Origin of the sequence: Anabaena sp. 4-3, from assembly GCF_001597745.1 — a bacterium.
Lineage (GTDB): Bacteria > Cyanobacteriota > Cyanobacteriia > Cyanobacteriales > Nostocaceae > Trichormus.
On sequence record NZ_LUHJ01000023.1, the window covers coordinates 55,247 to 99,791 of the forward strand.

The following is a 44,545-nucleotide window of genomic DNA, read 5'->3' on the forward strand; positions in this document are numbered from 1 at the left end:
CGGCTCGTCGCATGGGTGAGCTACTGCTAGAACTGGAAAAACGCAAGATTGAAAAGTTAACAGCACAGCGATTTATCCTGCAATGTGTGTTAGCTATGTTTGCAGAAGATAGACAACTTTTACCCCGTGATATGTTTATCTCTTGCATTGAAGATTGTATCAATGGGGTTAGTTCTTATGATGTTTTAGGTGGTTTATTTCGGGAAATGAATCAGCCAGGAATTATACCGGCTGGACGTTATCAAGGCGTAGATTATTTTAATGGTGGTTTGTTTACGGTAATTCATCCGATTGAATTAACTAAGGAGGAATTGCAGTTTTTAGAGTTGTCAGCTAAGGAAAATTGGAGTCAAGTTAGACCTGCTATTTTTGGTAATTTATTTGAAAGTACAGTAGATAGTATAGAGCGTCATGCTAGAGGTATTCACTATACCTCTGAGGCGGATATTATGAAAATTGTCCGTCCGACAATTAGCCGTTATTGGGAAGAAAGAATCGAAGCAGCTAATACAATTAATCAATTATCTAAACTGCATTTAGAATTACAAAGTTATCGCGTACTTGATCCGGCTTGTGGTTCAGGAAATTTTCTCTACATTGCATATCAAGAACTGAAGCGGATTGAAATGTTGTTGTTAGATAAAATGCAGCAACGTCGTAAGTCAGAAGATAAACAAATGCAAATGGGTTTTGTAACACCATTAAATTTTTTTGGTATGGATACAAATCCTTTTGCTGTGGAATTGGCAAGAGTAACTTTGATGATTGCGCGGAAGATTGCTATTGATAATTTAAAATTAACTGAGGCTGCTTTACCTCTGGATAGTTTGGATAATAATATTGTTTGTCAAGATGCGTTATTTAGTAAATGGCCAAAGGCTGATGCAATTATCGGAAATCCACCGTTTTTAGATGGTAAGCATCTCAGAATATCTTTAGGTGATGAATATATCGACAGAGTTTTTCAAAGGTTTACTGATGTTAAAGATTCTGTAGATTTTTGTGCTTATTGGTTTCGGTTAGCGCACCAACATATTGACGACAAAGGTAGAGCCGGGTTAGTTGCTACTAACTCTATTAGTCAAGGTAAAAGTAGAGTTGCAGCATTAGATTACATTACGCAAAATGGCGGATATATTCATGAGGCTGTTTCTACTCAACCTTGGTCTGGTGAGGCTAATGTTCATGTTAGTATTGTTAATTGGAGTAAGGTTAAATCGGATAAGCTTTATTTAGATGATCAGATAGTTTCACAAATTAATTCTTCACTCAAATCTACAATTGATGTTTCTCAAGCTGTCAGATTAAAAGCAAATTTAAATAAATGCTTTCAGGGTGTAATTCCAGTTGGTGAGGGATTTATAGTTACTGAACAGCAAGTAAAAGATTGGATTCAAGCTGATGCAAAAAATCAAGAGGTATTAAAGTTATTTTCAATGGGTGCGAATTTGGCGAAAAATCCTCATGGTAAGCCTGAGCGTTGGATTATTGATTTTAATGATATGATTATTGAGGAGGCGAGTGATTATCGATTACCTTTTGAATATATTAAAACTAATGTTAAACCAAAACGTGATAATAATCGCCGGGAAGTTACTAGAATTAATTGGTGGAAATATGGGGAAAAAAGACCAGCTATGAGGAAGGCATTAGTACCTCTCTCGTGCTATTTTATAGTTCCCAGAGTTTCAAAATGGGCTGTATTTATTCCTGCTCCTTTACACTGGCTACCAGGTGACTTAAATATTGTTCTCGCATCAGATGATTCCTATGTTCTTGGTATTTTAACATCTAAAATTCATCGCCTCTGGGTTAAAGCTCAAAGCTCTACGTTAAAGGGAGACACTCGCTATACTCATAATACCTGTTTTGAAACATTTCCCTTTCCGCAAAACCCAGAGGCTAAATTAGTTGAAAAAATTCGCGCTAAGGCTGAAGAACTCCACGAATACCGCACACAACAAATGGAGTCAAAACAGTGGGGAATAACTACACTTTACAATAAGTTTTTTGATGAACCCACAAGCCAGCTTTATAAACTGCATCAACAGTTAGATAAATTAGTGATGCAAGCTTACGGTTTTAATTCTGATGATGATATTTTAGAAAAACTGCTGACGTTAAATTTAGATTTAGCTGAGAAAGAAAAACAGGGAATTAATATTATAGGCCCTTGGTGTCCGGTTTAATCATTTATATAATAATGCTGCTTAATCAAGTTGCATTGTATTCTGCACTGTAGAGACTAACCATGCTTAGTCTCTACATTATTTATTTGGTGCGACTTTATAGAGAATTGGTATATTCACCTTTGTCAATTCGTCAAAACCAGATCCCCGACTTCTTGAAGAAGTTGGGGATTTAAGCTATGTATGAGCCATTTTTCCCAAATTTTACCAATTGCGCGTGGGTATAAACAGTTTTAAAATGGTGAGACTCAAATTTATACAGGTGCAGCTATGCGACTACGTGACGAACAGTTAGACTGGGAATTAGACTCTCAAGATGCTTATGTTCCGGTTTACCATCAAGGGGATTTGGTAGGCTTTTTTAAGCAAGATTATGCAGAAGAATTGATAAAATTTTTAAATGAAGATGAAGTTTTAAAAAAAGCTTTAAAAATTGCTTGCGTTGATTTACTGAAAGCCGCAGGTAAGGATATTAGCAAAGTTGATATTTTAATGGAAAAATATATAAAAATTAGTGAACGTCCTAAATATGGAACGAGAGCGATCGCACTTTTATTACGTGAGCGACAAGAAGAACTAGATTTAGGCAATCAAGAGTTTGCTAAATTCTGCGATACCTTTAAACTTTCTCCCACAGAATTAAACAATATTTATGCTGGTGAAGAAGTTGATGATAGTTTATTAGCACCATTGGCAAGAATATTAGGAATTACTAAAGAGAGATTGTTGACAGTGCGTGATGGTTCTGAAGATACCAATGTGTAATTCCCACTTCAAAATGATTTGTCAAAGGTAATGAGAACCGACAGCATTTTTTATCGCATATTTCAAGAGTTTCCAGATATATTTTTTGAATTAATCGGAAATTCTCCTGATATGGCGAATATCTATCAATTTTCATCAATTGAAATTAAACAAACAGCATTCAGAATTGATGGTGTGTTTGTCCCGACAGTGGAAATTGAACAGCCGATTTATTTTGTGGAAGTGCAGTTTCAACCAGACGAAAGACTTTACTCGCGCTTGTTTGCTGAAGTCTGCTTATATCTCCGCCAAAATCAACCTGTAAATGATTGGGGTGCGGTGATTTTATACCCAAGCAGAAGTATAGATATAGGTGATATCAAACATTACAGAGAATTCTTTGTAAGTGAGAGAGTCAGACGCATTTACCTGGATGAGTTAAGTAAAATTACGTCTCTACCAATTGGTATTGCAACTGTAAGGTTAATAGTGGCATCAGAAGATACGGCAATCATAGAAGCTAGGGAGTTGATAGAAAGAACAAAATTAGAAATCAACTCCACCATCAAACAACAGCAATTATTACAATTAATAGAGACTATCTTGTTGTATAAGTTGCCGACAATCACTAAGGAGGAGATGGAGGAAATGTTTGGAACGAGTGACTTAAAACAAACCAGATTTTATCAGGAAGTTTTTCAGGAAGGTAGAGAAGAAGGTGTACGCTTAGGTAAGTTAAAAGCAATATCACCAATGTTAGCAGCAGGTTTGACTATAGAACAAATAGCACAAGCTTTAGAGTTGAGTGTGGAGGAAGTACAGCAAGCTGCACAACAGCAGTCTGTTAATTCTCAAAGCGAGAATTGAGCTTATAAGTTTCTGAAATGCCAAAAGATTATTCAGGATACATCTAAAAAGAGTTTCTCACGAGGAATTGTGGATTAATTTTTGTTAAGATTGAAGACGGTACTGTTACTTCGTCCGCAACTATCCATAATTCCTACCTGAGAAAAACTCGATGCTAAGATTAGAACATATTAGTAAAATTTATCCTACAGGCGAAGTTCTCAAAGATATCAACTGGGAAGTGAAACCAGGCGATCGCATTGGCTTAGTCGGTGTTAACGGTGCGGGAAAATCCACCCAATTGAAAATCATCATGGGGGAAATGGAACCGACAGCCGGCGAAATTATTCGTCCTGCTAGCTTACACATAGCTTACCTCAATCAAGAATTTGAAGTAGACCCAGGTCGGACAGTTAGAGAAGAATTTTGGACTGTATTTAAAGAAGCTAACGCAGTACAGTTAGCCTTGACTGAGGTACAACAGGCAATGGAAAAGGCGACTCCAGAAGAACTGGATGCGCTAATTAATAAATTGGATCGGTTACAGCGTCAGTTTGAAGCTTTAGACGGGTACGGATTAGAAGCACGTATTGGCAAAATTTTACCTGAAATGGGATTTGAGCCAGAAGACGGCGATCGCCTCGTCAGTGCTTTCTCAGGTGGTTGGCAAATGCGGATGAGTTTGGGTAAAATTCTCCTCCAAAAACCAGATGTGTTACTGCTGGATGAACCGACAAACCACCTTGATTTAGAAACCATTGAGTGGTTAGAAAATTATCTCAAAGGTTTAACTACCCCAATGGTAATAGTTTCCCACGACCGGGAATTTCTTGACCGTCTCTGCACCCAAATTGTGGAAACTGAACGGGGTGTTTCGACAAGTTACCTGGGGAATTATTCTGCTTATCTAGAACAAAAAGCTGAAAATCAATTAGCACAACTGAGTGCTTATGAACGTCAGCAAAAAGAAATTGAAAAACAACAGGCTTTTGTCGATAGATTCCGCGCCAGTGCTACCCGCAGCACCCAAGCTAAAAGCCGCGAAAAGCAACTCGAAAAAATTGAACGCATCGAAGCACCTACAGCTAGTGTGAGAACCTTGCATTTCCGCTTTCCTCCTGCGCCTCGTAGCGGACGAGAGGTAGTGAAAATTAAGGATTTAACCCATGTCTACGACGACAAGATTTTGTTTTTGGGTGCAAATTTGCTGATTGAAAGAGGCGATCGCATCGCGTTTTTAGGGCCTAACGGTGCTGGTAAATCGACATTATTACGCATGATTATGGGTTTAGAACCACCCACAGAAGGCACTGTAGCATTAGGCGAACATAACGTTATCCCTGGTTACTTTGAGCAAAATCAAGCTGAGGCTTTAGACTTGAAAAAAACCGTCATGGAAACCATTCACGATGAAGTTCCAGACTGGAAAAATGAAGAAGTCCGCACCCTACTAGGAAAATTTTTATTCAGTGGGGATACAGTATTTAAAGGCGTTGGTGCATTGAGTGGAGGAGAAAAAGCGCGTTTAGCATTAGCCAAAATGCTCTTACGTCCAGCAAACTTAATCATCTTAGATGAGCCAACCAATCACTTAGACATTCCCGCCAAGGAAATGTTAGAAGAATCACTACAAAACTATGATGGTACGGCAATTATAGTTTCTCACGACCGTTATTTTATTTCTCAGGTAGCGAATAAAATTGTCGAAATTCGCGATGGTGAATTTCGCGTTTACCTCGGTGATTACCACTATTATCTCGATAAAATCGCCGAAGAAAAAGAAGCCGCTAGATTAGCTGCGATCGCTGCCGAAAAAGCCGCCAAAAAAGCCGCTAAAGCTGCCAAAGCATCGGCAAAGAAGAAGTAAAACATTTGTTGGGAAAATAGGGAATAGGGCATGGGGCATTGATACACTGGATTTTCTCCCCTACACCCCTACACCCCTACACCCATGTTGCTAAGTTTGGCTAGCATATTTATCACAAAAGATGTGTAATAATTACCCAAACTTTAAAAAAATCTAACAAACACTGATTAATTGCATAAAACAAGTTAATAAGCAGAAATTCACTTGCAGTGGTGGTTAGCAGTGGTATCATTCGGGTATTACAAAAAGTAAAGGGCAATTTTACTATGACCAAAGCACCTGTTGCTCCTGTGGTGCTAGTCATTTTAGACGGATGGGGCTACTGCGAGGAGACGCGAGGAAACGCTATTGTCGCTGCCAAAACGCCAATCATGGACAGTTTATGGTCAGCGTATCCGCATACCCTCATCCACACATCAGGGAAAGCCGTAGGATTGCCAGAAGGTCAAATGGGTAACTCAGAAGTTGGTCATTTGAACATTGGCGCAGGTAGAGTCGTACCCCAAGAATTGGTACGCATTTCTGATGCTGTGGAAGATGGTTCTATCCTCAGCAACTCAGCTCTTGTCAAAATTTGCCAGGAAGTTCGCTCTCGGAATGGCAAGCTGCATGTAGTTGGGCTGTGTTCTGAGGGTGGCGTACACTCACATATTACCCATCTGTTCGGACTACTTGACTTAGCCAAAGATCAGCGAATTTCAGAAGTTTGTATCCACGCCATCACTGACGGGCGAGATACTGCGCCAACAGATGGAATCAAAGCAATTAATGCTATAGAAGACTACATCAACCGTGTAGGAATTGGGCGCATTGTTACTATTAGTGGTCGTTACTATGCAATGGATCGCGATCGCCGTTGGGATCGAGTCCAAAAAGCATACAATGTGATCACACAAGATGGTGCAGGTGATGGACGCAAAGCGGCTGATATCCTGCAAGCATCCTATGCAGAAGGCGTGACTGACGAATTCATTTTACCCGTGCGCCTTGCTCCTGGTGCTGTCGAGCCAGGAGACGGGGTGATATTCTTCAACTTCCGCCCAGACCGAGCTAGACAATTAACTCAGGCTTTTGTTAGCCCAAATTTTACAGGGTTTGAAAGAGAGCAAATTCAGCCTTTATCGTTTGTGACTTTTACACAGTACGATTCTGATTTGCCTGTATCTATAGCTTTTGAGCCACAGAATTTGACGAACATTCTCGGTGAAGTCATCGCCAACGAAGGTTTAAAGCAGTTTCGGACTGCGGAAACCGAAAAGTATGCCCATGTCACCTATTTCTTTAACGGTGGCTTGGAAGAACCTTTTACGGGAGAAGACCGGGAATTAGTCAACAGTCCAATGGTAGCGACTTATGACAAAGCCCCCACTATGTCAGCAACAGCCGTCACAGATGTAGCACTGGCTGCGATTACAAAGGGTATCTACTCTCTGGTAGTAATCAACTATGCTAACCCAGATATGGTAGGGCATACAGGTCAGATGGCAGCTACTGTCACCGCCATTGAAACCGTAGATAATTGTGTGGGTCGTCTGGTAGAAGGTGTGAGCAAAGTAGGCGGAACTACAATTATTACCGCCGACCACGGTAACGCCGAGTATATGCTAGATCCAGAAGGTAATTCTTGGACGGCACACACAACTAACCCGGTTCCCCTGATTTTAGTGGAAGGGGAAAAAGTGAAAATCCCTGGATACGGGACAAATGTCACACTCAGAAATAATGGCAAATTAGCCGACATTGCCCCAACTATACTAGAGATTTTACAGCTACCCCAACCACCAGAAATGACCGGGCGATCGCTACTGCAACCAGCAGAATATGAAGTGCAACGTCCGCGTACACCTGTACCAGTAGGTCTGTAAACTCAACTTTGAGAAACCAGTTAACACTGACACTGTTAACTGTTTTCTTACCGGAAACTCCTCTGTTTTGAAATTTCTATAAAAGAGATTGTTACCATGACAGTTACAAGTATTGTGCAACTCATTTGGGCGATCGCCGCCATTGGTATGATTGTTTTAGTATTGCTCCATAGTCCCAAAGGCGACGGTATCGGAGCTATTGGTGGACAAGCCCAGTTATTCAGCAGCACCAAAAGCGCGGAAAACACTTTAAACCGAGTTACCTGGGCTTTGACAGTGGTGTTTATGGGTTTAACAGTAGTTTTGAGTGCTGGCTGGCTACCTAAGTAACAATAAAATCCCCAGGAGATAGGTAAATGGGAAATCAAAATCAACACCCAAAGCCTAATACCCTGAAAACATTCATTAATAAACAATTACTAGCAGCTTTTGTCTTAGCTATAAGTACAGGGCTGCTAGTTGTTTTGATCAACCTGCAATTTAGTCACCCTGTAGGAGCGAACTTAGCAACCACTGCACCCAAACCCCACCCCTTACCGTCGCAACTTCAACAATGGCAAGACAACACAAATAGCGGTGATTACTTCTCGCAAGTCACAACCACCGAAGTTGGTTACTTAGTTTGGTCGCAATTTCCCGTTAAAGTTCACATCAAACGACCACAAACAATTAACAACGAACAGGCGCAAGCTTGGGTTAATAGCATCTTCCAAGCTGTACAGGAATGGAATAATTATTTACCTCTGACAGTTGTAGAACAGCCAGAAATTGCCGATATTACAATTGAGCGCAAAACCCCACCTCTGGAGTTTTCCCGTGACCGTAAAATCCCGCGTGCGCGTTCTGCTCTGGCGCGTTATGAGTTATATACTAGCAATAATGTTTTATTACACCGCTGCCAAATTTTATTAAGTCCCAGCCAAACTGGTAATTATTTATTTGCAGCCGCCCGTCACGAATTAGGCCACGCCTTGGGAATTTGGGGTCATAGTCCTGTACAAACTGATGCTTTATACTATTCCCAAGTTCGCAACCCTCCGCCGATTTCTGCCAGAGATGTAAATACTATGAAGCGGATTTATGAGCAACCAACTAAGTTAGGTTGGCCTATGCTTACAAAGTGATTTTTACGGGACGCTGTGCCAACACTTCACGGTATAGTGCTTCTAACTGACTAATATTCTTACTCAGGGTATATAAATCTAGTACCCGCATTCTAGCTTTTTGTCCCAGTAATGTGGTTAACTCTGGATGGTCTTGAAATAATGGTAAAAGAGTTCTCAGTTGCGATCGCGCTGTCTTGGGATTGATGACTACCCCTGCACCTTTGTCTAATACTTCGCCATCTGCACCTACATCTGTGGCTATACAAGCTAATCCACAAGCCATCGCCTCTAATAGCGATAAAGATAAACCCTCTACCAACGAAGGCAAAATAAATACATCTGCACCCCGTAAAATATCTATACGTCGGGCTTCATCGGCAACAAATCCCAACCAGATAATATTGTATTCTTCACCATAAAATGGTTCTAAACTAGCTCTTAACGGGCCATCACCCACAATTAACAACTTACTACCCGCGTCCATATTTGCTTGTTTCCAAGCTCTGAGCAGCGATTCTACATTTTTTTCTGGGGCGAGTCTTCCTTGGTAAACAAATAAACGCTCTGCTTTAAATTCTGCCTTAACTGTGGAATATCCCGGAGAATATTTATCAACATCCACACCGTTGGGGATAACAGCAATATTTTTTTCCCTTACCCCCATGTTGGCTAACAATTCGCGCTGAATCTGAGAGAATACAATCACGCGATCGTAGTTATCCAAAAAAGGCGCGTATAGTTGATAAGCTAAGAGTTGTGTGCCTGAGATTAACTTAGCCCCTTTACCAGCAAATGGTGTATGAAATGTGGCAACCAAGGGTAACTTTAATTGCTCACAAATCTCTGGTAAAAAAAAGTCTAGAGGAGATAACGTCAAAGAGGCGTGGACAATATCAGGCTGAATTTCCTTAAGTGACTGAGTTAAAACCTTTGTGGCTTTAAAAGTAGGAATCGTGTAAACCTGTGACTTATAAAGAAATGGTAGGGGAACCTCTTGAAAATTCGGCCAGTTGTCGCTTTCAGATTCTTCTTGAGCAAAGTGGAGAAAGCTAACTTGATGCCCTCTATCTAACAAAGAGTTAGTAATTTCTCTACTGTAAGTGACGTTGCCACAAAAGGGTGATTTTTTTCCAATCCAGGCTATACGCATTCTTTCTCAGCTATCAGAAGAGCGGGTTTAGTTATTTATGGGGAATTTTGTTTTTTATCTGGTTTTAGTTGTTGGCTGTTTATTTAGTATATGTTCCCACCCTAAACTAGCCACAAAGCCAAACTTTAGGTTTACTAAAGCAGATAATTCATCGTCTTATTTATATTGTCTATCAGTTGTAAATTTACATTAATTTACAACTGATTCGTCTGGCTAATTTTATCCTGATACCCGGTAAGTTGGCGATAAAATTTTTCTCAGGTTTAGTTTAGCATGAAAGCAAAAGCTTTTATTCAGTAATTGCTCAGGTTGTGGTATTCAATAAATTTGCTCAAAAATCTCACAATTAATCACGGTAGTTATACCAAGTTAAGATACCTCCTGAAAAGACAATCATAGCTAATCCCATAAATACAGCCTTTAAACCCACAAATGTCTCAGCGACACCTGCTAATGCTAAAGGTAGAGACAGAGCAATATTAATCACATTGTTTTGTAAGCCGAATACTTTACCGCGCATTTCTGGCAAGGTTTCTGTTTGGATGGTAGTCTGCATCGGGATACCTACCAATGCGCCAAAAACACCCAGCAGTGTTACCAACAGTAACACGAGCCATAGCTGAGTCGTGAACACAGAAAGGCCAAGCAAAGATGCCGACATACCTAAACATCCAAACCAACTAAGTTGAGTATAGGAGAAGCGTTGACCAAACTGACCCAAAATAGTCGCTCCTGCCGCAATTCCCACACCGCCAGCCGCTAATAAAAAGCCAAATTGGGAAGCTTTGATATGAGGGATGATTTCTGCCATGCGAACTGCTAAAACAGTTAAAGCTGCAAAAACAGAGAATAAAATCATCAGTTGTAGTAAAGCATTCCGCACATGAGAGTTATCTTTCAGGTAGCTTAAACCATCGCGCAGGTCAGAAAATACGTGAGGGAACTCGGTTTCTGGGGCGTGGGTTTTTTCGTTAGTCACTAATAGTAACAAGATAATACTAGCGATCGCATAACTTCCACCTACTAAAATTTCTTTACCTAATCCATAATTACCACCAAGTTGCGCCCAAATACTATCAGCCAGTGCCAATATTGGTTCTCCTACGGCAAACCCGACGATTACCGAAGCCATCATCGTTGTTGTGTATAGCGAGTTCGCCGACAGTAAATCCTGTTCTTTTACCACTAAAGGAATTGCTGCCTGTTCTGCTGGTGCAAAAAACTGTGTTAATGTAGATACTAAAAAAGTCACCCCTAAAATAATGGCAAAACCTACAGGTATCATCCCTAGAGGTTGCCAATCATGAGTCAACCACAAGAGTGGGGGAATAGCCAACACCAAAATGCCACGCCAAGCATTGGTAGCTACTAAAACCGTCTTTTTTGACCATCTATCCACAAATACACCGGCTACCGAACCAAATAGCACGGCGGGAATAGTAAAAGCCATCATTAAGGCTGACACCCAACCACTAATACTTTGATTGCTGGCCTGAAACTGAGTATTAATCAAGGCAATCATCAGTACCAAATAAACTTTATCTGCCAACTGGCAAAAAACTTGACCACCCCAAAGTGCCAAAAAATTAGGGTTTTTAAACACTGGTGCAAACCCCTGTTGTGGCTGATATTCTGATGGTGCTTCCCCAGACACACCAGAACCATCGAATGATGTAGATTCTTCTTTGACAGTGGTGGCGACTGGTTGACCTTTGGCGTTGTCTTCACTGGCAGTATGATCATGAGTTAATTTTTCTGACACACCAGTTTTTGGGATTTCCGATTTCCCACTTTTACCGTTTTGAGAGACATCAGGTGCAGAATATTCTTGGCTATCAGCGCGACTAGGGGTAGGCTGAGGCACAGCACTCAAATAATTGGGTGTAAGTTCTGATACCCTATTCTGTTTTCTGCTGTGAGTAGGTGACAACGGCAGAATTTTTGTATCCAAATCAGACGGTTGCATCATGGTTGGCAGCAAAATAAGAATCGATTAAACAGGCAGAGCGAATCGGGCGACCTAAATGATACTGAGCATACTGGCGCAAAATCTGCTCTACAGATAACCAGCTTTCATAGCTGGTGGGGTTAATTTGCATTATCTCTGGTTGTGACATCTGTTGCAGCATCGCCAATTCTGAAGCATTCAGACGCATAGAAATTACGGGTATTTCTTGCCGATGCACAACTGTTTGGTAGTCAGGTTGAGAAGTAGAAGAAGACTGTGAAGCATGAGATACTAGCTTCTCATGGGCTTTCCTGCTAACTTCTTGACGTAAATTTTCCCAAGCCTCCAAGGCGACAATTCCCCCAGACGGGATGCTAAAACCTACCTGCCAATTGGGAGATGCAAAATCTGGTGTTAAATAGCGTTGAGACAGACAACAGATTTCGACTTGCGGCTTCAGTCCGGCTAATTCTAAGAGGTAAAAAACTGCATGCGCTAGACAGGCGATGATACTAGATGGCTCAGTTGAAGGTACAGCCTCCAAAAGTTGGAGATGTTGATTCAATAATTCATAGAGTTCTGCTTGGGGATGTTCACTCAAAGCCTGACAAAGCACGATTTCTGCTAGATACTGACTAGCAGCCAATTTTCCCAAATCTTGTGTTAAACCTGGGTAAGTTTTGACAGTTTGAGCTTGTGTAATTTTATCGAGCGATCGCCCTTTGGCAATTAGTAATTCATTGACTACAAACATCCCGCTTCTACCACCCAGACTGGAGTGAGGCTTACGCGCTCCAGGGGCAACTGCGCGAATCAAACCGAATTCTCGTGTCAAAATTGTCACTATTCTATCTGATTCTCCCAGCACTTGGGTTTTGAGATTAATCCCCGTGGCTTTATAGGTTCTACTCATGAGTAATTAGTCATTGGTCATCAGTCATTGGTCATTAGTCATTAGTCATTAGTCATCAGTAATTAGTCAATGGATGATCGGACTGGAAACAAATGACAAAGAACAAGAGAACAAATGACTATTCACCTTTTTCCAGGTTATCGCGCTGGCGGATCAAATCGATACTCCGAGATGTACCTAATCTAGTAGCGCCTGCCAAGATTAAGTCTAAAGCTTGCTCCAGGGTACGGATACCCCCCGATGCTTTAATTCCTACCCTTTCCCGTGCGACTTCCTTCAACAGACGCACATCTGCCACCGTAGCCCCACCATTCCAACCTGTACTGGTTTTTAAGAATGCTGCTCCTGCATCCATAGCTAGCTCTGCTGCTAGTTTTTTTTCCGCATCCGTCAACAGGTTAGTTTCCAAAATTACCTTGATTGGCTTTCCTGTCTCTTCACAGATTTCGGCAATTTCTCGGTGAACTGCATCAGTTTTGCCAGCTTTCAACCAGCCTAAATTCATCACCACATCCAATTCTGCGGCTCCATTTTCTACTGCTTCTTGAGCCTCATATAATTTCACTGCTCCAGTTGTCGCCCCAGTCGGGAAACCAATTACCGTACAAACTTGGGGCTTTTTACCGTGCAGCAGTTCCGCAGCTTGCTTGACATAAGCAGGGTACACACAAACCGAGGCAAAATTAAATCTGTCTGCTTGTCCACACCATTGCTCAACCTGCTCTGGAGTAGCCGTTGGGGTTAACAGGGCGTGATCGATAAATGGCGCAATATCAATGTCTGGATAGTCTGCTGCCATCGTGCTTTTTACCAAATAACTGATGATAAACCTTTATAAAAAATTAAACTTCTTCTTATAATTAAACCATATCTATTTCGAGTGTAGCTTGAAAACTAGCGGACTGGAAGAAACTGGGGACACTGCGCCGCCAGATATTTTGGTAGGTTTTGTCTATTTACGGGAAAATCTTTGTCAAGGTTGCCAATGGGGTGTTTATTTCTCCCGTGCTGTGCAGATAAATCCAGCATGGCTTGCGTTCATGCTTTCGATACCGTATCAGTACGCTATTACTGATATTTTTAAATATATTCATAAGTGAATCATGCCCGTAATAATGTAGATGTTGAAAAGATGTTTTGAGAATTATCTTCTGCGGCAACTTGGTTGCAAGTAATGTTTAGCATGAGGTAGCACTGAAACATGATTTTTTCAGCTAATAAACAACTGTTATTCTGGAATAAACTTGATAGTCTAATTTGATGCAGCAATTAAGTAATTTAATTTTTATATATCCCTAACGCCGACAATATTATTTCACTTACTATCATCCTAGGTTAAACTTCCAAAACTCTGTGCTTGTACCCTTGAATAATTTAATTTACGTCTCCTGTTTCGTCATGATCATATCCATATTCTGAGGATGGTAATTTCCATACTTGGCGTGAATAAAAATATGCTGCCATGAATGGGAAGAATATGTTATTGACATAAACGAGATTAAAACCGCTTGTTTAAAAACTAAATCAAAAACCCTGTACCGGAGAACAATGAGCAAATACAAGGCGTAACAATATTTAACAAATCAACTATTTTAGCAAGAAGATATTGACGTTTTATCCAATATATAATAAGTAGTTTTATGTTTTTACGGAAATAATAAAAGTTATTAATTATCAGGGAGAATACAAACTAAATAGCTTGCAGGTAGTGACAAAATCAGGGATTATAATCTCACCACGTCCTACAAACAGCATAAGTTTAGCCTGTTGGCAATATCCAATGATTGACATAAGTTATTTTGATGATAGCAGAGATATTGATTGATGATAATATTTTGGGCTTATCCGCGAATTTATTAGCTTATTAGAGTTACTGCAATCTCTTGCTTTAGATACCTAATACCACATATTCTGTATAGGAAATATGTGTAAAGTGAACAGTAATACGAAAGTAAAGCACCAAAAGTAATGCTTGTGTCAATAAAATTTTCTCAGTTCGTGCGATTCCAACTTCAACAAGTCACTGCCGTTGAGCTTGTTGCATCTGTTGTTGTTCCCAGATAATTACGCTCCACCCTTACCCAATAGATAATCCTGTGTTAGAAGCCTTTATATTCGCAACAATATTATGCGGCTTTTTCGGCATAATCCTGAAAAAGAACCTGTTGATGAAGATTATCTCTATGGATGTTATGAGCACTGGGGTTGTTGCCTATTATGTGCTGATTTCATCGCGAGATGGCTTACTCACACCCATTTTTGCCCCAAACCGAAATAGTGCGTACTCAGATCCAGTTCCCCAAGCGGTGATTTTGACAGCGATAGTCATCGGCTTTTCGATTCAAGCATTAATGCTAGTCGGTGTGATGAAACTGGCACGGGATAATCCCACATTGGAAAGCAACGAGATTGAGAAGAATAATACGCCATGACGACCATTACACTAATTTGGATTGCAGTACCATTTTTTTTGGGGTTTCTGATTTTTCTCGTCCCCAAACTGAACCGACATCTAACAATGTGGGGGGCTATTGCTTCTGCGGCCTATGCCATACAGTTATTTGTTGATCGCTCATCCCTAAAACTCAATTTACTAGATAATTTCGGTGTGACGTTAGTAGTCGATGAGTTAAGCGGCTACTTTATCTTAACCAATGCCATCGTCACGACTGCGGTGATTATCTACTGTTGGCGCAGCGATAAGACAGCTTTTTTTTATGCCCAGACAATTATTGTGCATGGTAGTCTGAATGCTGCTTTTGTCTGTGCGGATTTTATCAGTTTATACGTTGCCTTAGAAGTAAGTGGGATTGCAGCCTTTTTATTAATCGCTTATCCCCGCAGCGATCGCTCGATTTGGGTGGGTTTGCGTTATCTGTTTGTCAGCAACACAGTTATGCTGTTTTATCTGGTGGGCGCGGTGCTAGTCTATCAGACACATCATTCCTTTGGTTTTGCAGGTTTAAAAGGTTCACCACCAGAAGCGATCGCCCTGATATTTTTAGGACTATTAGGCAAAGCCGGGATATTTGTCTCCGGCTTGTGGCTACCGTTAACACACTCGGAATCGGAAACGCCAGTGTCGGCTTTGCTGTCGGGAGTAGTCGTCAAAGCCAGCGTTTTACCTTTGTTACGTTGCGCTGCCATTTCTGAAGACATTGAAACCATAGTCAAGATTTTCGGCGTAGGAACAGCTTTGATGGGAGTGACTTACGCCATCTTTGAAAAAGATAGCAAGCGGATGCTGGCGATGAGTACGATTTCACAGTTAGGCTGGATACTCGCAGCACCAGCAGTGGGTGGTTTCTATGCCCTGACACATGGATTAGTGAAATCATCATTGTTCCTCACCGCAGGTTCATTACCCAGTCGTAACTTCCAGGAACTACGACAAAAGCCAATCGATAATCACATCTGGATAGTCTTAGTGATAGCTAGCCTTTCCATTTCCGGCTTTCCCTTATTATGTGGCTTTGGGGCGAAAGTGTGGACAATGAAAAACCTACTACCCTGGCAAGTGATCGCCATGAATGTAGCCGCAGTAGGAACAGTTATCACCTTTGCCAAATTCATCACTCTACCCCATAAACAACAAGGGGAACAGGCAGTAAAACCAGGTTTTTGGCCAGCAGTGTTCTTATTAATCACTGGGCTATTTGTGGCCAATTTGGGGTATTTACAAGCTTATAACATTGCCGACATCGTTAAATCCCTGGCCATCGTTGGCGGAGGCTGGTTAGCTTATCAATTCATTGTTAAACGTTTAGCAATATCTTTGCCCCGTGTACTAGAGGAATTTGACCATTTAATTGGGGTGATGAGTTTGATTTTAATCCTACTGTTTTGGATGGCACTGGCATGATAGGGCATTTCATCTTACGAATGGTAATCTGGCTACTACTCACCGCTAATGTGAGTCTGACAAATATTGTCATCGGTGTGGTTATTGCCCTGTTATTACCACGGGGTTACACATCAAGAGAAAAATTAAAAGATTGGCTAGAGGTGCTAATTAAAACTATCGTAGCCCTGCCGGTGGCTTATCTGGAAGCCTTTGAAATCATGTTCCGTCCCCATGAGGAAGAACAACTGATTTTAGAACGAGTCAAGCCCAAGCGATCGCCTGGACTCGTGTTTTTAGATATCTTCATCATTACCTTTACACCCAAAACCATTGTCTTCAAGTATTTAGAAGAAGGCTGGTACGAAGTTCACCAGATTCAACGGAGGAAACAGCGATGAACCTGGAAATTGCCTTAATTACCATGATTGTGGCCTTACTCATCCCCATCTATGAAGCCTGGAAAACTGATGATGTTTGGCAGAAAATGTTGTCTTTGGGCAGCATTTCCAGCAAGGTATCCATCATGTTTTTGTTCGTTTCCGTTCTCCGTGATGATTGGATGATTGGCGTGGTGGCGGTGATTATTTTGAGTGTGGGTAATGCTGGCTTAATGCTACTAGCACAAATACTAAAACGATTGAATGAAGTATGATCAACATTCTGAGTTATACCTGTATCGGCATAGGTTTAATTTTCTGGTTTTGGGGAACTGTTCATCTAGTTAGCGATCGCTCAGTATTATTCAAACTACATGGTCTTTCCGTGGCTGATACTCTCGGCTCAATGCTGATGATTCTCGGACTACTGCTAAAAATACCCAGTGAATGGCCGCTACTCATTCTCGGTATTATCTCCTTAGCTATCTGGAATACCATGCTCGGTTACGTATTGGCGTACTGTTCTACTGAAGAGGGGAAAAATGAATGATACCTATCTATATATAATTATTGCCCTGCTACCCTTAGCGGCTGGCATGGTAGTCACTCAAGCCAATCCCTACCATGCTTTAATCATTCGTGGGGTATTAGGTGCTGTCGCCGCGTTAGTAGATGCGGTTTTAGGCGCGGTGGATGTAGCTTTAACCGAAGCCTTGATGGGTACGATGCTAGCAGTTACTCTCTTTGCGGTGGCGGTACGTTCATCAATGGTGATGCGTTTGGGGGTAATCCAAGAAGATGAGTCAACCGAGGTGCAAGATGAAGATTGCGGAAAAATCATCAATGACCTACGTACCATTTTTAATAAATACTATCTGCGTATAGAAATTGTTCCCTACACCAATACTCAAGCTTTGCAAAGGGCGTTGATGGAAAAAGAAATTCATGCTACCTGTGTCCGCACAGCAGACAGTCAGCAAAAAATTGTAGGCGATGGCAACGAAATCCAGCCCTATCAAACTACAACTAGAATTTCACGCCTCTATGAAATCATGCAAGCTGAACTGTCTACACCACAGACAATTCTATCTTACGTAAACGTTTCCGAATTACAGGAGCAGCATTCATGAAATGGGTCTACATCCTAGCGGGGATAGCACTGTACGTTAAAATGCTGGTTCTACCTAATCCCGAACTTGATACATCACTTCCTTCTATTGTCGAATTGGTTGTCCAAGATAGTGGTGTTCCCAATGCTGTATCAGGGATTATTTTCCGTAATCGCTTATACGATACCATTTTTGAAGTAATTGTATTTACAATTGCCATCTTGGGCGTAAAGTTTCTTCTGTCTAATGAAAATCCCTCCTGCACCATTTATCACTTCACAGACCAACCATCAATTATGTTGGCGCGTTTAGGTGCAACAATTACCGCCATAGTCAGTATTGAATTAGCGATTAGGGGACATCTCAGCCCTGGCGGTGGCTTTGCGGCTGGAGTCGCAGGCGGAACAGCCATTGGACTGGTAGCGATTACCTCATCATACCAATGGATGCAGGAAATTTATAAACGTTGGCACGCCGCCACCTGGGAAAAAGTTTCTGTACTGCTGTTCATCGTCCTTGCAGTCATCACTCTAGTGGGAATAGAGTTACCACACGGAGAATTAGGCGCGTTGTTTAGTGGTGGTGTTCTCCCCATCTTAAATATCATCGTCGCCATCAAAGTCGCCTTGGGTTCTTGGGCAGTGGTGTTGATTTTTATTCACTACCGGGGATTGTTGTAAGCAGTAGTTAAATTCAGGTTTTTCCACTCAACCAGCAAACCAGGGATTATTTTGGAGTATTTGAATAAATTCTCTTATGTCACGCAAAAGCGCAAACAGACTCAAGAATGTTATTTGCGCCTTTGCGCCTACCCTACGGGAACGCCTAGCGGCGTATGCGCGAAATTAACCTACAACTTCTGGTACTAAACGCTTCATCCCTTGTTTCACAAAACCTTGCACAACAGCTAACTGCTGATTTTGTTGGAAGACATTTTGTAAGGTTTGACGCAATTTATCTAAATTCAAATTACTACCAGAGTCTACGGTAATTTCCTGCTGCTCAAAATATGCAACTAGACTCAACCCAGCAACCCTAGTCAGATAAGCAGCACTCACACCCTGTACTAAACCACCAGCAACAAAGGTAACGGCGTTACTTTTGAGAACTGTGCTAATAGCTTTAGTCGAAAGTTCCACTAAACCTAATTTCAGCATTAAACTTCCCATTGTTCCGGCTACGGTTTGCGCTTGTTCCAAGGAAAACTTCTGCTGATAAATATTACCCAAATCCATGACCATTTGGGCATTAATCGCCGCAGTTGCTAAAATATCTAATGCTGGCACTGGGTTAGCAAAAGCAGCAGCCGCAGCTATCCACTGATATTGTTCAATAATGGGAGTGGCGCGATCGCATCTTACCCCATTCAAATAATTTTTAGCCTCAGCTTTCAATAAAAACGCCTGTCTGCTGGTAGTTGTCCACACTAACTGTTGACTTTGCTGCACTAAAATTTCATTGAGTTGCTGCGTCAACTGCTGTATATCTGCTGCTGGTTGTTCCATCCATTCTTTTACAGTACCATCAGCCTGATGTTTCCGCACTTTCACAGCTACAGGAGAAGCAGCAACGGCGACTACATGATCTTGCATTCGTTGTTTTAACGACTGCAAAATACTAGCACGTTCATCTGGTAAATATTGGTCTTGTTTATTCAAAACTAAGACTTGTGGTTGATTTACCGCTTTTAGCTGCTGTAAAGCTTGAAATTCTGAGTCAGTTAAATCACCATTAGTTAAGAACAGCACTAAATCAGATTTAGTCACTTCTGTCAGAATAGCAGCATCCGAACCTTCAACCTCGTTCAATAAAGGTGCTGTTTCTTGGAAGTTGACTCTTTTCTGTGTTTCTTGCCATTGATCAGACTGTAGCACCTGGATTAAGGTACTTTTACCGACGAATTTACCACCAGTGACAGCTAATTTAATCTCTTGTCTGTCTAACTCTAAAGGTAATGTGGCTAGCTTTGTTTTCAGTGTCTCTAAAGCTGAATGGTTTTCAGCTTCTTGTGCTAGTTGGTTAATGACGACTTCTGTTTTAGCGATCGCACTAACTGCTGTTTCCCGATCTACAAGCATACCATTGGGCTGCTCTGCATGGTCTTGCGGGAACTGCTGCTGCCACCACCACAAACCACCACCAACAGCTAAGGCACTTAATAAACCTAGCTCACCCACCTGCATAATAGAATGATGCCAAGTTTGCACCATCCACAAGGAAAAGGATATACCCAATCCTCCTACTAATATAGGTCGCTGCAACTTCACAACCATGTTTCTCCGCGCTTTTTGGAAGATTTCAACTTAAGAATAGATCAAAACCCTGCTTAACCGAATTGTACAGTTAACATTAACTCCCCAGCCTCACGATATTTTGCTGAACGAGGTTTACGCTGTCGTTTTTCGATTTCGACAAGGTGTATTTCGCTACCATAGCCAATAAACACATCTACCGGGAAGACATAGAATATATCAAGTTGTTCTATGTAGGCTAGGGCAAAATCAAAGTCCGATTGCTTGTATACTGCTCTCAGCATGAGCCGACGATTTGTTTTAGTGCGGCGATTATCTACAACATAATTACCAGATGGCTCATGCAACCAAGCATATTTGACTTGGATTTTAACTAAAATTCCCTCTATATCAAATACTAAATCGTAAGGTAGTCGGTCGCCAATCGGTTTTAAGAACAGCAGCTTGTTCGGCTATGTCTCCCCTCAGCTTTGTGTCTATTAGTTAGGCAAGGAAACATAATACAAGCATAAAACAAAACCCCTTCATCTTGCGAGATGAAGGGGTTTTGTTTTTGATTTGGTGGCGGGAAGTGGATTTGAACCACTGACCTTCGGGTTATGCTTACCATCTACAACTTTCGTTGCCCAGTTTAACTGGTTTGTGGTCTGGACTGTCCCTTCACCCTCGGCGTTATCGTTAGGGTGCCTGCCTTCCAGTCTCTACACCTTCTCTCTTTCGAGAGCTTGGTTCGGGATTACCGCGCTAGTGGCTTCCCCGAATTTGACAGGTAAACGCACATGAGTTTCTTCATGTACCGCCCACTGCAAAATCAACTAATAAGCGCGTAGTTCATTTTGCTAGTTGAGCCCGACGAGCTACCAGGCTGCTCTATCCCGCGTCGCTCTTGACTTTTTTAGTATAACGCAAGAGTCTAAGTTTGGCAACTATAAAAACGATAATTCTCCAACAACTTCTAGACGTGTGTATTTGCCTGGGTTGAGGAACTTTTCGGCGAGGCTGTCGGCGACGCTGGGGGTAATCCAACCCATTTGTTGCAGCAGGTGAATAGCGACGGCATATTTTGCCCGTTTAGCACCGTCCATAACTTTAATTGTCAAACCCATGCCTTCACCGAGTCTACCAATACACTGTATGCCTTCTGCGCCGGATTTGCTGATCAGTTCTCCTGGGGTGAGGCGCATCAGTTCGGTGTCAAATTCTCCATCTCCGGCTACCATTGCGGGGTGATGGCTCATGGCGCGGACGATGCGCTCCATATCTAGGTTATTGCTAGAGGCTAAAAGCGCGTATAAAGAAGCTATTTGACCCAATTGCATTAAATATGTGGGCGCGCCACAGTCGTCATGCGCGCTGATAAATTCCTCGGCGGGCATTCGCAATAATTCTGCGACTTTACCCAAAATGAGTTGTTGGATTGGGTGCTTGCGTTCCAAGTAGTTATTTAAAGGCCAATGGCGTTGTTGACAAACAGCCAGCATCCCCGCGTGCTTACCAGAACAATTGTATTCTAGAGGACTGCGTTTACCTGGGGGAATGGGACACTGAAGGGCTGAGGGGTCAAGATCAGCTCGCCACAGGATGTTAAATACTTGTCTGACTTGCTCAATTGTACCTTTGTGAGAACTGGTGATAATTGCCAAGTCGCGATCGCTCAGATCGTAACGTTCCAGTGTGCCTGTTGTGGTGACAGCCAAGGCCTGAAATGGTTTCAGGGCGGAACGGACAAAGGTAGCTGTTTCGGCATTGCCAGCCACCGTTAACACCCGTCCTCGCTCGTCGCATACTACAGCTTGGACTAGATGCCTGGATTCAATAATACCTTCCCGCAACAACCGGACTTCCAGTGCTGCTGCTTGAGTTCGTTTGCCCATTGTCATGGGTGAAAATCTATCACTTTTTAGTTATGAGTTATTAGTCAGGAGTCATGAGCTTGTGACTAATGACTCCTGACTATTTAAAACAAATGCCAAACTATAGTACCAATAAGAAACAATCCCGCCAAGCTAGCGAATGTAATTTGTAACCGTCGGAGAATTGGTTTAATTTCGTAGGTGACAATCAAGCGATCGCGGTTAATCACTTCTTGTGGTTTAATCCAAGTTTGACCATCGTACCAGCCTGATTCTTCATAGAAGACAGTTGTACTGTATAGGCGATCGCGCACGTACAGCCAGCCCAAATATAAACGTAATAGTCCCAAGACTACCCCGACACTCGCCCCAGCAGAGCCACAGAGGATAAAATGTCCCAATTGTTTACTTGGGGGAAAACTAGCGGCAGCGACGGGCCCCGCCACCAACCAAGATAAACCCCAAATCCATACCAGTTTTTTGACATAATCCTGCCCATTCAAGGTGCAATCACGAAATAGCCAGGAAGTTTTTAGCTGTTCGTACTCGTTGAGGGGTTGTTGTTCTGTGGGAACTGGGCAATTTGCCAGGGAGGAATTAATCATGTTGGTTTACCACCACCTTCTTCAAAATTTGGTAGGGAAATACGTTCTGCATGACTCCAGAATGCTTCTAGATTATAAAATTCCCGTTCCTTGGGCATCATGATGTGTACAATTACGTCCCCGTAATCTTGGAGTACCCAATTTCCTTCTTCTTTGCCTTCTGTCCGCAAAGGACGGCGGTGCAAATCTGTTTCTACTCTATCTTCTATTGCTTGCGCGATCGCTCTGACTTGCACCCTAGAATAGCCAGTCAACATCACAAAATAATCTGCCAAGTAAGAGACATCTGCTACCTTCAGCACTAAAATATCACCCGCTTTACGGTCAGATGCAGCTGCGGCGATAGTAACAGCTAAATTTTCACTCCAGTCTGTTTCACCCTCTGGACTGCTGAGTGCGCTTTTGGTGACGGAGACGGATTGTAATGGTAAATTGCCTTGGAAATAATCAGACATTCAACCTCAGGTGCTTTATCCCTTTTGTTAGTGTTTTTGAGAATTAATGACAAACAACAATCGAACCAGAACTTGATCTCTTGGTTTTTTTGAATACTAACAAAAAAATAGGTGTTTATGGCATTGGCTAAGTATTAGCTCATATCTTGCAATATTTCTATGGCTGTATTGTGGTATAATTTTTGTAGCGTTCTCTGCCACAACGGCTGTTTTCGCCTTGCCATCTTTCAGTTCATTATCCCATCTTAGCCCAGCCGCCATCTGTTCTGGGAGACTAATCACAGAGTCGTCAAGCTGAAAATTAACCAATCTCACTATCTTGTAACTCTATAACTCTGCCATATATTAGTATATAACAAAGCGGACAGCAGTGGATTCTGTCTTAAGTCTGATTGATAATGATTACTAACAAAGCTAATTGAACTTGGTACTTATCTACGAAAACAGGACACAGATAATCAGATGTATCACACTTCTCTATGCCCTGAGATATTTGATTTTTTTTTGACTTTTTAATACCTTGCCGCAAGGGTGAACTTAAACTTCCTGTTTAGAAACCACTTTGGCATCCATTGGTTGACTTTCCGCAGTCACAGAGTTAAATAATTGTTCGTATTGATTTAAAGCTTGCTCGAAAGCATATTGCTCAGTGGCATATTTCCGGCTGTTATAACCCAAAGTTTTCACTTTTTCTGGGTGTTTGTATAGGTTTAAAGTTGCCATTGCCAAGGCTGCGGCATCTTCTGGAGCCACTACAATTCCCCCTCCACTTTGTCTGACTGCTTTGGCTGCTGTACCGTTACTTGGTACAGATGCGATTAATGCTCGACCACTAGCCAGCAAGACTTGAATTTTCGATGGCATATTGAAGGATATCACGTTTTTCTTTTGTACCACCAAACCCACATCTGCTGCTGCTAACATCTCAGGCAAATGTTCACGGGGTTGAAACGGTAGTAGTAAAACGTTATCAGCACCGCAATCTAAACAATACTGTTGCAATCTCTGCAACCCTTTGGCTTCGCCAACAATCACAAAGGCTATGTCTGGAACATGACGCAACATCGCCGCCGCTTTAATTACAGTTTCTAAGCCTTGTGTCAAAGCAATGTTACCTGAATACAGGACTACAAATTTACCATTCAGGTTGTGTTCTTCCCGGAATGCGTTGTTGACTTGTGGTAAGGGACGAATAAAATTCACATCCACCCAATTAGGGATTTGTTCTATTTTTTCAGGTGCTACGCCCTTAGACACTAGATTATCTACAAATCCATCCGCAATCACACTAATTTTTGTGGCACTCTTATAAGCAAATTTTTCCAATACTGAAAACACTTTAATCAACCATTTGTTTTTCAGTAATCCGACATGGATAGCGGCTTCGGGTAATATGTCTTGAAGATTCAACACCACAGGGCAAGCACGTAACCATCCTAACAAGGCAGCAGGCACACAAACAGGTAATGATGGTGACGTTGAGAGAATTACATCAGGCCGCCAGCCTAAAAGTGCAGGTAAAAAGCTAGTTGCTACAAAACTTGCATCCAGCAATATTCGATCTAAAAGCTTAGGCTGTGGGCGAATCCAAACATAACTACGTTGGATTTTGACACCTTTTTTATATTCTGTGAGATACCATTTGCCTCGATATCCTTCATAAATTTGACGCTCAGGATAGTTAGGCATAGCGGTAATCACACGTACTTCATGGCCCCGCTTCACCAGTCCCTCTGCTAATTCTGTCATTAGCGGGGCAATTCCAATTGGTTCTGGATAGTAGTTGTAGGAGTAAATTAAAATCCGCATAACAAATTAGTCAGAAGTCCCTGGTTGTTGTGTTCGTTAAAACAATACTTGTCCTCAAGTTGATAGCTGGAGCGTCAACTAAGACCTATATTTTTAATTGTGGCTTTATACTCTTTCTGTGTCAGTAGGTTTTCGTTGAAGATTTAGTAAATATTGCTATAGATTATTTCAGTACGATATAATTTTTTGGGAAATTTTAGATTGTAAATATTACTTATTCTCTAATTATCTGATGTACGCATAAACTCTGGGGTAATTAAGTAAATTTTCTAGAAATTGCTAGTATTAATAGGAAATATCTCAGTAACACTGAGTAAATATCTGAAAAATTGCTTTTTTTTCCACTGAATATCAAGATTTCACGGAAAATCATCTTTTTTTTCCTCAGTAATAATCAGGATTGATTGTTATTTTTTTTTATAAAACTACATATTTTGTAATATTAAAATAAATTTTTGAATGATCGTGTCAACCAGAGGATGCGATCGCTATTCCCATGCCTATTGATACCAGCCTGATGATTGTGCGAGTGGAAATTGGCTGTAGAGTAACTCAACGGCTAATATTCCGTGAAGTTTAGCAATTATAGGTAAATTTAAACATTTTAGGCTAAATTTTGCGATTTAATAGGAATTTAGTTAGTATGGTGCGTCAGTATGAATATTTTCTTGGTCTAGCTAGGGTTTATCGTACTGACGCACCCTACATTTTAAATATTTTTTTATCTGGCAGTCCCTAAAGACCTGACTAAAAGCTGAGTTTGCCCTAACTTAAAGAATTTGTGATAAAAATTTACGAGTTCGTTCTTCTTGGGGTTGGGTGAAAAAGATTTCTGGGGTAGCTGATTCAACTAAATGACCGCTATCCATTAAAACCACTCGGTCGGCAACTTCACGGGCAAATCCGACTTCATGGGTAACTACTACCATTGTCATGCCTTCACTGGCTAGGTTTCGCATCACATCTAAAACTTCTCGCACCATTTCTGGATCTAATGCGGATGTAGGTTCATCAAATAACATGATTTTAGGCTGCATGGCTAAAGCACGAGCGATCGCAACCCGTTGTTGCTGTCCCCCAGACAACTGTCCTGGGTATTTGTGCGCTTGTTCTAAAATTCCGACTCTTTCTAATAACTGCATCGCCAATTCTTCAGCCTGAGTTTTCTGCCAGCGACGCACCCAAATCGGGGCTAAAGTAATATTTTGCAGCACTGTGAGATGGGGAAATAAATTAAACTGCTGAAATACCATCCCCACCTCACGCCGTATCGCTTCAATATTTCGCAAATCGTGACTGAGGATAATACCATCAATATTAATTTTGCCCTGCTGATATTCTTCCAAAGCGTTAAATGTGCGGATAAACGTTGATTTACCCGAACCAGAAGGCCCCATCAAGACTACGACTTCCCCGCGATTAACTGTTAAACTCACACCTTGTAAAACATGAAATTTGCCATACCATTTATGAACATCTTCAGCAATAATTATCGGTGTCGGTTCGTTCACAGATTTTCACCTCAAATTTTTTCAGTAAAGCAGAACATAAGTTTGAGTAACTAATGACTAATAACTAATGACTAATAGCTAATGACTCAACTGCTTTTCTAATCGCCGAGCAGCAACAGACATAGAATAACAAAATAGCCAATAAATCAAACCAATAAATAAATATACTTCTGCATAACGACCTATAAATTGAGGCTGTGCCAATATGGAACGGGCAATACCTGTTAGTTCTACTAAGCCCACAAGGGATAATAGGGAAGTGTCTTTAAATAAGCCGATAAATTGCCCGACAATCGCCGGAATAACAGCACGTAAAGCTTGAGGCAAAACAATTAATATAACTGTTAAGGGAGTATTCAAACCTAATGCTTTAGCTGCTTCCACTTGTCCACGAGAGACAGCTTGCAGTCCACCGCGTACATTTTCGGCCATGTAAGCAGCACTAAACAACACCAGTCCAGCGATCGCTCTTAAAACCCTGTCTAGGCGGATTTCTGCTGAGAGAAACAAGGGTAACATCACTTGCGCCAAGAATAAAATCCCTATTAGGGGAACTCCCCGAATGATTTCGATATAAAGAATACAAAACCAACGAACTACAGGTAAATTGCTAATTCTTCCTAAAGCGAGTAAAACGCCAATGGGAAAAGAAAGCACAATACTCACTATGGCCGTTAGTAAGGTAAGTAGTAAACCATTCCATAAAGTTGTAGATACAGGTTGTAAACCAAAGCCCCCACCAGTTAACCACAGAATCACGGGGAAATTTAACAACCAGATTAAGGAAAGCCAAGGGGATATAACTTGAGCAAACCTTTTTCCTAACCAGAAACTAGGAATTAGTAAAGTCGCAATGACAAATAAACACAGGCGAGATGTAAAATCTACAGGTAAGAGGATGATTCCCCAGGTGGCGATGACAGCAAATAACGCCACACCACGCCAAGAAAACTTTTGTTTATTCAACAAGATACCTGTAGTTATTGAGCCTAAATTAGAAATAATTGCTAATACAAACCAAATCCGCCAATATTGACTGGGCGGATATCTACCAACTAAAAATAAACGTAAATTTACTTGAATTACTTGCCATTGTGCTTGAGTGGTTGCCCAAATCACCATTCCCTGGGCTAACCAAAGTAGGAACATTAAGCAAACAACAGTTAATAAACTGTTATACCAAGTGCTAAATAGGTTTTTACGTAACCAAGTTAGTTGTTTAGTCATTAGTCATTAGTTATTAGTTGTTAGTTTTTTTCCTCCACTTCCTCAGTAAACCAATACGTATTACCTTTCTTGAATTTGGACTCGGCGATTTAATAAGTTCATGATTAAAGAGATAGTTAAGCTGAGGGTGAGATAGGTGAGGGTAATGAGTAACATGACTTCTACCGCTTTCCCAGTTTGGTTAAAAGTGGTGGAGGCGACAAAATAGAGATCAGGGTAGCCGATGGCGATCGCTAAACTAGAATTTTTGGTGAGATTGAGATATTGGCTAGTCAGTGGGGGAATGATTACCCGCAAGGCTTGGGGGAGAATGACTAGGCGCATAGTTAAACTAGGGTTTAATCCGAGCGATCGCGCTGCTTCCCATTGTCCTTTAGATACTGACGCAATTCCACCTCTGACAATTTCCGCAATGAAAGCACCAGTATAAAAAGTTAAACCCAACAGTAAAGCAGAAAACTCTGGGGATAAGTTAAACCACAGAAATTCAAGACCATTTTGACTCAGCCCCAAAAATCCCCCCAGGGTAATTTTATTTTCTATTTTAGGAAAACTCAGGAAGACGGCAAAGTACCAAAACAGCAACTGTAAAAGTAAAGGCGTATTGCGGAAAACCTCTACATAAACTCGCATAATGTTTCTCACTAGCCAGTTATCAGAAAGTCTACCTATCCCCGCCATTACCCCGATAATTGTTGTGAAGATAATTCCTAAAACTGCTACTCGCAATGAATTAATCAGTCCCACCCACAAAGCCAGACTATAAGTATCAGTTGGTTGATAAGGTATGGGTGTTTCGCCGATATCAAAAGATGCTTGCTGCCTGAGAAAATCAAAGCCAAATTGAATTCCTAATTGCTGTAAATTGCGATGAAGATTACTCCAGAGTATCGCCACTATAGCTAAGGCTAAAAATACAGCAATGAATTGTCCAGCAATTCGCCAAAAGCGATCATCACGCCATAAAGGGGGTTTAGAGGTAGTCATTAGTCATTAGTAATTAGTCATTAGTCAATTGTCTTCATTACCTAAACGGTGGTGAATATAACAGTCCTCCTTTTGTCCACTGTTGATTTTCGCCACGAGGTAAGTTAAGTTTTGTGTTTGGGCCGAGGTGGCGATCATAAATTTCACCATAGTTACCAACGTGTTTGATTACTCTGGCGGCAAAGTCATTAGTTAAGCCAAGTCCTTGGCCGAGATTGCCTTCTGTTCCCAAAAACCGCTTAATATCTGGGTCATTACTGTTAGCTAATTGACTCACATTTTGAGAATTAATGCCTAACTCTTCCGCTTTGATTAAGGAATAAACTACCCAAGTTAGATTATCACGCCATTTGGTATTTCCTTTCGCTACTGCTGGCGCGAGGGGTTCGGAAGAAATGACTTCATCTAAAATGACGTTATCTTCTGGCTTGGGGAGAGTGGTACGTCGAGATACTAAAGCGGATCTGTCGGCGGTGACTGCTTCACAACGTCCTTCGGCATAGGTAGCAAAGGTAACGTTAACGTCTTCAAACACGACTGGTTTATAAGTTATACCTCGTTTCCGCATTTGGTCTGCTAGGTTTTGTTCCGTGGTAGTACCAGTTTGTACACAGATAGCTTTGTCTTTTAGGTCGCTTAAAGATTTAATGTTGCTATTTTTGCGAACCATCACACCTTGACCATCATAAAAAACCACAGGTGCAAATTCTAAACCAACTGATGTGGCGCGGCTAAGTGTCCAGCTTGTGTTACGGCTGAGGATATCTACTTCGCCAGTTTGTAAAGCTGTAAAGCGTTCTTTGGCATTGAGGTTACGAAACTCTACCGCATCTGGGTTGTCAAACAAGGCGGCGGCGACAGCGCGACAAATATCGACATCAATGCCGCTATATTTACCGTCAGTTCCTACAAAGCTAAAGCCTGGAACTTCACCACTGACACCGCAAATTAATTGTCCTCGACTTTTGACAGTATCCGAGCGATCGCTTGCTGACACACTGCCTGGATTGCTTGTTGTGACTGAATTGCCGCCACAGGCAGTAATAGCAAAAATTAAGGATGTTGCCAGGATTAAAGCTGATTTTCTCATAAAGTTCCCAGTTATTTGTCTAAAAAAATGTATTATTCAATACAATGCTCTGATTAAATCAAAATATATGTTTGTAATATAAAACTTTTTGAGTACCTATGTTGCAATTTCATGGAATGCCAAGTTTATTAATGATTGTGTTGCTTGATTTGCGAAGTAAATTGATATTCATAATTTACGTCAAGCCTATTTATGGTCAATATTATGATTAATTCTGAATAGTAATCAAATAATATATTTCGTCGTTAAGCATAGGTATTATTACATTTTATTTCATGTTCATTAATAGGAATAAAAAATTTAAGCAATTTAAAATGTGATTTATTTAAATAACACTTATCTAGTTTTAGTTTTATTAAATCTACTTGGTTAAGACATGAAATAACATTACTAAATTGATTTTTTGTTGGCAAATATAGTTAAACTTTAATAAATTGAAAGACTTGATGATGGCAATTTTGTTGATAAAATAGAACTGACTGTAAGTTAATAAATGTAGATATTTCCAGCAACATAATTAGGTAATGAGCAGAAACTTATTGCATACTTCTCAGGGAATGCCAAAAAATCAATTATGTGCGATTGACTGTGATTAGGATGCTTGATAGAGAAGAATCTCTGAGAGGATGTTTGAAAAGTATTGTTATTAACTTCAAAGTCTCTCAGACCTAACCCCCCAGCCCCCCTTCCCTACAAGGGAATGGGGGTTTCAAAGCCTCTCCCCTAAAAGGAGAGAGGTTTGGAGAGGGGTTTTTAGTATACTTTGCGGCTTTCCAAACATCCTCTGAGTATTTCCAGATTTTATCTGAGAGATACATCCTAGATATGGGATATTTTTTGATTGGGAAGTCCCTAAAAGAAGTGAATTAACTACATCAACTTCAGCACTTGCCACTAAGAAGTTAAACTAGATTTTGGTGACAGCTGCTCCAAGTTTGGTTAAAGAGGCTTTTATGGGAGCTAATCTACAACAGATTGCTAATTATTTAGACAAAATAGGTTGGGACTACCGTTTTGATGAGGAAGCAGACCAAATCATCACAGGTGTAGAAGCTGAGAACGTAGAAGATTTCCTAATAGTTGTGCAACTAGATGAAGGGGGAAATTTTTTCCGGGTATTTGCGCCTCAAGTTCTAGAAATAGTTGAGAATCATCCTCACAAGGCAGCTATATTACAGACAATCCTGACAATTTCTTGGGAAACGAAAATGCTGCAATGGGAATATGACCCATTGGATGGTGAAATCCGGGCCATGATAGAGTTTCCTTTGGAAGACTCAATTTTGACAGAGAGACAATTTCATCGCTGTTTGAGTGGCTTAATTCAGATTGTGGACAATATCGCTATACCACGTCTGAAAGAGGTGATGGAAACAGGACAAGATCCGGGGAATATAGAACTTGGGGAAAGAATTCTACTGAGTATTCAGGAAGAAGCACCCGGATTACTAGAAATATTGGAAAAAGCAATAGAAGCGAGGAAGAAGCGAGGAAGTTTTCCTACGGAATGAGACGAAACATCACTTAAATAGCTATACTCCAAAGTGATACCCTCACTATATACTGAAATTTTCTAGGGCTGGATTTTATGACATCCTATGCAACCTCCTCTGCCAAAGCGGAAATGAGTGAACTCCGGCGGTTGAAAGGCTTACTACCGCCAGAATTGCAGAGCTGGGTCACGGTTGAAGGTACAACTGAGGTCAATCCACCCCTGATCCGTTGCGAAGAAATTGGCAAAGACCAAGTAGAAATTCAAATTGACTTGGTGAAATGGGACACCTTAGCAATGGATCAGCGTAATCTGCTGTTCTGGCATGAAGTCGCCCGCATTCAAAATGACACAATTCCCAAAGATGGTTGGGAAATGGCAGCATTAGCTATCGGCTTAGGTGGTGCTGTAGGTGAGTTGTGGGTACAGGATGGATTATTGTTAGTATTGGCCTTGGCTCTGAGTGGCGTTTCCGGTTGGCGACTGTATCAAAAGAATAACGGGGAAAAGCAACTCAGAGAATTAATTGATGCTGACGAGAAAGCGATCGCTTTAGCAACTCGCTTTGGGTATAGTCTTCCTAACGCCTACAAAAGTCTAGGTAGTGCCTTAAAAACTCTCATCGATAATACTCCTAGCAAACGGCAACGCTCCCGATATGAAGCGCGACTCTCTGCTCTCAAACGTAGTGCCAATAAAGCCAAAGCTAAATCGAGAGTAGCAGATGAAGGCGCGCTGTAGTCACCAAAAACTAATTTGGGTGGGCAGAATTGCCCATCCGATTATTCTATGGCTTTGGCATAATGTCAGATAATGCTGATATTTGATTCATCTTCATCAAAATTTTACAAAAGAATTTCTTGGGGTAAAGCCAAGACAAGAACAAACTGATTTGCTGTCAGTTTATAGCTGATTTAACATTTTATGAGTCTGGGGTACAACACGAACCTGTTTTAAGAATCGCTTCATCAAAGCTTGCCATGTCAAAACTTGTTCTGGATTAGGAGCAAGTATAGGCGTTTTAGTTAATTGTTCAGACTCAGCTAAAGGCGTAACAGGTTGTAAAAAGACGGGAATCTCAGGACTGACATCTGCCACTAATAAAGCAGCTTGTTCCAATTCAGCGACATCCGTCTGCTCAGAAATAATTATTTTAATGAAAGTTTCTAAATGTGGATAACAAATTTGTAGAAACTTGATATGTTCTTGCCAACGGGATTCACCACTCACACTGGGAAGTTTCCAATCCATACCCACCAAGTCTAGATAGGGTAAGATAGTCGCCAATTGTTCTGGGCGATGTCCGCCGGTTTCCAGGTAGATGGGTAGACCAGTCAGCGATCGCACTTGGGGCAGAAATTCCTTTAAGAAAGCTGCATGAAGAAGTGGTTCTCCACCTGTTAAGCTAATGCTATCGTGTATAGAAGGTAAATTCTGCCGTTCAATCCATTCCAGTAACAGTGGAATGGGGACGGGGTTAGAGTGAGTTTCAAAGTCTCTATTACCGGGCGATCGCTCTATCCGACAATTAGTGGGTGCATTCCAAGTATGGACACTATCGCAAAAGTGGCAACGCAAGTCACAAAAAGCAAAGCGAATAAAAATTTGACGTGTCCCGACATTCAGTCCTTCTCCTTGAATAGCAGAAAAGACCTCAATCAGGCGTGCAGTAGGTTCGGCTGTAGTGTTAGCAGTCATAGGAAAATAGCAACGCGATCGCGCTGCATTGGCACAATAACAAGTATGTTTTTACTTCTTGTTCTATTGTGAATCTTTTGTGAATCTTTGCAGGCAATCTCTGCTTTAATTCTATGGCACTAACTATGAGTCATTATTTCTACTTATTTAACATGAGGTTAGGTGATTTTTTAGGACAAAATAATGTTTGGCAGATTAAATTTATATGGCAACGAAAGTGCAGAGCTTCATGACTAGCCAACCCACAGAGGTACAATTCCCAGTTACTACCTTAGATGAAATGGTAATAGTGCAGGTACCTGCGCGTTTAAGCGTAATTGAAGCAGTAAGCTTTAAGCATACCTGCCAAGAATTAACTCAAGAAAATTCTCACCCCAAACAAATCATTATTGATTTTCAGAAAACCACCTTTATGGATAGTAGTGGTTTAGGAGCCTTGGTTAGTAGTTATAAGACTACCCAAGAAAAAGGCATTGCCATGACTCTGCGGAATGTCACACCTCAAGTCATGGCAGTGCTAAACCTCACCGGACTAAACCAAGTTTTTTCTATTGAGTCTAGTAGCGAAACAGCATCAATAGACGCTGATAATTTGACTGACACCCAGAAGGGTGTTGAACTACCAACTACTCATCCATCTGTCAAATCTTGGATGAAACGATTTTTAGACATTATTGGTGCTTTGGTGGGGTTAGTAATCATGGGAATTTTGTTTATTCCCATCATGATTGCTATTAAAATTGATGATCCTGGCCCCGTTTTCTTTGGTCAGATTCGCTGTGGCTGGATGGGTAAACGATTCAAAATTTGGAAGTTCCGTTCTATGTGTGTAGATGCGGAAGCGAAAAAAGCACAAGTAACCAATCAAGTGGAAGGTGCATTTTTTAAAAATGAAAATGACCCCAGAATTACACGGGTTGGCAAATTTTTACGCCGCACTAGCCTAGATGAGTTTCCGCAATTTTGGAACGTCTTAAAAGGGGAGATGAGTTTAGTCGGAACTCGACCACCCACACCGGATGAAGTCGAACGCTATGAAGTCCCAGAGTGGCAGCGTCTGGATGTAAAACCCGGTATGACTGGCGAATGGCAAGTAAATGGCAGGTCTAAAGTCCGCAGTTTTGAAGATGTGATTAAGCTAGATTTGCTGTATCAGAAAAACTGGAGTTTAATGTACGATTTGAAGTTAATCTTCAAAACAGTTGCCATTGTATTTAATAGAAATAGCGGTGCTTATTAACCAGTTAGCTTCATTAGGATTCTGATGAAGTTTAGCACAAATTACTAACCAGTAAAAAAGTAAAATAGATATTGATAGTTAAGCAATGTCATCACTACTGGTTATAATATTTTCTAAGTTGCACGAGTCGATGACTAATTGGTAATCTCTCAAATTGCATTTCGATAAACTACTCTTCCTGAAAAATATTTCAGGGAGTTTTTTATTTTGTGAAAATTTTCATTTAACATAAAATTAATCATGATTTTATTAAAACTTCAAATTTGTCATTTTAATTTTGTTATTTATATTAATGAAATTTTTTGACATTTATGCCGATATGGCGGCCAAAAAAATTAAAAAATAGTTATTCTTATACAAATTATGCTTTTAGTCTAAATAGGAAATATTCTACTTAGACTTATTTCCAGTTTATGGTTGACAAAACTAGGGAGCGTAACGGCAAAATTAAAATATTTATACTTATATTTTAGCAAAAATTATACAGCGATTTGTTCTAAGTAAATTGTGATTAATTATGAAGACTATTGTCAAAAAACTTCGTAACGAAATAGTTCGCAAAATATATCAAATTCCATTGATCAGCCACTCAATTGACCATGAATATAAAGCAGCAGTAACAAATTATGCTAATAATTTACCTGCGCTTTCAGCAGATGACTCAAAATTAGTGGAAACTCTCAACAACGATGGTATTGTCATTACATCCTTAGAAAATATATCAATTCCCTTAACTCAGGAAATGCTCTTGTCAGCCAAAAGTTTGATGCCAAAAATATCCAAGAGCATTTCTGCAAATAAAAATGAATTTGCGCTGCATGCCACCTCTGAGCAAATCATAGAACATTCCAATATTTTTCTTTGGGGACTCCAACAAAGGTTGCTCAATATTGCTGAGAATTATCTGAGTCTACCAGTCGCTTATCACGGTGCTTATTTTCGTAGGGATATCAGTAATCAAGTTCAAAAAAAATCAAGGTTATGGCACCTTGACAAAGAAGATATAAGAATGATGAAAATTATTGTTTATCTGAATGAGATTAACGAAGATTGCGGGCCATTTCAATACATACCAAAATCTTTCACTTCATCTATTTTTAAATCTTTAAACTATGATTATAAATACCTTACAGATGAAACAATGGCAAAAGCTATCTCCCCATCAAATTGGCAATCCTGCATAGGAGCTTTTGGCACAGTGATTATTGCTGATACTGCTAGCATTTTTCATAAAGGAAAAGTTCCGGTATCTTCAGACAGATTTGCCATATTTTATGATTATACAAGTAGACAACCTAAACATCCTTTTTATTGTAAGTCTTCTCTTTCGGAAGATGCTTTATCTGCAATATCTACAAGTATCCCTGAACATCAAAAACAATATGTTTTTTGGCGAAAAAATTATCATCCTCAAGGTATAATTGCTAATTTAGCATTAGGTAAAACTTAAAGCTTGATAAATCACCTTTTTGATGAAGCTCTTAAAAATCTTCTATCAAAAAAAGTTATACAGATGATTACGCTCCAGAGGCTTCAGATACAAACATTGAGTTGTTGCTAGATGATAGAGCATTGGTATTAACAACCAAATTACAAGAGGTAAATCTTGTATGTAAGCTAGATTTACACACAAAATTTACCTGGATTTATTATAAGTTTCTATATTTAGGTGCGTAGTAAGTTAGGGTGATGTGCTTTACCCTCCCTGTGTTCACTGTGTTCTCTGCATTTACAAAATAGCCGCTATTTTATGAGATACTTTCCAACCCAAATTGGGAATACTAACTAAAGCGCAGCTACCTGCTGTCTAGAATTGCAATGGTTGATTGCGCTACAAGGCTTGAGTAAATAGGAGAATATTATGAGTCTACCAGTCACAGTCACTTTTATGCTTGCTGATTGGATTGTCAAAGGATTACGAGATCGAACATTGGAAAGGGTTGGGGGTGTAATTCGAGAAGTTGGTAGTAAGCGAGTTATTACTTGGTTAAGAGAATTAAGTCCTTCTGCCTCTCAAGCTATGCCCATAGGCTTAAATCCTGTAACTGGTGTACTCAATCTCATTGCTTCAGGAGCAAATGCAGCAATTTCTGCTCAAGGATTTGCTGATGTTAATCAACGTCTAGGAGGGATTGAAAATCAGTTAGGTAATATTCAGCAAACGATACAACGAACTCAAGGAATGTTGCAGATCACTACAGCTGCTAGTGTACTCAGTCTTGGTGTTTCAGTTATGGGTTTTACTGTAATAGCACAATCTTTAAAGGAAATAGAACAAAGACTACAACAATCACAAGAATTATTAAACAAACTTAACCGGAAAATTGACCTGATTACCTATGCTAACTTTCAGACTGGAATCGAATTAGCTATTAATGCTTTTACAATGAATAAAATTGAAAATCGCAGGAATAGTGCTTTACAAGCTATCAATCGTTTCTTAGAGGCAGAAAATATTTACAAAGACTATACCCTTCAGGAAATGTCTCAAAAAAGTCCAATTGTTAGTCAATATATAGTCACATTATCTTTAGCCTATATTGCAGAAGCACGTTGTTATTTAGAGTTAGAAGAACAGGAGACAGCTATTCGTCGTTTTCAGGAAGCCGCAAAAATTCTGAGGTTACTAATTAATAAATATATAGAAATTATGCTCACTTCCAACCCAGCAGTATATTTGCATCCTCAATTCAAAGGTCAGATTGATTTGGGAAGAATAACCAAAATTTACCAATGGATTGACCCTAATTTAGATGAAAATGCTGTATTTGATTTACAACGAGAAAATTTATTTAAAATAGCACAAGACTCTAATCATTGGTTATCTACCCTTCCCTCTGCTATTGTAGATCGTGGTGAAATTCAATGGGGAATATTTGGAGCTAATCCAACTCCACTGACAGGAAGATTTGAGAAAGAAGCTTATAAACGTCTTCCACAAATATTTGAGAACATGGAATCTATCATTGAAACCAATCGCCGTTTTGAATCTTATCAAACAGAAATACAGGCAATATCTCAACTAGGTATCAGCTTTCATGAATGGCTAAAATTAACTCCTATGCAAGAGAATAAACCAGAGGGTGCAGAATTAATGTATATAATTCCATCAACACCATTACAATTATCACTATCTACTTAACATTACTTCTTTCCTTCGCGTCTTTGCGCCTTTGCGCGAAACATAAAAAAAGGCGAAGCAAAGTTCGCCTGAAATAATTATTTTGTTAAGCCGTTGCTGATTGAAAACCCAAATTTAAATCTTCGCTTCTTCCTTAACCAACTTATCCCAACCCAAATCTTTCAAATTATTATTACGACGTAACGGACGAGTTACTAACTCTAAAATGTCACGGGCATTAGTGAAGCCGTGTATTTGAGCAAAAGTAAACTCTACAGACCATTTTGTATTAATACCCCGCGCTTCTAAGGGGTTGGCGTGCGCCATTCCAGTAATTACTAAATCTGGCTGTAAATCATAAATGCGCTGTACTTGATTGTAATTATCTGGCTTCTCGACAATTTTGGGCATGGGTACACCCATTTCTAGGCAAGCTTTCTCTAGCATTGCTAACTCAGCCGCTTGATAGCGTTTATCCATGTAGGGAATACCAACTTCATGAACAGTCATGCCACAACGGACTAAGAAGCGTGCTAAAGAAACTTCTAGCAGGTTGTCACCCATGAAAAATACAGACTTACCACGAATTAATTTTACATAGTCTTCTAAACCTGCCCAAATTTGTGTTTCCCGTTCTTCTAAGCCTTTGGGAGTAATACCAAACACTGAGCAGATTTTTTCAATCCAAGCGCGAGTACCATCAGGCCCGATGGGGAAAGGTGCGCCGATGAGTTTGCATTTACGGCGACGCATTAAGGTTGTGGCTGTACGACTGAGAAAGGGGTTGACACCAGCGACATAATACCCTTCTTCCAAGACTGGTAGTTCAGTAAAGCGTTTGGCAGGTAGCCAACCGGAAACTTTAATACCTTGTTTTTTCAGTTCTAAGGTTAATTGAGTCACAACGGGATCAGGTAGAGAACCGAAGAGAACCAAGGGCGGATGATCTACATACTCAGATTCTTCTTGAACTACTTCTTCTTTTTTCTTACCGAAGTTGAGCAGCTTTTGAATAGCATTGCGATCGCCTATGGCGGGGCGTAGCCCATCGCCTTTTTCATTTTCCACTACAGGAGCATGATCAGGACAACGATTAGCCATTGCTGCTAAAACGGTGTCTTCTCCTTGGGTAAAGGCGTAATCTAAGCCGTTAGCACGGGCGACAACAATGGGAATGCCAATTTCACCTTCTAGCTTCGGTGCTAACCCTTCCAAGTCCATTTTGATGATTTCAGTGGTGCAAGTGCCAATCCACACAATGACGCTAGGGTTGCGATCGCGTTTTATTTGTAAGCACAATCGCTTTAGCTCTTCATAATCATTCAGTTTTGCCGAAATATCCCCTTCTTCTAACTCTGCCATTGCATAACGGGGTTCCGCAAAAATCATTACCCCCATCGCATTTTGTAGGAAGTACCCACAAGTTTTGGTTCCAATCACCAAAAAGAAACTATCTTCTATTTTTTGATATAACCATGCCACACAGCTAATGGGGCAGAAGGTGTGATAATTTCCAGTTTCACACTCAAAGTTTAAAGCTGTTGGTTGTTGAGCGACGGTCATTTTGATTGTTCTCCCCTTAATATCTCAAGGCAGGTGAATATAGGGTCAGCATCTGAGGGGGTGAGTAGTAAGTGGGAAGTAGTGAGTAGTAAGTTTTACTCCCTATTTCCTACTCCCTATTCCCTACTTCCTCATCCTGTGGTGGTTTTCGGCACATAACACCAACTAATAATCCCTAAATTCAACAGCAACGGTTTATTTATGCGTTGGGGAAGAGACGGGCAATTTCTGATTCATCAAAAACGCCAGCAGGTAATTCTTCCCCCATCAAATCATTATTTTCTTCACCCTGTTCTAAGGATGTTGCATCACTCCAAACATCAGATAACACTTCACTAAAAGCATTTTCATCTGGTGTTTCCAGTTCATCGAGAATTTGTTCTTCCAGCTTTTCTACAGTTCCACCAGCGACATCAAAGGAAATATCACCAAAATCATCTTCTTCTGAGTTAGTGACTGCAAGGGACTCATCTGTGAGTCCGTTGAAGGTATTGTCCATGTCGCCGACTATCAGCGTTTGAGAATCAACATCTCCACCAAAACCATTGGTGTCAGAAATTGTGAAAGCTTCAACTTCCGTGTTTTCCTCGACTTGCGCCGGTGACTCCTCTGCTTCAAATTCTGGTTCTGCTGCTGGAATGACACTGTTACCGAGAGCAATGTCTGGATCAAAATTTAATTCCAGTACCTCAACTAAAGTATCCGCATCAGGATTTAACTTGGAAAAGGGAAACATTAACTGCGCTAACTTTGGTTCTAGCGCATTCACCACACCTAGGATGAGGTGCGAAGGTGGACGCTTCCCACCATCAGGTGTATACACTGATTCCACTTGCATCTGGAGTTTAATCCAATCACGATTAGCTTGGAAGAATTGCAACCACTTCTGTCTAATCGACGATGTAAAGCTATCAAAGAAAGCCATATTGACCCTCATCCTCAAAACTAGATGATTTATACAATCATCAAGTCTAATTCTTCTTCAGGAATAGGAACCTGTGGTTTATGCGGATTTAAATAAAAATCTGACAATAAAGTAAATAATTCTCGATCTGGAGCATCGTTTGGAACTACTCCTTCAGGTCGTGCGAGAATTTGGTCAGCAATGTTCAGGTAGTAGTCGCAAACGTAGTTTAACGTCGGATCAGACTCTGCCATTTCAAACAAAGTTTTCCCTTTGACGCGAGATACACGGATATCTTCTATTAATGGCAAGACTTCTAATATCGGCATTGGCACAGCTTCCACATACTTTTCAATCAAGTCGCGTTTGGAGGTGCGGTTGCCGATTAACCCCGCTAGACGCAGTGGATGAGTTCGTGCTTTCTCTCGCACTGAAGCCGCTATCCGATTGGCAGCAAACAAGGCATCAAAGCCGTTATCAGTGACAATCATACAGTAATCTGCATAATTGAGTGGTGCTGCAAAACCACCACAAACAACGTCACCCAAGACATCAAACAAGATTACATCATACTCATCAAAAGCGTTGAGTTCCTTCAGTAATTTTACGGTTTCGCCCACAACGTAACCACCACAGCCAGCACCCGCAGGTGGGCCGCCAGCCTCAACACAATCCACTCCACCATAGCCTTTGTAAATTACGTCTTCCGGCCAGACATCTTCATAGTGATAGTCCTTTTCTTGCAAGGTATCAATAATGGTGGGGATTAAAAATCCAGTCAGGGTAAAGGTGCTGTCATGTTTGGGATCGCACCCAATTTGCAGCACTTTCTTGCCGCGTTTGGCTAGGGCGACAGATATATTACAGCTAGTTGTGGATTTGCCTATCCCACCTTTTCCGTAAACTGCTAGTTTCACTGTTGTTTGCCTCTTATCGTTTTTTTATCAAACTCTTGGGTAAAACCTTCGCCTTCACCTAAACGCAGACGGTGATGTGTGAGGTATGTGAGTGTGATTATTGACGAAATTCCACGGGAAATAAAGGGGGGTTAAATCTAAAAAATGGCGATAAATAGCTTCTGATTGAGACTATAAGAAAATTTCTTTTATATTTTCTCAAAATCATTTTAAATAATTGAATAAGCTTTTTTGCTTTTATTTATAATTTTAATTTTATAAAATTAGTTACAATAAACAAATTATCAAAATAACGTATTATCAATATTTTGAAGACATTTATATGACTCTAATGTTGTGCGTGTAGAGTCTGTCAGCGAGGACTAAAGTTCTTACTACAAACTAATTTGTGACAGTTGGGTAATTTATACGAGAGAAATAAGGTAAAAGTTGGGGGATCAGACTCCGTTTACCTGTACCTCAAATTCGCCTATTCAGAAAAGATTAGCTGAATAGAACTTTTTTGTAAAAAAATATTAATTTTTTAAATCTATCTAGGCTTGACTAACTGCCTGATTCGGTTTCAATTGCCTCAATTTCTTTCAGGGATTGCCATCCGGGTTGCCACTGCGAATTATCTTGTAATAATTTAGCGTTCATCCAAAACCGGACGTTAGGATCACAAGCTGCAACCATTTCCGCATAAACCCATTTACCCTGATTTTTGCGGTTAGCAACTTGGAAGTGTCTCCAGCCATCTACTTTTTTTGTGGCTGTCCACTTAGAACCGAGTAAGAAAGGAAATTTTTGTTTTTTGGTCATTGGTCATTGGTCATTAGTCATCAGTCATTAGTTATTCTCGCCTATACCCTTATCCATACTCCCTACTTCTAGATATTGAGAATACTACTTGATGAAGACGTGAAGACCGATCCAGCAATTTGTGCCATTGTTCTTAAAATGGCGATATAAGAACAATTTGTTCTATCTGCACTTTTGCGTCTAGAGTGGTAGCCTAAATTAGCCTATGCAACCAACTAATCCGAACCAATTTACAGAAAAAGCCTGGGAAGCGATCGCCCATACACCTGAGATTGCTAAACAGCATCAACAACAGCAGATAGAAAGCGAACACCTGATGAAAGCCCTGCTGGAACAAGACGGTTTAGCCAGTGGAATTTTAACTAAAGCAGGTGTGAACTTACAAAAAATTAATGACCGTACTGAACAATTTATCCAACGTCAACCAAAAGTCTCAGGTAGTAGTACATCTGTATACTTGGGACGGAGCTTAGATACACTCTTAGACCGGGCTGAAGGATATCGTAAAGATTTTAAAGACGAATATATTTCTATTGAACATTTATTCTTGGCTTACGCTAAAGACGATCGCTTCGGCAAAGGTTTATTTCAAGAATTCGGTTTAGACGAAAACAAACTCAAAAATATTATTAAACAAGTTCGTGGGAGCCAGAAAGTGACCGACCAAAATCCAGAAGGAAAATACCAATCACTGGAAAAATACGGGCGTGATCTCACGGAAGCAGCCCGCAAAGGTCAACTTGATCCAGTAATTGGGCGGGATGACGAAATTCGTCGTACTATCCAGATTCTATCTCGTCGTACCAAAAATAACCCGGTGTTGATTGGTGAACCGGGCGTAGGTAAAACGGCGATCGCCGAAGGATTGGCGCAGCGTATTGTCGCGGGTGATGTTCCCCAATCGCTGAAAGACCGCAAACTCATAGCTTTAGATATGGGTGCTTTAATTGCGGGGGCAAAATTCCGGGGTGAATTTGAGGAACGCCTAAAAGCTGTATTAAAGGAAGTCACCGAATCTGGCGGTAATATAGTTTTATTCATCGATGAAATTCATACTGTTGTCGGCGCAGGTGCGACTCAAGGCGCGATGGATGCGGGTAACTTGTTAAAACCGATGTTGGCGCGGGGTGAGTTACGTTGTATCGGGGCGACAACTTTAGATGAATATCGTAAATATATAGAGAAAGATGCCGCTTTAGAAAGACGTTTCCAGCAAGTTTATGTAGATCAACCCAGCGTTGCGGATACAATTTCGATTTTGCGGGGGTTGAAGGAACGGTATGAAGTTCACCACGGGGTGAAAATTTCTGATAGTTCTTTAGTGGCTGCTGCGACATTATCTAGTCGATATATTAGCGATCGCTTTTTACCAGATAAAGCCATTGACTTGGTAGACGAAGCCGCAGCTAGGCTGAAAATGGAAATTACATCTAAGCCAGAAGAACTCGACGAAATCGACCGCAAGATTTTGCAGTTGGAAATGGAGAAGCTATCTTTACAAAAAGAAAGTGATGCAGCTTCCCGCGAACGTTTAGAAAGGCTGGAAAAAGAACTGGCTGATCTTAAAGAAGAACAGAGAACCCTGAATGCTCAATGGCAGTCTGAGAAGGATATTATTACAAAACTTCAGTCTGTCAAGGAAGAAATTGACAAAGTTAACTTAGAAATTCAGCAAGCAGAGAGAAACTACGACCTCAACCGGGCGGCGGAGTTGAAATATGGTAAGTTAACCGACTTGCACCGTCGCTTAGAAGCGACAGAAAGGGAATTATCCCAAGCCCAAGGTACTGGTAAATCTCTGTTACGGGAGGAAGTCACCGAAGCTGATATTGCGGAAATTATTTCTAAGTGGACGGGAATACCAATCAGCAAGTTAGTGGAATCGGAGAAAGAGAAACTGTTGCACTTAGAAGAAGAATTACATCATCGTGTGATTGGACAAGACGAAGCGGTGACAGCTGTTGCTGATGCAATTCAGCGATCGCGTGCTGGGTTGGCTGATCCTAATCGTCCCATTGCTAGCTTTATTTTCCTTGGCCCCACTGGTGTAGGTAAAACCGAACTAGCGAAGGCGTTAGCGTCGTATATGTTCGACACGGAAGAAGCACTGGTACGGATTGATATGTCGGAATACATGGAGAAACACGCAGTTTCGCGGTTAATCGGTGCGCCTCCTGGTTATGTAGGTTACGAAGAAGGCGGACAACTCACCGAGTCAATTCGTCGCCGTCCTTACGCTGTCATTCTGTTCGACGAAATCGAGAAAGCACACCCAGATGTGTTTAATATTTTCCTACAAATCCTTGATGATGGTCGTGTAACTGATGCCCAAGGTCATACTGTGGACTTTAAGAACACGATTATTATTATGACTAGCAACATCGGTTCACAGTATATTCTGGATGTGGCTGGGGATGATACAAGGTACGATGAAATGCGTCATCGGGTGATGGAGACGATGAGAAATAGTTTCCGGCCTGAGTTTCTTAACCGGATTGATGAGATTATTATCTTCCACGGTTTGGATAAGAAAGAATTGCGGCAGATTGTACAGTTGCAAGTGGAGAGATTAAGGGATAGGTTAGGCGATCGTAAGATGTCTCTGAGACTTTCGGAAGCTGCTCTTGACTTTTTAGCTGAAGTAGGGTATGACCCAGTATTTGGGGCGCGTCCACTGAAGCGGGCGATTCAGCGCGAGTTAGAAACGCAAATTGCTAAGGCGATTTTGCGTGGTGAGTTTAATGACGGGGATACAATTTTTGTCGATGTGCAGAATGAAAGGTTGTCTTTTAGTCGTTTACCTGTTGAGGTGTTTAGTAGTTAGTTGAAGATTGGTTCGCGCATACGCCGTTAGGCGTTCCCGCAGGGTAGGCGCAAAGACGCAAAGGGGTAAAACTGCCTCTTTGCATTTTTTTGACTAATTTTAATGTATAGTGCAAATGATACCAACAAACTAGCTAGTTAAACCGTTACTACTGGTTACAACTTGTGTTTTTAGCTAAATCAAAAAGAAGCCCCACATCTGACCCGATAGGGCAGTGTGGGATGAATTTTTGGGTGAT

At 40.8% G+C, this 44,545-nt stretch carries 41 protein-coding genes (1 of these 41 only partly in view); 20 read left to right on the forward strand and 21 right to left on the reverse strand.

Annotated features, from left to right (window positions below; translation table 11 throughout):
- The 7 genes from A3775_RS05845 to A3775_RS05875 form a co-directional block, all read left to right on the forward strand.
- A protein-coding gene (locus A3775_RS05845) for a DNA methyltransferase (RefSeq protein WP_339373755.1) crosses the window boundary here: on the forward strand, nucleotides 1-2,189 show its 3' portion. 337 nt of this gene lie to the left of the window's left edge; 2,189 of the gene's 2,526 nt are visible here — the last part of the coding sequence; its start codon lies beyond the left edge, outside the window; it ends in the stop codon at nucleotides 2,187-2,189.
- A 270-nt stretch (nucleotides 2,190-2,459) separates the two neighbouring features.
- Entirely contained in the window at nucleotides 2,460-2,954 is a 495-nt protein-coding gene (locus A3775_RS05850; RefSeq protein ID WP_066376395.1) for a hypothetical protein, read from the forward strand.
- Nucleotides 2,955-2,984: 30 nt separating this feature from the next.
- Nucleotides 2,985-3,800, forward strand: a complete 816-nt coding sequence (locus tag A3775_RS05855) for an Rpn family recombination-promoting nuclease/putative transposase (protein ID WP_066376397.1) — start codon at nucleotides 2,985-2,987, stop codon at nucleotides 3,798-3,800.
- Nucleotides 3,801-3,951: 151 nt separating this feature from the next.
- A complete protein-coding gene (locus A3775_RS05860) occupies nucleotides 3,952-5,646 on the forward strand; it encodes an ABC-F family ATP-binding cassette domain-containing protein (protein WP_066424214.1) in 1,695 nt (564 codons plus the stop codon).
- Nucleotides 5,647-5,912: 266 nt separating this feature from the next.
- Nucleotides 5,913-7,511: a 2,3-bisphosphoglycerate-independent phosphoglycerate mutase gene (gene gpmI, locus A3775_RS05865; RefSeq protein ID WP_066376696.1), complete on the forward strand. Its 1,599-nt coding sequence runs from the start codon at nucleotides 5,913-5,915 to the stop codon at nucleotides 7,509-7,511.
- Nucleotides 7,512-7,607: 96 nt separating this feature from the next.
- Nucleotides 7,608-7,841, forward strand: coding sequence for a preprotein translocase subunit SecG (gene secG / locus A3775_RS05870; protein ID WP_066376401.1), 234 nt, complete (start codon nucleotides 7,608-7,610; stop codon nucleotides 7,839-7,841).
- A 26-nt stretch (nucleotides 7,842-7,867) separates the two neighbouring features.
- Complete coding sequence (locus A3775_RS05875; protein WP_066424217.1) at nucleotides 7,868-8,635, forward strand: matrixin family metalloprotease; 768 nt, start codon at nucleotides 7,868-7,870, stop codon at nucleotides 8,633-8,635.
- Here the strand turns inward: A3775_RS05875 and A3775_RS05880 are convergent.
- From A3775_RS05880 to A3775_RS25210, 5 genes are all read right to left on the reverse strand, one after another.
- A complete protein-coding gene (locus tag A3775_RS05880) occupies nucleotides 8,625-9,767 on the reverse strand; it encodes a glycosyltransferase family 4 protein (protein WP_066376405.1) in 1,143 nt (380 codons plus the stop codon). The two genes, A3775_RS05875 and A3775_RS05880, sit on opposite strands and share 11 nt — an antisense overlap.
- A 346-nt stretch (nucleotides 9,768-10,113) precedes the next feature.
- The gene (locus A3775_RS05885; protein WP_066376407.1) at nucleotides 10,114-11,733 is read right to left on the reverse strand and encodes an MFS transporter; all 1,620 of its coding nucleotides are present in this window, start codon (nucleotides 11,731-11,733) and stop codon (nucleotides 10,114-10,116) included.
- Nucleotides 11,720-12,628, reverse strand: coding sequence for a DNA repair protein RecO (gene recO / locus A3775_RS05890; protein WP_066376408.1), 909 nt, complete (start codon nucleotides 12,626-12,628; stop codon nucleotides 11,720-11,722). Before recO ends, A3775_RS05885 begins: the two co-directional genes overlap by 14 nt.
- Nucleotides 12,629-12,746: 118 nt before the next feature.
- Entirely contained in the window at nucleotides 12,747-13,427 is a 681-nt protein-coding gene (deoC, locus tag A3775_RS05895) for a deoxyribose-phosphate aldolase (RefSeq protein ID WP_066424219.1), read from the reverse strand.
- Nucleotides 13,428-13,522: 95 nt separating this feature from the next.
- Entirely contained in the window at nucleotides 13,523-13,657 is a 135-nt protein-coding gene (locus A3775_RS25210) for a hypothetical protein (protein WP_255362685.1), read from the reverse strand.
- 1,067 nt (nucleotides 13,658-14,724) lie between these two features.
- Here A3775_RS25210 and A3775_RS05900 point away from each other — a divergent pair.
- From A3775_RS05900 to A3775_RS05930, 7 genes are read left to right on the forward strand one after another with little or no spacing between them, the layout of a single operon-like run.
- Nucleotides 14,725-15,060, forward strand: a complete 336-nt coding sequence (locus A3775_RS05900) for a cation:proton antiporter subunit C (RefSeq protein ID WP_066376410.1) — start codon at nucleotides 14,725-14,727, stop codon at nucleotides 15,058-15,060.
- Nucleotides 15,057-16,490, forward strand: a complete 1,434-nt coding sequence (locus A3775_RS05905; RefSeq protein WP_066376415.1) for a cation:proton antiporter — start codon at nucleotides 15,057-15,059, stop codon at nucleotides 16,488-16,490. Before A3775_RS05900 ends, A3775_RS05905 begins: the two co-directional genes overlap by 4 nt.
- Complete coding sequence (locus A3775_RS05910) at nucleotides 16,487-16,870, forward strand: Na+/H+ antiporter subunit E (RefSeq protein ID WP_066376418.1); 384 nt, start codon at nucleotides 16,487-16,489, stop codon at nucleotides 16,868-16,870. Before A3775_RS05905 ends, A3775_RS05910 begins: the two co-directional genes overlap by 4 nt.
- The gene (locus A3775_RS05915; protein WP_066376420.1) at nucleotides 16,867-17,124 is read left to right on the forward strand and encodes a hypothetical protein; all 258 of its coding nucleotides are present in this window, start codon (nucleotides 16,867-16,869) and stop codon (nucleotides 17,122-17,124) included. Before A3775_RS05910 ends, A3775_RS05915 begins: the two co-directional genes overlap by 4 nt.
- A complete protein-coding gene (locus tag A3775_RS05920; RefSeq protein WP_066376422.1) occupies nucleotides 17,121-17,399 on the forward strand; it encodes a monovalent cation/H(+) antiporter subunit G in 279 nt (92 codons plus the stop codon). Before A3775_RS05915 ends, A3775_RS05920 begins: the two co-directional genes overlap by 4 nt.
- Nucleotides 17,392-17,979, forward strand: a complete 588-nt coding sequence (locus tag A3775_RS05925; protein WP_066376431.1) for a DUF4040 domain-containing protein — start codon at nucleotides 17,392-17,394, stop codon at nucleotides 17,977-17,979. Before A3775_RS05920 ends, A3775_RS05925 begins: the two co-directional genes overlap by 8 nt.
- Complete coding sequence (locus A3775_RS05930; RefSeq protein WP_066424224.1) at nucleotides 17,976-18,638, forward strand: Na(+)/H(+) antiporter subunit B; 663 nt, start codon at nucleotides 17,976-17,978, stop codon at nucleotides 18,636-18,638. The genes A3775_RS05925 and A3775_RS05930 overlap by 4 nt, the downstream gene beginning before the upstream one ends.
- Before the next feature lie 165 nt (nucleotides 18,639-18,803).
- Here the strand turns inward: A3775_RS05930 and A3775_RS05935 are convergent, their stop codons facing one another.
- The 11 genes from A3775_RS05935 to A3775_RS05985 all read right to left on the reverse strand — a co-directional run bounded on the left by A3775_RS05935 (nucleotide 18,804) and on the right by A3775_RS05985 (nucleotide 29,747).
- On the reverse strand, nucleotides 18,804-20,231 hold the full coding sequence (locus tag A3775_RS05935) for a YcjF family protein (RefSeq protein ID WP_066424226.1): 1,428 nt from the start codon (nucleotides 20,229-20,231) through the stop codon (nucleotides 18,804-18,806).
- Nucleotides 20,232-20,284: 53 nt separating this feature from the next.
- On the reverse strand, nucleotides 20,285-20,653 hold the full coding sequence (locus A3775_RS05940; RefSeq protein WP_339373683.1) for a group I intron-associated PD-(D/E)XK endonuclease: 369 nt from the start codon (nucleotides 20,651-20,653) through the stop codon (nucleotides 20,285-20,287).
- A gap of 483 nt (nucleotides 20,654-21,136) precedes the next feature.
- Nucleotides 21,137-22,090, reverse strand: coding sequence for an asparaginase (locus A3775_RS05945; RefSeq protein ID WP_066376439.1), 954 nt, complete (start codon nucleotides 22,088-22,090; stop codon nucleotides 21,137-21,139).
- 77 nt (nucleotides 22,091-22,167) lie between these two features.
- A complete protein-coding gene (locus tag A3775_RS05950) occupies nucleotides 22,168-22,668 on the reverse strand; it encodes a CGLD27 family protein (RefSeq protein ID WP_066376442.1) in 501 nt (166 codons plus the stop codon).
- Nucleotides 22,665-23,123, reverse strand: a complete 459-nt coding sequence (rsfS, locus tag A3775_RS05955; RefSeq protein ID WP_066376445.1) for a ribosome silencing factor — start codon at nucleotides 23,121-23,123, stop codon at nucleotides 22,665-22,667. The genes A3775_RS05950 and rsfS overlap by 4 nt, the downstream gene beginning before the upstream one ends.
- Before the next feature lie 96 nt (nucleotides 23,124-23,219).
- The gene (locus A3775_RS05960; RefSeq protein WP_066376449.1) at nucleotides 23,220-23,438 is read right to left on the reverse strand and encodes a hypothetical protein; all 219 of its coding nucleotides are present in this window, start codon (nucleotides 23,436-23,438) and stop codon (nucleotides 23,220-23,222) included.
- A gap of 222 nt (nucleotides 23,439-23,660) precedes the next feature.
- Entirely contained in the window at nucleotides 23,661-24,932 is a 1,272-nt protein-coding gene (locus A3775_RS05965; RefSeq protein ID WP_066376452.1) for a glycosyltransferase family 4 protein, read from the reverse strand.
- A 770-nt stretch (nucleotides 24,933-25,702) separates the two neighbouring features.
- The gene (locus A3775_RS05970) at nucleotides 25,703-26,443 is read right to left on the reverse strand and encodes an amino acid ABC transporter ATP-binding protein (RefSeq protein WP_066424228.1); all 741 of its coding nucleotides are present in this window, start codon (nucleotides 26,441-26,443) and stop codon (nucleotides 25,703-25,705) included.
- Nucleotides 26,444-26,521: 78 nt separating this feature from the next.
- The gene (locus tag A3775_RS05975) at nucleotides 26,522-27,670 is read right to left on the reverse strand and encodes an amino acid ABC transporter permease (RefSeq protein WP_066376456.1); all 1,149 of its coding nucleotides are present in this window, start codon (nucleotides 27,668-27,670) and stop codon (nucleotides 26,522-26,524) included.
- Between the two features lie 60 nt (nucleotides 27,671-27,730).
- Nucleotides 27,731-28,657 (reverse strand): amino acid ABC transporter permease, encoded by a 927-nt coding sequence (locus A3775_RS05980; RefSeq protein ID WP_066376458.1) that lies wholly within the window; start codon nucleotides 28,655-28,657, stop codon nucleotides 27,731-27,733.
- 37 nt (nucleotides 28,658-28,694) lie between these two features.
- The gene (locus tag A3775_RS05985; RefSeq protein WP_066376460.1) at nucleotides 28,695-29,747 is read right to left on the reverse strand and encodes an amino acid ABC transporter substrate-binding protein; all 1,053 of its coding nucleotides are present in this window, start codon (nucleotides 29,745-29,747) and stop codon (nucleotides 28,695-28,697) included.
- Between the two features lie 953 nt (nucleotides 29,748-30,700).
- On the opposite strand from A3775_RS05985, the gene A3775_RS05990 reads away from it, so the two are divergent.
- Together A3775_RS05990 and A3775_RS05995 are read left to right on the forward strand one after the other, a co-directional pair.
- On the forward strand, nucleotides 30,701-31,258 hold the full coding sequence (locus A3775_RS05990; RefSeq protein ID WP_066376698.1) for a hypothetical protein: 558 nt from the start codon (nucleotides 30,701-30,703) through the stop codon (nucleotides 31,256-31,258).
- Nucleotides 31,259-31,335: 77 nt separating this feature from the next.
- Nucleotides 31,336-31,980 (forward strand): DUF3318 domain-containing protein, encoded by a 645-nt coding sequence (locus A3775_RS05995; RefSeq protein ID WP_066376462.1) that lies wholly within the window; start codon nucleotides 31,336-31,338, stop codon nucleotides 31,978-31,980.
- Nucleotides 31,981-32,142: 162 nt separating this feature from the next.
- Here A3775_RS05995 and A3775_RS06000 read toward each other — a convergent pair whose 3' ends face one another.
- Nucleotides 32,143-32,937, reverse strand: coding sequence for a 7-carboxy-7-deazaguanine synthase QueE (locus A3775_RS06000; RefSeq protein ID WP_066424230.1), 795 nt, complete (start codon nucleotides 32,935-32,937; stop codon nucleotides 32,143-32,145).
- Between the two features lie 205 nt (nucleotides 32,938-33,142).
- Here A3775_RS06000 and A3775_RS06005 point away from each other — a divergent pair, with 205 nt between their 5' ends.
- From A3775_RS06005 to A3775_RS06015, 3 genes are all read left to right on the forward strand, one after another.
- Nucleotides 33,143-34,177, forward strand: a complete 1,035-nt coding sequence (locus A3775_RS06005) for an anti-sigma factor antagonist (protein WP_066376468.1) — start codon at nucleotides 33,143-33,145, stop codon at nucleotides 34,175-34,177.
- Between the two features lie 517 nt (nucleotides 34,178-34,694).
- Entirely contained in the window at nucleotides 34,695-35,627 is a 933-nt protein-coding gene (locus A3775_RS06010) for a phytanoyl-CoA dioxygenase (RefSeq protein ID WP_066424231.1), read from the forward strand.
- A 411-nt stretch (nucleotides 35,628-36,038) separates the two neighbouring features.
- Nucleotides 36,039-37,319 (forward strand): hypothetical protein, encoded by a 1,281-nt coding sequence (locus A3775_RS06015; protein WP_066424233.1) that lies wholly within the window; start codon nucleotides 36,039-36,041, stop codon nucleotides 37,317-37,319.
- A 114-nt stretch (nucleotides 37,320-37,433) separates the two neighbouring features.
- Here A3775_RS06015 and A3775_RS06020 read toward each other — a convergent pair whose 3' ends face one another.
- From A3775_RS06020 to A3775_RS06035, 4 genes are all read right to left on the reverse strand, one after another.
- A complete protein-coding gene (locus A3775_RS06020; protein ID WP_066424235.1) occupies nucleotides 37,434-38,861 on the reverse strand; it encodes a ferredoxin:protochlorophyllide reductase (ATP-dependent) subunit N in 1,428 nt (475 codons plus the stop codon).
- Between the two features lie 199 nt (nucleotides 38,862-39,060).
- Nucleotides 39,061-39,786 carry a DUF5331 domain-containing protein gene (locus A3775_RS06025; RefSeq protein ID WP_066376483.1) on the reverse strand — a complete coding sequence of 242 codons (726 nt, stop codon included), beginning with the start codon at nucleotides 39,784-39,786 and terminating at the stop codon, nucleotides 39,061-39,063.
- A gap of 29 nt (nucleotides 39,787-39,815) precedes the next feature.
- Entirely contained in the window at nucleotides 39,816-40,682 is an 867-nt protein-coding gene (bchL, locus tag A3775_RS06030; RefSeq protein ID WP_066376485.1) for a ferredoxin:protochlorophyllide reductase (ATP-dependent) iron-sulfur ATP-binding protein, read from the reverse strand.
- A gap of 543 nt (nucleotides 40,683-41,225) precedes the next feature.
- Nucleotides 41,226-41,483, reverse strand: a complete 258-nt coding sequence (locus A3775_RS06035; protein WP_066376487.1) for a TIGR02450 family Trp-rich protein — start codon at nucleotides 41,481-41,483, stop codon at nucleotides 41,226-41,228.
- Between the two features lie 205 nt (nucleotides 41,484-41,688).
- Here A3775_RS06035 and clpB point away from each other — a divergent pair, with 205 nt between their 5' ends.
- A complete protein-coding gene (clpB, locus tag A3775_RS06040) occupies nucleotides 41,689-44,307 on the forward strand; it encodes an ATP-dependent chaperone ClpB (RefSeq protein ID WP_066424237.1) in 2,619 nt (872 codons plus the stop codon).
- Nucleotides 44,308-44,545 lie beyond the last annotated feature (238 nt).

Bases quoted from the DNA above. Each gene is read 5' to 3' on its own strand.
- A3775_RS05850 (WP_066376395.1), top strand. From the start codon at position 2,460: ATGCGACTACGTGACGAACAGTTAGACTGGGAATTAGACTCTCAAGAT.
- A3775_RS05855 (WP_066376397.1), top strand. From the start codon at position 2,985: ATGAGAACCGACAGCATTTTTTATCGCATATTTCAAGAGTTTCCAGAT.
- A3775_RS05860 (WP_066424214.1), top strand. From the start codon at position 3,952: ATGCTAAGATTAGAACATATTAGTAAAATTTATCCTACAGGCGAAGTT.
- gpmI (WP_066376696.1), top strand. From the start codon at position 5,913: ATGACCAAAGCACCTGTTGCTCCTGTGGTGCTAGTCATTTTAGACGGA.
- secG (WP_066376401.1), top strand. From the start codon at position 7,608: ATGACAGTTACAAGTATTGTGCAACTCATTTGGGCGATCGCCGCCATT.
- A3775_RS05875 (WP_066424217.1), top strand. From the start codon at position 7,868: ATGGGAAATCAAAATCAACACCCAAAGCCTAATACCCTGAAAACATTC.
- A3775_RS05880 (WP_066376405.1), bottom strand. From the start codon at position 9,767: ATGCGTATAGCCTGGATTGGAAAAAAATCACCCTTTTGTGGCAACGTC.
- A3775_RS05885 (WP_066376407.1), bottom strand. From the start codon at position 11,733: ATGCAACCGTCTGATTTGGATACAAAAATTCTGCCGTTGTCACCTACT.
- recO (WP_066376408.1), bottom strand. From the start codon at position 12,628: ATGAGTAGAACCTATAAAGCCACGGGGATTAATCTCAAAACCCAAGTG.
- deoC (WP_066424219.1), bottom strand. From the start codon at position 13,427: ATGGCAGCAGACTATCCAGACATTGATATTGCGCCATTTATCGATCAC.
- A3775_RS25210 (WP_255362685.1), bottom strand. From the start codon at position 13,657: ATGCTGGATTTATCTGCACAGCACGGGAGAAATAAACACCCCATTGGC.
- A3775_RS05905 (WP_066376415.1), top strand. From the start codon at position 15,057: ATGACGACCATTACACTAATTTGGATTGCAGTACCATTTTTTTTGGGG.
- A3775_RS05910 (WP_066376418.1), top strand. From the start codon at position 16,487: ATGATAGGGCATTTCATCTTACGAATGGTAATCTGGCTACTACTCACC.
- A3775_RS05915 (WP_066376420.1), top strand. From the start codon at position 16,867: ATGAACCTGGAAATTGCCTTAATTACCATGATTGTGGCCTTACTCATC.
- A3775_RS05920 (WP_066376422.1), top strand. From the start codon at position 17,121: ATGATCAACATTCTGAGTTATACCTGTATCGGCATAGGTTTAATTTTC.
- A3775_RS05925 (WP_066376431.1), top strand. From the start codon at position 17,392: ATGAATGATACCTATCTATATATAATTATTGCCCTGCTACCCTTAGCG.
- A3775_RS05930 (WP_066424224.1), top strand. From the start codon at position 17,976: ATGAAATGGGTCTACATCCTAGCGGGGATAGCACTGTACGTTAAAATG.
- A3775_RS05935 (WP_066424226.1), bottom strand. From the start codon at position 20,231: ATGGTTGTGAAGTTGCAGCGACCTATATTAGTAGGAGGATTGGGTATA.
- A3775_RS05945 (WP_066376439.1), bottom strand. From the start codon at position 22,090: ATGACAATGGGCAAACGAACTCAAGCAGCAGCACTGGAAGTCCGGTTG.
- A3775_RS05950 (WP_066376442.1), bottom strand. From the start codon at position 22,668: ATGATTAATTCCTCCCTGGCAAATTGCCCAGTTCCCACAGAACAACAA.
- rsfS (WP_066376445.1), bottom strand. From the start codon at position 23,123: ATGTCTGATTATTTCCAAGGCAATTTACCATTACAATCCGTCTCCGTC.
- A3775_RS05965 (WP_066376452.1), bottom strand. From the start codon at position 24,932: ATGCGGATTTTAATTTACTCCTACAACTACTATCCAGAACCAATTGGA.
- A3775_RS05975 (WP_066376456.1), bottom strand. From the start codon at position 27,670: ATGACTAAACAACTAACTTGGTTACGTAAAAACCTATTTAGCACTTGG.
- A3775_RS05980 (WP_066376458.1), bottom strand. From the start codon at position 28,657: ATGACTACCTCTAAACCCCCTTTATGGCGTGATGATCGCTTTTGGCGA.
- A3775_RS05985 (WP_066376460.1), bottom strand. From the start codon at position 29,747: ATGAGAAAATCAGCTTTAATCCTGGCAACATCCTTAATTTTTGCTATT.
- A3775_RS05990 (WP_066376698.1), top strand. From the start codon at position 30,701: ATGGGAGCTAATCTACAACAGATTGCTAATTATTTAGACAAAATAGGT.
- A3775_RS05995 (WP_066376462.1), top strand. From the start codon at position 31,336: ATGACATCCTATGCAACCTCCTCTGCCAAAGCGGAAATGAGTGAACTC.
- A3775_RS06000 (WP_066424230.1), bottom strand. From the start codon at position 32,937: ATGACTGCTAACACTACAGCCGAACCTACTGCACGCCTGATTGAGGTC.
- A3775_RS06005 (WP_066376468.1), top strand. From the start codon at position 33,143: ATGGCAACGAAAGTGCAGAGCTTCATGACTAGCCAACCCACAGAGGTA.
- A3775_RS06010 (WP_066424231.1), top strand. From the start codon at position 34,695: ATGAAGACTATTGTCAAAAAACTTCGTAACGAAATAGTTCGCAAAATA.
- A3775_RS06015 (WP_066424233.1), top strand. From the start codon at position 36,039: ATGAGTCTACCAGTCACAGTCACTTTTATGCTTGCTGATTGGATTGTC.
- A3775_RS06020 (WP_066424235.1), bottom strand. From the start codon at position 38,861: ATGACCGTCGCTCAACAACCAACAGCTTTAAACTTTGAGTGTGAAACT.
- A3775_RS06025 (WP_066376483.1), bottom strand. From the start codon at position 39,786: ATGGCTTTCTTTGATAGCTTTACATCGTCGATTAGACAGAAGTGGTTG.
- A3775_RS06035 (WP_066376487.1), bottom strand. From the start codon at position 41,483: ATGACCAAAAAACAAAAATTTCCTTTCTTACTCGGTTCTAAGTGGACA.
- clpB (WP_066424237.1), top strand. From the start codon at position 41,689: ATGCAACCAACTAATCCGAACCAATTTACAGAAAAAGCCTGGGAAGCG.